This window comes from Xanthomonas protegens, from assembly GCF_038442435.1.
Lineage (GTDB): Bacteria > Pseudomonadota > Gammaproteobacteria > Xanthomonadales > Xanthomonadaceae > Xanthomonas_A > Xanthomonas_A sontii.
The window spans coordinates 115,344-158,069 of sequence record NZ_JAQJCQ010000013.1; the positions used below are offsets into that span (position 1 = coordinate 115,344).

Here is a 42,726-nt window from a genome sequence, read left to right on the forward strand (position 1 = left end):
GCGCTGGGCCGCTTCTCGGCCAGCCTGGCCCACGAGATCCGCAACCCGCTGGCCGCGATCAACTACGCCTCGCAGCTGCTGGAGGAATCGCCGGCGATCGGCGATGCCGACCGCCGTCTGCTGCAGATCATCCACCAGCAGTGCCAGCGCACCAACGGCATCGTCGAGAGCGTGCTCGGCCTGGCCCGGCGCGAGCGCTCCAATCCGGAGAACCTGGACCTGGGCGCGTTCGTGCGCCGGTTCGTCCTGGAGTACCGGCAGACCCTGTCGATCGAGACCGACAGCCTCGAGGCGATCCTCGCCCCGCAGCCGGTGCACGCGCTGGTCGATCCCAAACACCTGCACCAGATCCTCAGCGCGCTGGTGCACAACGCGCTCAAGTACGGGCGGGTGATGGAGGAGCCGGCGCGGGTGCGCCTGCGCGTGGCGCTGCAGGAGCGCAACGCCATCGTCGACGTGATGGACCGCGGCCCCGGCATCCCCGAGGCAGTGGCGGCACAGCTGTTCCGGCCGTTCTTCACCACCTCCGAGCACGGCACCGGGCTGGGCCTGTACATCGCCCGCGAGCTGTGCCGGGCCAACCAGGCGCGCCTGGAGTACGTGCCGGTGCCGGCCGGCGGCGCCTGCTTCCGCGTCGCCCTGCCCGGCCCGCACGCCATGCTCAGCGGCTGACAGGTGAGAATCGCTCCGCCAGCGCGCGGCCGGCGCCGGTAAATTGGCGCACGCCCCGGTTCCTACGTTATCTTCCCTGCACATGAACGAAACCCGAAGCGCCCTGGTCGTCGACGACGAGCGCGACATCCGCGAGTTGCTGGTCCTGACCCTGGGCCGGATGGGGCTGCGCATCAGCACCGCCGCCAACCTCGCCGAAGCGCGCGAACTGCTGGCGAGCAATCCCTATGATCTGTGCATCACCGACATGCGCCTGCCCGACGGCAACGGCATCGAGCTGGTCAGCGAGATCGCCAAGCACTACCCGCGCACGCCGGTGGCGATGATCACCGCCTTCGGCAGCATGGACCTGGCGGTGGAGGCGCTGAAGGCCGGCGCCTTCGACTTCGTCAGCAAGCCGGTGGACATCCAGGTGCTGCGCGGCCTGGTCAAGCATGCGCTGGAACTCAACAACGAAAGCCGCGCCGCGCCGCCGCAGCCGGCCCCGGAGCAGGCCAGCCGCCTGCTCGGCGCCTCGGCGGCGATGGACGCCCTGCGCAGCACCATCGCCAAGGTCGCGCGCAACCAAGCGCCGGTCTACATCCTCGGCGAGTCCGGCGTGGGCAAGGAACTGGTCGCGCGCACCATCCACGAACAGGGCGCCCGCTCCGCCGGCCCCTTCGTGCCGGTGAACTGCGGCGCGATCCCCGCCGAACTGATGGAAAGTGAGTTCTTCGGCCACAAGAAGGGCAGCTTCACCGGCGCCCATGCCGACCAGGCCGGCCTGTTCCAGGCCGCGCACGGCGGCACCCTGTTCCTCGACGAGGTCGCCGAACTGCCGCTGCCGATGCAGGTCAAGCTGCTGCGCGCGATCCAGGAGAAATCGGTGCGCCCGGTCGGCGCCGCCAGCGAAGTGCCGGTGGACGTGCGGATCCTCTCGGCCACGCACAAGGACCTGGCCGACCTGGTCGCCGAGGGCCGCTTCCGCCACGACCTGTACTACCGCATCAACGTCATCGAACTGCGCGTGCCGCCGCTGCGCGAGCGCGGCGGCGACCTGCCGCAACTGGCCGCGGCGATCCTGGCGCGGCTGGCCAAGAGCCACGGCCGCCCCACCCCGCTGCTGTCGCCCTCGGCGCTGGACGCCCTGAGCAGCTACGCCTTCCCCGGCAACGTGCGCGAACTGGAGAACATCCTCGAGCGCGCCCTGGCGATGGCCGAGGACGACCAGATCAGCGCCACCGACCTGCGCCTGCCGCAACCCGGCAACCACGCCCGCAGCGCCGCCGAGGCCGCCCCGGCGCTGCCGCGCGGCGTGGTCGACATCGACCCCAGCTCCTCCGCCCTGCCGTCCTACATCGAGCAACTCGAACGCGCCGCGATCCAGAAGGCGCTGGAAGAGAACCGCTGGAACAAGACCCGCACCGCCGCGCAACTGGGCATCACCTTTCGGGCGCTGCGCTACAAGCTGAAGAAGCTGGGGATGGAGTAGGAGGGCCGGGATTGGGGAGTCGGGATTGGGGATTCGCAAGAGCGAAGAGCGGAGTCCGAGCCGTCGGATCACCAGGTGAGGTGGCTAGGCAACAGACGAAGGCGTAGGCCGCCGTGCGCCGTTGCCAATCCCCAATCCCGACCCCCCAATCCCCGCCCCTCAATCCTTCGTCACCCGATTGATCTCGGCCAAACTGGTGATGCCGTTGCGGGCCTTGAGCAGGGCCGACTGGCGCAGGTCCTTGACCCCGATCTTCTGCGCGGCGCTGGCGATGTCCATCGCGTTGCCGCCCTGCAGCACGATCGCCGCGATCTCGTCGTTCATCGGCATCACCTGGTAGATGCCGGTGCGGCCCTTGTAGCCCTCGGTACAGTCGTCGCAGCCGACCGCCTCGTACAACTGGATGCCGGCGGCGACCTCCGCCTCGGTGAAGCCCTCGGCCAGCAGGGCCTTCTCCGGCAACTGCACCGGGCGCTTGCAGTTGTTGCACAGGCGCCGCGCCAGGCGCTGGGCGATGACCAGGGTCACCGAACTGGTGATGTTGTAGGGCGCGATGCCCATGTTCATCAGGCGCGCGATGGTCTGCGGCGCGTCGTTTGTGTGCAGGGTGGACAACACCATGTGACCGGTCTGCGCGGCCTTGATCGCGATCTCGGCGGTCTCCAGGTCGCGGATTTCGCCGACCATGATGATGTCCGGATCCTGGCGCAGGAACGAGCGTAGCGCCGCGGCGAAGGTCATGCCGCGCTTGTTGTTCTGCTGCACCTGGTTGACCCCGGGCAGACGGATTTCGACCGGATCCTCGGCGGTGGAGATGTTGCGGGTGTCGTCGTTGAGGATGCCCAGCGCGGTGTACAGCGACACCGTCTTGCCGGAGCCGGTGGGGCCGGTGACCAGCACCATGCCGTACGGTTTGTGGATCGCATCCAGGAACAGCTTCTGCTGCTCCGGCTCGTAGCCGAGCTTGTCGATGCCCAGCTTGGCCGCGCTGCCATCGAGGATACGCAGCACGATCTTCTCGCCGAACAGCGTCGGCAGCGTGCTGACGCGGAAGTCGATCTGTTTGTTCTTGGACAGGTTGAGCTTGATGCGGCCGTCCTGCGGGACCCGCTTCTCGGCGATGTCCAGCTGCGCCATCACCTTCAGGCGCGCGGCGATGCGCTGGTTGAGCTTGACCGGCGCCTTGGCCACGCTCTTGAGCAGGCCGTCGATGCGCAGGCGCACCCGGTAGTCGTCCTCGTAGGGCTCGAAGTGGATGTCGGACGCGCCGCGGCGGATCGCATCGACCAGCACCTTGTTCACGAACTTGACGACCGGGGTGTCCTCGCCCTTGGCGTCGATGCCGGTGTCGCCGCTGCTGCCCATGTCCTCGTCGCCGCCGCCGACATCGAGGTTGTCCATGCCCTCGTCGTCGCCCAGCGCGCTGCCGAGCGCGTCGTTGCTGGCCTGCCACTGCTCCAGGGTCCGGCGGATCTGGTCCTCGTCGACCAGGATCGGCTCCACCGTCAGGTTGGTGTGGAACTTGATGTCATCCAGCGCCCGGGTCTGGGTCGGATTGCTGATGCCGACGAACAGCCGGCTGCCGCGCTTGAACAACGGCAGCACCTGGTGCTTCTGCAGCAGCTCCTCGCTGACCAGCTTCATCGCGTTCTGGCTGGCGTCGAAAACCGAGACATCCATCAACGGCATGCCGAACTCCACCGCGTTGGCGGCGGCCAGTTGCGCGGCGGTGACCAGTTTCTTCTCGGAGAACCACTGCGGCAGCGGGACCTTGGCCTCGCCCGCCTGGGCCATCGCGGCCCGCGCCGCGGCTTCGTCCAGCGCACCGTCCTGCACGAGACGGCGGGCGATGCCGGTGATGCCGACCAAATTAGGAGCCATCAACGTGCTCATCTTGTCTACCTCAAGCGCAAAAAACAGGCAAGGATCAGCTGCAGCCTCCCGGCCTGTAAGGTACATCAAAGGCGCTTGCATCACATGTCCATACACCTTCGGTGTCGCGCCTCAGGTACAGCGCCTTTCCGTCCACCTTCGGACTCCCTGAAACATGACACTCAATCCAGGCCGCATAATCACTAGTAACCTCTACTCTTACCGAAGAACAAGACGCGGATGCCTTAATTCCGATGTAATCTGCATCGAGGAGCGAAGCCTCTCGCTGCTCCGCGATGGCAGTTTCGATCATGGTTTTTCCCGGCCTTACGGTCGCCAGTGCGGCCGTCGTCTGACTCCTAGCAACATATCCCTGATAGGTGGGAAAACCGATAGCGGCGAGGATAGCCACTATCGCAACGACCACCATCAACTCAACCAAAGCGAATCCGCGCATACGCCCCCCTTATCGCGCAACGAGAAACACTCTCTAAAAAAGCTTCACCCAACTGCCGGACATGGCCGAGATTGAAGCTGGGCGAAATGCTAACGTGGCCTATGGCATTGACAAGAAAGACCAAAGCCATCAGGCGCACTGCCGATGACTGCTACCGTGATGAAAGGCCTCTTCGCAAGAAAAAAGCGCCCCTAGGGGCGCTTTTTTCTTGCGAAGAGCGAAAGGAGCACCAACTGAATTAGGTGCAACCGTTCGGCTTGTACTTGGTGACGGCGGTCGTCGCGCAGGTCCAAGAACCATCGGCAGTGGCGCGGGTCAGGGTGACGGTCTTGTCCTTAACCTGAGAATTGCCCGCGATGGTGCACTGAATGCTGGCCGCGCCACTGCTGGCGGTACCCGAAACAGTCAGGGTCGGGCAGCGAGTGGAGGTCTTCAGACCGATGTCGGCAGCAGCCGCAAAGTCCTTGCCTTCGTTGAGGAGCACTTCAGCCTGCGTCTTGCCGGGGGTGATCTCGGCCAGCGCAGCGGTAACCTGCGACTTGGCAACATAGTCCTGATACATCGGCAGCGCGATGGCGGCCAGGATGGCGATGATCGCGACCACGATCATCAGTTCGATCAGGGTAAAGCCCTGCTGCTTTTTCATTGTGAACCCCTAGAGATGGAATGTTAGGTGGTGGTAGGCACTCGCCCGCGGGTCCTACTCCCCGAGCGCCGCGGCGAAGCGCCACGTGCGAGGTAAGCAAAGCAGACTGCGTGCCAACTTCTCAAACATGCCTGGCGCTCTCCCCGGGACGTATCATGCCCTAGTGCCACAGGCACTGTGCAGGCAAATCAGGAATCTGCGACCGAATGGACCAACTGCCCACAAGCGGCATAAAGTGACGCACTACGTCACGCCAATCACACAAACCTCCCCCACGGCAGCGACTTCCGGGTGCCAGGCGCCGCGGAAACCGATACCATGCCTCATATGTCCGCCCGGGGATGGCCGGACGGGGGAGACGACCTGATGTCCGCAACGCGCAGCGCAGTCAAGAAAGAGCCGGTCGCACGCAGCACCAGCCAGCAGGTGCCCTTCGTTTGGGAAGGTACCGACAAGCGCGGCGTCAAGATGAAGGGCGAGCAGACCGCCAAGAACGCCAATCTATTGCGCGCCGAACTGCGCAGGCAAGGCATCACGCCGTCGGTGGTCAAGCCCAAGCCCAAGCCGCTGTTCGGCGCCGCAGGCAAGAAGATCAGCCCCAAAGATATTGCCTTCTTCAGCCGGCAGATGGCGACGATGATGAAATCGGGCGTGCCGATTGTGGGCGCTCTGGAGATCATCGCCAGCGGGCACAAAAACCCGCGCATGAAGAAGATGGTCGACCAGATCCGCACGGATATCGAGGGAGGCTCCTCGCTCTTCGAGGCGATCAGCAAGCATCCAGTCCAGTTCGACGAGTTGTATCGCAACTTGGTCAGAGCCGGCGAAGGGGCCGGCGTGCTGGAGACCGTGCTGGAGACGGTGGCTGACTATAAAGAGAACATCGAGGCACTGAAGGGTAAAATCAAGAAAGCCCTGTTCTATCCGGCCATGGTGATGGCCGTAGCGCTGATTGTCAGCTCCATCCTACTTGTCTGGGTCGTTCCCCAGTTCGAGGACGTCTTCAAAGGTTTCGGAGCGGAACTACCGGCTTTCACGCAGATGATCGTGGCTGCTTCGCGCTTCATGGTGGCTTACTGGTGGATGCTTCTGTTTGCACTGATCGGCACCATCGGCGGCTTCATCTTCGCCTACAAACGTTCGCCTGCGATGCAGCACGGGATGGACCGATTGGTGCTCAAAGTGCCGATCATCGGCCAGATCATGCACAACAGCTCGGTGGCGCGTTTCTCGCGCACTCTTGCGGTCACCTTCCGCGCCGGCGTGCCGCTGGTGGAGGCGCTGGACATCGTCGCTGGCGCCACCGGCAACAGCGTCTACGAAGCTGCCGTGCTGCGCATGCGCGACGACGTGGCAGTCGGCTACCCAGTCAACGTGGCGATGAAGCAGACAAATCTGTTCCCGCACATGGTCATCCAGATGACCGCGATCGGCGAAGAAGCTGGCGCACTGGATGCGATGCTGTTCAAGGTCGCCGAATACTTCGAGCAGGAAGTGAACAATGCGGTCGATGCCTTGAGCAGCCTGATCGAGCCGTTGATCATGGTGTTCATCGGCACCATCGTCGGCGGCATGGTCATCGGCATGTACCTGCCGATCTTCAAGCTGGCCTCCGTCGTTGGATAAGCATTAATGGCATTTCTCGATCAACACCCCGGCCTGGGCTTCCCGGCCGCGGCCGGGCTAGGACTGCTGGTGGGCAGCTTCCTCAACGTGGTCATCCTGCGCATGCCCAAGCGCATGGAATGGCAGTGGAAGCGCGATTCCCGCGAGATCCTGGAGCTGCCGGACATCTACGATCCGCCGCCGCCCGGCATCGTGGTGGAGCCGTCGCACTGCCCGCACTGCAAGCACAAGCTGGCCTGGTTCGAAAACATCCCGCTGTTCAGCTGGCTGGCGCTGCGCGGCAAGTGCCGCTACTGCCATGCACCGATCTCGCCGCAGTACCCGCTGGTGGAGCTCCTCACCAGCCTGCTGGTGGTCGCCAGTGTGTGGCGCTTCGGTTTCGGCTGGCAGGGCTTCGGCGCGATCGTGTTCAGTTGTTTCCTGGTGGCATTGTCCGGCATCGACCTGCGCACCCGCCTGCTGCCGGACCAGTTGACCTTGCCGCTGATGTGGCTCGGCCTGATCGGCAGCATGGACAACCTGTACATGCCGGCCAAACCCGCCCTGCTCGGCGCTGCGGTCGGCTACTTCTCGCTATGGTCGGTGTGGTGGCTGTTCAAGCAGATCACAGGGAAAGAAGGCATGGGCCATGGCGATTTCAAGCTGCTGGCCGCGATCGGCGCCTGGTGCGGCTTGAAGGGCATCCTGCCGACCATCCTGATCTCCTCGCTGGTCGGCGCGATCCTGGGCTCGCTGTGGCTGGCGGCCAAGGGCCGCGACCGCGCCACGCCGATCCCGTTCGGCCCCTATCTGGCGATCGCCGGCTGGATCACCTTCTTCTGGGGCACGGAGATCGTGGAGACCTACATGCGCTGGTCGGGACTGCGCTGACGGAGCCCAAGGCTTGACTGATTTCGTCGTCGGCCTGACCGGAGGCGTCGCCTCCGGCAAGAGCGAACTGAGCCGCCGCTTCGAGGCCAAGGGCATCGTCGTCGCCGATGCCGACCTCGCCGCGCGTGCGGTGGTCGCGCCCGGCCATCCGGCCCTGGCACAGATCGTGGCGCGGTTCGGGCCGCAGATCCTGCAGGACGATGGACAACTCGACCGCGCCGCCTTGCGCCAGCGGATCTTCGAGGACGCAACGGCACGCAGCGACCTGGAAGCGATCACCCATCCGGCCATTCGCCGGTTGCTGCAGGAACAGTGTCGCGCGGCCGCCGGACCATACGCGATCGCCGCCATCCCGTTGTTGACCGAGGCCGGTGCGCGCACCGCCTATCCCTGGCTCGACCGGATCCTGGTGATCGACGCCCCCGAGGCGCTGCAGCACGCCCGCCTGATGCAACGCGACGGCATCACCGCCGACCTGGCGCAGCGCATGCTGGCGGCCCAGGCCACCCGCGCAGAGCGCCTGGCCATCGCCGACGACGTGGTGGTCAACGACGGCGCCGCGACGGCACTGCAGGAAGCGGTGGAGAAGCTGGACAAGCAGTACCGTGCGCTGGCTGCGGCCAAGGCGTCAGCGTCTTTGTAGATAGTCGCCTTTGTTCCCTCTGGGATCAGCCGCGATCAATCCTTACCGGGAACGCCCGGTCGCGGCTGAAGCCGCTCCTGCGCGATGGACGAAGCGTCGGCGCCAGCCTCAGGCCGGCTTGAACCACAGCGTCGCCACCACGCCCTTGGTGGCGCCCGGACGCACGTTGACCTGCCAGCCATAGAGATCGCAGAGGCGGCTGACGATCGATAGGCCGATGCCGCCGCCCTGCGAATGGCCGGCGTGGGTGCCGCGATAACCGCGCTGGAACAACTTGGCCGCGTCCTCCTCGCTCAGGCCCGGGCCGGAATCGATCACCTGCACCGCGTCGCTCAGCACCCGCACCACCACCTGCCCTTCCTGGGTGTACTTGACCGCATTGCCGATCAGATTGCCCAGCGCCACCGACAGTGCCGCTTCCGGCGCATCGATGGTGAGGTTGCGCTCGCCCTCCAACAGCAACTGCAGCGGCTTGCCGCCCAGTTGCGCGCGATGCGACTCGATCAACTGCTCGGCCACCTTGGCGATGTTGCTGTGTCCCTGCCCGCGCTCGTTGCGCGACAGCAGCAGCAGCGACCCGATCAGGTCGCTGCACTGCTGTTCGGCACGCTGGATGCGCTGCAGGCGCTGCAGCACTTTCTCGTCGAGATTGGGCCGGGTCAGCAGCAGCTCGGTGGCGCCGCGGATCACCGCCAGCGGCGTGCGCAGTTCATGGCTGACGTCGGCATTGAACTCGCGGTCGCGCTGCACCACTTCGGTCAGGCGCGCCGAATAGTCGTCCAGCGCCTCGGCCAACTGGCCGACCTCGTCGTCGGGAAAGTGCGGCGCCAGCGGCTTGGGGTCGCTGCTGCCGCGATAGGCGCGCAAGCGGGCAGCCAGGTCCGACACCGGCCGCATCACCCGCGACGCCGACCACCAGCCGATCACCAGCGACAACGCACTGAACACCAGCACCGACAGGATCAGGGTGCGCTTGAGCTGCACCTCGCCCTGCATGGTCTGGGTCATGTCATAGGCGAGGAAGAACCAGACGTTCGGGGTCTTGCGCACCGCCACCTTGTAGGAGAACGGCTTGCCGGTTTCGTCGCGACCGGACACGTTGTGGATGCCGTCGGAGAAGTTGTACCACTCCGGCTGCTCGCGCCGCAGCGCCTCGAAGCGGTCGCTCTTGACCACCCGGCCGACCATCTGCTGCACCGGCAGATCCGGGTTCTTCGACGGATCGGAGAAGAACCGGTGCGAGTACTCGTCGATGTTGCGGTTCAGCACCACCTCGACCAGCTGGTTCTCCACGCGCGCCCGCGCCCAGTTGGTGGCGAACGCGAACAGCGCGGTCAGGCCGAAGCCCAACAGCACGAACGAGAGGATGATGCGGCTGCGGAGGCGGCGGCGGTAGCGTCCGCGCCGCCGCACCACACGCGGCAACGCAGGCGTTTCAGGCATCGGGTGCGGCGATGCGGTAGCCGATGCCGTGGCGTGTCTGGATCATCGGCACGTCGAACGGCTTGTCCACCACCGCGCGCAGGCCATGGATATGCACGCGCAGCGAATCGGAATCGGGCAGTTCCTCGCCCCACACGCGGGTTTCCAGTTCCTGCCGGGTCACCACCGCCGGCGCGGCTTCCATCAGCGCCTGCAGGATCTTCAGCGCGGTGGGATTGAGCTGCAGCAGCTTGCCCTGGCGACGCACTTCCAGCGTATCCAGGTTGTATTCCAGATCGCCGGTCTCCAGCACCCGGGTGTGCACGCCCTTGCCGCGGCGCGACAGCGCGTTGAGCCGCACTTCCACTTCCTGCAGCGCGAACGGCTTGATCAGGTAGTCGTCGGCGCCGGAATCGAAGCCGGCGAGCTTGTTGTCCAGCGAATCGCGCGCCGTGAGCATCAGCACCGGCGTCTGCTTGCGCGCCTCGTTGCGCAGCTTGCGGCAGACCTCGATGCCGTCCATGCCGGGCAGGTTGAGATCGAGCACGATCGCATCGAACTCGTGCACCACCGCCAGGTGCAGACCGGTGACGCCATCGGCGGCGAAATCGACGGTATGACCGCGATCCTCGAGGTAGTCGCCGAGATTGGCAGCGATGTCGCTGTTGTCTTCGATCACTAGAATTCGCACCAACATTTACCCCGTCAGTCGTACTTGCCAGTTGGATTGCGCCGCATCAGTTCCTGCGCATCCTCGTTGTCGCGGCGGCGTTCCGCCACGGTCCTGCATTGCGTGGTCGTGCGCAACGAGCCGGTCACGGCCTCGCGCCTGCACACCATCCGGCTGTCCGCTGCCGCTTTCGTCAGCAGCGTATTCACCGTTTCCTGATCGTTGAACAATGCGACCTTCTGCTCTTCCTTCAAGGTCTCCACGTCCTGGTGGGCGTCGAGTATCGCAGCCATCCGCGTCAATGCAGCCTCGACCTTGCTGCGATCGTCAGCATTGATTTCGGAATAGGTCTTGCCGTCGTTCAATTGCTGCCGGATTGTACTGAGTTGCTGCGCGAACGCTTTCTTCACGTTCATGGGCGCCTCACCTTTGGGCGCCGCCATCGCCGTGCACGCCAGGAGCATGCCCAGCACCAAGGCCATCGATCGTTTCATCCCCTTCCCCTCGCAGATTGGACCCACCCTGCAATGTATCCCCCGCTGAAACGCCGCGGCAAGCGGGCCGCGAGAAAGGCCTGGTGGGCGATTGCCCAAGAAAAAGGCCCAGGCAGCGGGGCTGCCTGGGCCGAAAGTTTTTCTATCCCGATTACCGTTCCTGCTGAGGAGGGCAGAGCTGCGGTCCGAAGAAGCTTACGCAGGGCGGAATTAAACCGGTGTTAAGCCAGAACGAACGGCCAGTAATGCGACTAAGCCCCTGATTTCTTTCGTTTCAGGCAAGCTTCGAGGTGCTCGATGACCTTACCGGCGATATCCAACCCGCAGACCGTCTCGATGCCTTCCAGGCCTGGCGTGGAGTTGACCTCCAGCACCAGCGGCCCGCGCTTGGAGCGAATCAGATCGACGCCGGCCACGCCCAGGCCCAGCGCCTTGGCCGAGCGTACCGCCACCTCCTGCTCGCCGCGGCTGGCCGCGGTCTTCTCGGCGGTGCCGCCCAGATGCAGGTTGGAGCGGAAATCGCCCTCCGGCGCGGTGCGGCGCATCGCCGCCACCACTTGGTTGCCGACCACGAAGCAGCGCAGGTCGGCGCCCTCGGCCTCGCCGATGAACTCCTGCACCAGGAAATTGGCATACAGCCCGCGCAGCGCCTCGACCACGCCGCGCGAGGCGCTGGCCTTCTCGGTCAGGATCACCCCGGTGCCCTGGGTGCCCTCGTTCAACTTCACCACGTGCGGCGGTGGGCCGAGCATGGACAGCAGATCGCCGGTGTCGTCCGGGTTGTCGCCGAACACGGTCATCGGCATGTCGATGCCCTTGGCCGCCAGCAGCTGGTGCGCGCGCAGCTTGTCGCGGGCGCGCAGGATCGCATCGGACGGGTTGGGCGTGCAGACGCCCATCATCTCCAGTTGCCGCAGCACCGCGGTGCCGTAGCGGGTCACCGAAGTGCCGATGCGCGGGATCACCGCGTCGTAGCCGGTGATCGGCTTGCCCTTGTAATGCATGGTGAAAGCGCCCGCGGCGATGCGCATGTAGCAGCGCAGCGGGTCGAGCACGCGCACCGTGTGCCCGCGTTCGCGGCCGGCCTCGACCAGGCGCCGGGTCGAGTACAGCTTGGTATTGCGGGACAGGATGGCGAGCTTCATCGAAGGCGGCGGCGGTGGCAGGCCCGGCATCATACGTCGCGCCACCGGCGCCGCGATGCCGCACGTCGTCGTAACCGCCGACCCACCGCGCGGCCAGGATGCGCGGTGATCGCCATCACCCACCGTCCGCGCGCTGTCCCACAGCCGACACCGGACCGCCCCGAAACGTTCACAAAACCGTTGCATCGTGGCGGGCGGGCCGCGTACCGGCCCGGTGCCGGCTGCCCGCGCCCCGCGCGGCAGGACCGGAACGTCTCCCCCTCTTGATTGGTGACTTTCGATGACCCCCACTTCCAGATCCTTGCGCCCGCACGCGCTGGTGCTCGCCGTCGCGTCCGCCCTGCCGGCCTTCGCCGCGCTGGCCGAGACCGCGCCGGCCGCCGCCACCGCAACCGCCGATGCGGCGGCCAGCGCGAGCGGCAACGATGCCACCATGCTCGACGCGATCACCGTCGTGTCCAGCGGCACCACCCGCCAGGTGCAGCACATCACCCGTGAGGACATCGGAATCGCCACCCCCGGTACCAGCGCGCTGAAGGTGCTGGACAAGCTGCCCGGCGTGCAGTTCCAGTCGGCCGACCCGTTTGGCGCCTACGAATGGTCCACCGCGATCAGCCTGCACGGCTTCGACCAGAGCCGGCTCGGCTTCACCCTGGACGGCGTGCCGCTGGGCAACATGAGCTACAGCGTCAGCGACGGCCTGCAGGTGACCCGCGCGATCATTTCCGAGAACGTGGCCTCGGTGGAACTGGCGCAGGGCGCCGGCGGCCTGGGCACGCCGTCGAGCAGCAACCTCGGCGGCACCGTGCGCTACTACTCCGCCGATCCGGATGCCGACGCCGGCTTCCGCTTCAGCCAGACCCTCGGCTCCGACAGCACCCGCCGCACCTACCTGCGCGGCGACACCGGCGACATCCACGGCTTCTCGCTGTACACCTCGCTGGTGCACGGCGAAATGGACAAGTGGAAGGGCTACGGCAACAACGAGTACAACCAGGCCAACGCCAAGGCGCTGTACCAGTGGGGCGATGGCAACCGGGTCAGCCTTTACCTGGACAGCTCGCACCGCAAGGAATACGACATCATGGACCTGTCGCTGACCTCGCAGCGGGTCCTCGGCTGGGATTGGGACTACCTGATGCCGGACTGGAACAGCGCGGTGCAGATCGCCAACGCGCTCAACGGCAAGGGCAGCTACCCGGCCAGCCTCAACGGCCTGCCCGCCGACTACGGCAAGGCCGATGCCTCTTACTATTCCGGCGCCGGCCTGCGCCGCGACAACCTGGCCGCGCTCAGCGGCGTGTTCAACCTCGGCGGCAGCGCCACGCTGAACCTGACCGGCTACTACCACGACAACAACGGCGAGGGCCAGTGGACCACGCCGTACGCGCCGTCCTCGGCCAGCGTGCCGCTGTCGATGCGCACCACCGACTACCGCCTCAACCGCCATGGCGTCACCGGCTCGCTGAACTTCACCGTGGCCGGCAACGAGATCGAGGTCGGCGGCTGGTACCAGAACGCCAAGACCGTGCAGGAGCGCAACTACTTCCTGCTCGATGGCCCGTTCACCGATCTGTACTACTTCAACAAGAACGGCACCCTGTTCGCGCGCGGCTTCGCCCAGCACTACGACACCGACACCACCATGGTCTACGCGCAGGACACGCTGCGCCTGCTTGACGAGCGCCTGACCCTGAACTTCGGCGCCAAGAAGCTGATCGTCGACACCACCGCGCAGTCGCAGGTGCCGTCCGCGTCCAATGCCGCCGGCGAGATCAAGGCCGACTCGGACCTGCTGCCGCAGGTCGGCATCAACTACAAGATCGACGATCACCAGGAGGTCTACGCCTCCTACAACAAGAACATGGCCGGCTTCGGCTTCACCCCGTTCCAGGAATCGCAAGCCGCGTTCAATGCGATCAAGGGCTCGCTGGAGCCGGAGACCGCGCAGACCTACGAACTGGGCTACCGCGTGCGCGGCGCCGGCGTGGAAGCGTCGCTGGCGCTGTACCACACCACCTTCGACGACCGCCTGCTGGTGACCTCGCCGTGCAGCGCGATCCAGACCTGCTCGACCACGCTCAACAACGTCGGTTCGGTGCGCAGCCAGGGCGCCGACCTGGCGGTGATCTGGCGTCCGATCGAACAGCTGCGCTGGCTGAACTCGCTGTCCTACGACGACTCGACCTACCAGGATGACTACCTCAACGGCGGCGTGGTGGCCACTTCCGGCAAGCGCGTGGTCGGCATCCCCGAGTGGATGTTCTCCAGCAGCCTGGCCTACGAGAACGCCGGCTGGCACGCCTCGCTGGACGGCAAGTACACCGGCCGCCGCTACATCAGCTACCTCAACGACTCGTCGGTGCCCAGCTACTGGCGCTTCGACCTCAGCGCCGGCTACGACTTCGGCCAGGTCGGCATGTTCCAGAACCTGGGCCTGAGCGCGAACGTCACCAACCTGTTCGACAAGCGCTACTTCGCCACCGTCGGCACCAACGGCTACGTCGTCTCCGACCCCAACGGCTACAACCAGACGCTGATGGCCGGTGCGCCGCGCCAGTTCTTCGTCACCTTCAGCGGCAAGTTCTGAGCCGACGCGACACCGTCAGGGAAGACACCACGCGCCGCCGCTGCTCATGCAGCGGCGGCGTTTGCGTTTTGGGGTTAGGCAGATGCGTGTTGTGCGATAGGTGACTAGACAGTGTGGTCAGGCGTTTCGGATCGCATGCGTTCGAAGCGGTCGCGGCTGAAGCCGCTCCTACGACAGCCGCATGGCCCGTAGGAGCGGCTTCAGCCGCGACCGGATACAACTAGAAATCGTGCACCCATGCCGGAACGCCGCGATCTCTACGCGTCTACCGCGCGGCCGATCGCCGGATCGCTCATGCTCGGCCGACCGGTCTCGATGTGCCCGGCCAGGCGCCGCCGCCACTGCGGGAGCGTCACGCTGTCGATGGTCAGGTCATACCAGTGGTGCTGCGCCTGCAGCGGCAGACGCAGGACAGTGCGATCACCGGCAGCGAGCGTGATCGCCTGCTCGCCACCATCGCCGCGATACCCGTCGCGCACGCGCAGTGTGCAGGGCTGCTCACCGGCATTGACCAGCGTCAGCAGCAGGCATTGCGCGGCGGCATCGTAGTCGGCCTCGGCCTGCAGACCGGCATCGCCGATCCCATCGCCATGGAACTCGCGCAGGAAACCATTGGGGCCATGCACGCGCAGCGCATAGCCGGCATCGGCGGCAGCGCCGCGCCACGGGCGCGCATCCTGCAGTTCGCTGCCGGCCGTTAGCGTGTAGAACCAGGGCCCGGCCACACCCTCGTCGGCATAGGCATTGAGCGCCACGCCGGCGCCGCCGCGGTTGCGCATGCGCAACACGCGCGCATCCGCCTGCACCTGCAGCCGCACGTCGAAATCGTAGGGCAGCGCACGCGCCGGGCGCTGCCCGGGCTCCTGCACCGGCAGCGTCTGCTGGGCAGGGCGCTGTGGCGGCGGCAGCGTCGCGGTGGCATCGATGCGGGCGATGTAATCGCGGGTGTCCGGCAAGGCCACCGGCGCCGGATCATGGCCGACGAAGTCCAGCGTGGAGGTCAGATCGCCGGCAACCGCGCGGCGCCAGGGATTGATGTTCGGCTCCATCACGCCAAAACGCTGCTCCAGGAAGCGCAGCACCGAGGTGTGGTCGAACACCTGCGAGTTCACCCAGCCGCCGCGGCTCCACGGCGACACCACCAGCATCGGCACCCGCGGCCCCAGCCCGACCGGCACGCCGTGATAGTCCTCGCCATGCAGGTCCACGTTGCTGGCGCCCAGTTCCGGCCGGATCGCCGGCAACGCCGGCGGCACGTGGTCGAAGAAGCCGTCATTCTCGTCGTAGTTGATCAGGAACACGGTCTTCGACCAGACCTCCGGCGACGCGGCCAGCACCTCCAGCAGCCGCGCGCTCAAGGATTCGCCATAGGCCGGGGTGGCCTCGGGATGCTCGCTGAGCAGGTACGGCGCGACGATCCACGACACCTGCGGCAGCGTACCGGCGCGCACGTCGCGCTCGAACGCAGCCACCAGATGTTCGCCGCGCGAAGCCTTGGCGTTGTCGGCGGTGGAGCCAGGCACGATGGCGCGGCCGCGGCGATACAGCGGCGACGCGCGGTCCAGCTTGCGAAAGTTGGCGAAGTACGGATGGCTGTTGTCGCCGTAGTTGTCGAACTCCTGATACACCTGCCAACTGATGCCGGCCTGCTGCAGGCGCTCGGAGTAGGTGCTCCAGGTGTAGCCGGGAAAGCGCGGATTGTCGCGCGCCATGTCCGCGGTCCAGTTGCCGTCGTCGCGGTTGTTCACCGCCTGCTCGCCGTCGTTGCCGACGCTCAGGCCGCTGGTGCCGGTGAACATGTACATGCGATTGGGATTGGTCGGGCCGAACAGCGAGGCGTGGTAGCCATCGCAAAGGGTGAAGGCGTCGGCCAGCGCGTAGTAGAACGGCAGATCCTCGCGCTGGAAGTGGCCCATGCTCATCGCGCTCTTCTGCGCGATCCAGGCGTCGTGGTGCTTCCAGGTCTCGTGCGAGCCCTTCCAGTCGTGGTTGAGATCCTTCATCCACTGCGCGCTGCTGGTCTGGCTGTTGAGCCGGAACGGCAATACGTAACGATCGCTGCCCTTGCGCTCGGGCTGGTACCAGACCGGCTTGCCGCTGGGCAGCCGCAGCGGCCGCGGATCGCCATAGCCGCGCACCCCGCGCAGGCAGCCGAAGTAATGATCGAAGGAGCGGTTCTCCTGCATCAGGATCACCACGTGCTGCACGTCCTGCAGCGTGCCGGTGACCCGCGCCGGCGGCACCGCCAGCGCACTGCGGATGACGCCCGGCAGCAGCGGCATGGCCGCGCCAGCCCCGAGGGCCATGGACGTACGTGTGAGAAAACGACGACGGCTGTGATCGACCACGAGAAGCAACACCGGCAACGAGCGAACGCTCAGGCGTCGGCCAGCCTAGCGGCGGAGGATGAAGCGGGTTTGACAGCGACTTCCTCGCTGCGACAGACGCAGTCCGGCACAGGGTCTTCGAACAGGGCTGCACGGCACGGCGCGATCACATCGACAACGTGTCGAGGCGCGGCCAGGAAGGGAGTAGAAATTGCGGAGCGAACTCGGTATTGCCGAGCGGCGCAGAGCACGAAAGCGCTTGCAACAGATGGAGCGGGCGATGGGAATCGAACCCACGTCAGTAGCTTGGGAAGCTACAGCTCTACCATTGAGCTACGCCCGCATTGCCGGTGCAGTCTATGCGCTGGGCCGGGGGTTGCGCAAGAAATCGGCGCAATGCGGCTGCAGCGCGCGGGCGATCCCGGCACTCCCAAGCAGCTTGCCGTGGAAATGCAGAAGGGCTTCAGTCCCGACGGCTCGAACTCCGAGGCGTCGAGGCTGAAGCCCCTCCCACAACAGCATTGCGGCCTTTGTGCATCCCTCGCCCCTACCCCGCCCGGCGTGCAGCCGGGCAAGGCAGGCAACGTCGGGCAGTGCTTAGAAGCTGCCGCCGAAGTTCACGAACAGCGAGGTGTCGTGCGCGCGCGACTGGCCGGTGGTGGTGGCGAGGCCGACGTTGCTCTCGAAGCCCCACAGCTTGGTCCGCGCGCCCAGCACCACCGACGCGTAGTTGCGGTCGAAGTTGATGCCCGGCACCGCGTACTCGCCCAGGTCGGACATGGTCTGCAGCCACGCGGTGGCTTCCTGGTTCTTCTTGAACTCGTGGTCGTAGGTGGCCTGCAGGTACGGCTTCACCGTGCCGGCATCGATGCTGGCCTTCCAGCCGATGCGGCCGACCATCGACTCGACATCGCGGTCGCTGTAGCCCAGCGCGCTGGAGTTCGGGTTGCTCTCGGTGTAGCCGTCGAGCTTGACCTTCTGCCAGATCGCCGCGGCCACCGGGCCGTGCTTGAAGCTGCCTTCGCCGAACTCGTAGCCGCCCTGCAGCGCCGCGGTCAGGTTGCTGCCGTCCGGCGAGCCCTTGTGCTCGATGGTCGCCGGGCCGAGGTTGACCTTGCGGGTGACGTCGTAGCTCAGCCAGGTGTAGCTGACCTGGGCGTTGACCCAGGCATGCTCGCCGTACCAGCCGGCGAAGCCGCCGAGGGTGCTGTCGTCCTGGGTGTAGTCGCCGCCGCGGTTGCCGAAGTCGGCATCGGTGCGACCGAAGCCGCCGAAGCCGCCGAACACCCACTCGCCACGCGACCAGTCCACGCCGAACAGGCCGGCCGGGGCCATGCCGTCGTACAGGTTGCCGTGCTGGTAGCGCTGCATGTCGCCGCGCAGGTTGCCCCACCAGCGCACGCCATCCGCTTCCGGGCGGCCATCGACGTGCCAGGCGACCTGGTCGGCGCGCGAGCGGCCAACCATCTGCGCCGAGTGCGTCAGGATCTGCTGGGTGCGCGGGCCTTCCAGGATCGACAGCGCGTACTGCGCCAGCAGTTCGTGGGTGCGGCCGGTCGGGTGCACGCCGTCGGCGAACACGTAGGTGTCGGCGGCATCGGCGCTCACGTAGCTGGTCGGGTTGCAGGTCAGCGACTGCGCGGTGATCTGCGGCTGGCAGGCGGTGCCGGTGACATTGGTGAAGCCGTAAGCGCCCGGGTTGGCCACCACTTCCTGCAGCAGGTGGAAGGTGTCGACCGGGATCACCCGCAGGCCGGCGCTCTTGAGGCCGGAAAACAGCGCGGTGTTGTAGGCGGTGGCCAGCGCGGTGCCCTGCGCCATCGCCGCGGCGCCGCCGGCGCGGAAGCGCGGGGTGATGCCGACGTCGGGCAGGTTGTTGACCATGACGTAGCGCGCACCGGCGTTCTGCAGGCTGGCGACGATGCCCACTTCGGCGGTCACGGCATTGCCGATGGTGGCCTGCACCGGCGCACCGCCGGCGATGGCGAACAGGTCGTTGGCACCGCCCCACACCGAATACAACGCGTTCGGGTCGGCCTTGCCGCCGTTGGCGGCCAGGTAGTTGCTGGCCTGGGTGGCCAGCGACGGCGCCACGCCCAGCGCGCTCGGGTTGGCCACGCCGACACGGGCATTGCCGACGGCATAGTCGTCGCCGATCTGGCCGTTGCCGTTGGCGGCGGCATTGGTGCCGTAGTACTCGGCCACGTACTGCGCCCAGACGAAGTCGGGGTTGGTGGTGAACTGGCCGGTCACCGCACGCACCGAGGCCGGCAGCAGTGGACGGTAGTAGCCCGCGTCGGTCAGGCTGTCGCCGAAGAACACGGTGCGGCTGTAGGTGGACTGCGCGAACGCAGGCGCGGCGGCGAGCACGATCGCGGCGGCGAGCAGCGAACGGAGCGGACGGATGGACGAAGTCATGGAAGCCCTCCCGGGCAGAAATGGAACACGAGAAATGCAGCGAAACGGGGGAAGCGGCCGCACCATACGTAGCCGCATGGCCGACATCATTCCACCTCTGCCGGACACGCTCACGTTGCACTGCCGCAAGATTGCGACTCGCACGCCCACGGCGCGCATTGCACAATGATGGCATGAACATCGAATTGAACGGCAGACAATGCACGCTGGCGCCGGCCACCACCGTGGCCGCGCTGCTGCAGGCCGAAGGACTGGGCCAGCGGCGCGTGGCGGTCGAGGTCAACGGCGAGATCGTGCCGCGCGGTGCGCATGCCGACCACGAGCTGCATGCCGGCGACCGGGTCGAGATCGTGCACGCGCTGGGCGGCGGCTGAATCGCGCCGCCGCGCGCAGGTGCGCGGACTCGGCAGGGCCGGTGCGATGGGCGATAATCCGCCGATGAACGCTCCCGCCCCCCACGATGCGCTGGTGATCGCCGGCAAACCCTACCGTTCGCGCCTGCTCACCGGCACCGGCAAGTTCGCCGATCTCGAACAGACCCGCCTGGCCACCGAGGCCGCCGCCGCGCAGATCGTCACCGTGGCGATCCGCCGCAGCAACATCGGCCAGAACCCAGGCGAGCCCAACCTGCTCGACGTGCTGCCGCCGGAGCAGTACACCATCTTGCCCAACACCGCCGGCTGCTATACGGCCGAAGATGCGGTGCGCACCTGCCGGCTGGCGCGCGAACTGCTCGACGGCCACAACCTGACCAAGCTGGAAGTGCTGGGCGACCAGCGCACCCTGTTCCCGGACGTGGTGCAGACCCTCAAGGCCGCGGAAATCCTGGTCGCCGACGGCTTCGAGGTGATGGTCTATACCAGCGACGACCCGATCCTGGCCAAGCGCCTGGAAGAGATCGGCTGCGTGGCGGTGATGCCGCTGGCCGCGCCGATCGGCTCCGGCCTGGGCATCCAGAACCGCTACAACCTGCTGGAGATCATCGACAACGCCAAGGTGCCGATCATCGTCGACGCCGGCGTCGGCACCGCCTCGGACGCGGCGATCGCGATGGAGCTCGGCTGCGACGGCGTGCTGATGAATACCGCCATCGCCGGCGCGCGCAACCCCGTGCTGATGGCCAGCGCCATGCGCAAGGCGGTGGAGGCCGGCCGCGAGGCGTTCCTGGCCGGGCGCATCCCGCGCAAGCGCTACGCCAGCGCCTCCTCGCCGGTCGACGGACTGATCGGGTGAGGCCGCAGGCATGACCGATCCGTTCTCCAGCGCCGGCGCCAAGACCCCGCCGAAACCCTTCACCGTCGAGGAAGGCCATCGCCAGGTGCGCAGCTTCGTGCTGCGCCAGGGCCGCTTCACCCCGGCCCAGCAGCGCGCGTTCGACGCGCTGTGGCCGCGCTTCGGCCTGGACTACCGCGGCCAGCCGCGCGATCTGGACGCCACTTTCGGCCGCAACGCGCCCAAGGTGCTGGAGATCGGCTTCGGCAACGGCGCCGCCTTGCGCCATGCCGCGCAGCACGATCCGGGCCGCGACTACATCGGCATTGAGGTGCACGCGCCGGGCGTGGGCCGCCTGCTCAACGCCCTGGCCGAGGACGGCGCCGATCACGTGCGCCTGTACCACCACGATGCGGTGGAGGTACTGCAGCACGAGATCGCCGACGGCAGCCTGGACGAAGTGCGCATCTACTTCCCCGACCCCTGGCACAAGAAGCGCCACAACAAGCGGCGCCTGCTGCAGCCGGCCTTCGCCGCACTGCTGGTGCGCAAGCTGCGCGACGGCGGCCGCCTGCACTGTGCCACCGACTGGGCCGACTACGCCGAGCAGATGTGGGACGTGCTCGACGCCACCCCCGGCCTGGTCAACCGCGCCGGCCCGCGCGGCCACGTGCCACGCCCGGACTGGCGCCCGCAGACCCACTTCGAGACCCGCGGCCAGAATCTGGGGCATGGGGTGTGGGATTTGCTGTATGACAAGTCGGGATTGGGGAGTGGGGATTAGGGATTGGACAACCAATCTGCCACCATCCGGACGGGAGGCGCCCGCCATGCGCCACCGCCGCTGACGGCCCCGCTAGACGCCGTCGGCTAATCCCCAATCCCGAATCCCCAATCCCGGCCCCGAATGGACACCGCGCTGACGCTGACCACCGATATGAAGCTCGTGCTCGGGCTGGTCGGCTTCACCATGGCGATGTTCGTGTTCGAGCGGATCCGCGCCGACGTGGTGGCGCTGGTGGTGCTGGTGGTGCTCGGGGTGACCGGTCTGATCGCGCCGGAGGAGCTGTTCAGCGGCTTCTCCGGTAACGCGGTGATGAGCATCATCGCCACCACCATCCTCGGCGCCGGGCTGGAGCGCACCGGCGCGCTGAACCGGCTGGCGTCGTGGCTGCTGCGCCGCGCGCGCGGGGTCGAGGAGCGGCTGATGCTGCTGACCACCGCCATCGCCGGACTCAACTCCTCGTTCATGCAGAATCCCTCGGTGATGGCGCTGTACCTGCCGGTGGCCTCGCGCCTGGCCGGACGCACCGGGCTGACCCTGCAGCGGCTGCTGCTGCCGATCGCCGCGGCCATCGTGATGGGCGGTGCGCTGACCATGGTCGGTAACTCGCCGCTGATCCTGCTCAACGACCTGCTGCAGTCGGCCAACAACAACCTGCCTTCGGGCATGGCCACCATCGAGCCGCTGCGCATGTTCGCGCCGCTGCCGATCGGCGTGGCGCTGCTGGCGGCGTCGCTGATCTATTTCCGCGTGCGCGGCGACAAGGCGCTGGCCGAAGAAGAGCGGCTGATCAACGACGGCGTCACCCCGGCACGCACCGAGAGCTACTTCGCCCGCACCTACGGCATCGAAGGCGACGTGTTCGAGCTGATCGTCAGCGCCGACAGCCCGCTGGTCGGCATGACCCTGGGCGAGGCCGAGACCGTGCACAACGCGCCGCTGCTGCTCGCCCTGAAGACCGGCAACGACACCCGCCTGGCGCCGCCGGCGGACATGCGCATCTGGGTCGGCAGCGTGCTCGGGGTGATGGGCGCGCGCCAGCAGGTCGCCGATTTCGCGCAGAACCAGTTCCTGCGCCTGTCCTCGCGCCTGCGCAACCTCGGCGATCTGTTCAACCCCAGCCGCGCCGGCATCTCCGAGGCGGTGATCCCGCCGACCTCGCGCTTCATCGGCAAGAGCGCGGCCGAACTGCGCCTGCGCAAGCAGGCCGGGATCAGCCTGCTGGCGATCAACCGCGACAAGCAGGTGATCCGCGAGGACGTGCGCAAGGTGCCGCTGCGCGCCGGCGACATGCTGGTGTTCCACAGCATCTGGCAGGACCTGGCGCAGGCCTCGGAAAGCCGCGACTTCGTGGTGGTCACCGACTACCCCAAGGGCGAGCACCGCCCGCACAAGTTCAAGATCGCGATGACGATCTTCGCCCTGACCATCCTGATCGCGCTGACCTCCAGGCTGCCGGTGGCGCTGACCCTGATGACCGGCGTGGCCGGCATGCTGCTCACCGGCGTGCTGCGCATGGACGAGGCCTACGCGGCGATCAACTGGAAGACCGTGTTCCTGATGGCCGGGCTGATCCCGCTGGGCTGGGCGATGGACAGCAGCGGCGCGGCGGCCTGGGTCGCCGGCCATACCATTGCGCGGCTACCGGAGGGCATGCCGGTGTGGGCGCTGGAGATCGCCCTGGGCCTGCTGACCACCGCATTCTCGCTGGTGATCAGCCATGTCGGCGCGACCATCGTGATGGTGCCGATCGCGGTCAACCTGGCGCTGGCGGCCGGCGGCAATCCCACCGCGTTCGCGCTGATCGTGGCGCTGTCGGCGTCCAACAACCTGATGACCGCATCCAATCCGGTGATCTCGATGATCACCGGCCCGGCCAACTACCAGCCGCGCGAACTGTGGCGCGTCGGCGGCCCGCTGTCGCTGGTCTACACCCTGGTGGTGGTGCTGATGGTCAACCTGATGTCGATGGGCTGGTGGCACGCGCTGTAGCGTGCGTCGCACCGCAAGCGCGCGCCCTGCGCGCTAGACCAGCACCACCTGCCCTGCGCGCACCTCCACCGGCACCGCATGCAGGCTCTGGCCACGGCACGGGCCGGACACGCACAGGCCGCCCTGCAACTCGAACGCGGCGCCGTGCGCGGCGCACACCACGTGGCCCTCGCGGCTCTTCAGGAACTGCCCCGGCGCCCAGTCCAGGCGGCGTCCGGCGTGCGGGCATACGTTCAACCATGCGCGCACGCGATCGCCCTCGCGGTACAGCAGCAGCGATTCGGACTCGCCGCCGATCAGCGCCTCGGCCTCGGCCAGCTCGCCGGAAACCAGGTCTTGCAGCGGCGCCAGCACGGCAGATGATTCGGTCATGGAACGCAGCGCGGGCAGCAAGGGGTGGTCATTCTGGCATGGGCGATCGGCAGCCGTGACGCCGCACACCCTTCACCCGGCGAGCACATGCAAGCCCCTGAGCGCAAAGTGTTAATTTTTCGCTTAACGAAGTTTTCACTCCGTCACATAAAACAGCGCCGATACTGCGCCCCTTCGGTTCAAACTGAAACAGAGTTCTGCCATGCGTGCTCGCCTCTTCAATTTCGACCAATTCCGGCACGTCTTCGCGCCGCGCAAGCCGCGCCATCCGCTGGTGAAGCTGGCAGTGGGCCTGCTCGGCCTGGCGATCCTGGCCGGGCTGGTGTTCGTCAGCGTGTTCGTGGGCGCGGCGATGATCCTGGGTGGCATCGCGATGAAGCTGCTGAGCCAGCGCGGCAAGCGTCCGGCCACCGCGCGTCGCCATGTGGTCGATGGCGAGTATCGGGTGGTGCGCAAGCCGGCCTTGCCGTTGTAAAGCCGGGAGTGGGGAATCGGGATTGGGGATTCGTGAAAGCGGCATCCACCTGTCTGTTGGAATTGGGTTGAACCCATCGCGGTAGACTGCTGCATCCCCTCTCGTTGGATGCACGCCCATGAAAGACCTGTTCGCCGCTGCCGAGGCTCCGCGCGTTCCCGTGCGCGGCCAGGGCCTGTTTCCGGTGCATCGCATCTACTGCGTGGGTCGCAACTTCGCCGATCACGCGCGCGAGATGGGCGCCAGTGCGCCGGCCTCGAAGGCCGAGCGCGGCCAGCCGACCTTCTTCATGAAACCGGCCGATGCGCTGGTGATCGGCGACGACGCCATCCCCTACCCGTCCGCGACCGAGGATCTGCACCACGAGGTCGAACTGGTGGTGGCGCTGGGCCAGGACGCGCCCGCCGGCGTGCTGCCGGTGGACGGCGCCGAGGCCCTGATCCTGGCTTACGGCGTGGGCCTGGACCTGACCCGTCGCGACCTGCAGGCCGCGGCCAAGGCCAAGGGCCTGCCGTGGGACATCGCCAAGGGCTTCGACGCCTCCGCGCCGATCAGCGAGCTGATCCCGGCTGGCGAGGTCGGGGCGCTGGAGGCCTTGAACCTCTCGCTGGAAGTCAACGGCGAGGTGCGCCAGCAATCGCTGCTGGACCAGATGATCTGGAATGTGCCGGAGATCCTGCACGAACTGTCCAAGCTGTTCGCGCTGCGCGCCGGCGACCTGGTGTTCATGGGCACGCCGGCCGGCGTGGCCGCGCTGCGCCCGGGTGACCGCTTCAGCGCGCGCCTGGAGAACGTGGCCGAACGGCACGGCCGCATCGTCGGCTGAGGGGCGCGCCTGTCGCGCGGCATACGCAGGCCTGTGACTCGACCACCACGGCGACTGCGCTAGGCTAGCGCCGCGGCGACAGGCCCGCACTGACAAGAGAGGAGTCCCGATGAGCATGATCCGCGAATTCAAGGAATTCGCCATGCGCGGCAACGTGCTGGACCTGGCGGTCGGCGTGGTGCTCGGCGCCGCGTTCGGCAAGATCGTCACCGCGCTGGTCGAGAAGATCATCATGCCGCCGATCGGATTGCTCGTGGGCGGCGTGGATTTCTCGCGCTGGGCATGGACGCTGAAGGCGGCGACGGTGGACGCGGCCGGCAAGCCGGTACCGGCCGTGGTGATCGGCATCGGCGATTTCCTCAACACCATCATCCAGTTCGTGATCGTGGCCTTCGCCATCTTCATGCTGGTCAAGGCGATCAACCGCATCGCCCGCAAGGAACCACCGGCGCCGAAGGCCCCGACCGAGGAAGTGCTGCTGCTGCGCGAGATCCGCGATTCGCTCAAGCACGAGCCGCGCCCGGAGTAAGCGCGACGGCACACGCGGCTTCCGCCATGGAGGCCGCGCCGTGCACGGCGGTGAGGCACTGCTAAGCTCGCGGTTCCTGTGTCCGCGGAGTTTTCCATGCGTCGTCTTGCCGTCGTCATCGCTGCTGTGCTGAGTCTGTCCTCCCCTGCGGTTGCCGCCGAGGCCACGCGCATCCCGGAGGCGGCACTCCGCGACGCGGCAGCCTTGCGCGAGCGGGCACTGGCCGACGACACCGGCTGGAAGGTGGTCGAATCGCTGACCACCGAAATCGGCCCGCGGATGGCGGGCAGCGAGGCCGATGCACGCGCGGTGGCCTGGGCCACCGCCAAGTTCAAGGCACTGGGCTTCGACAAGGTATGGACAGAGCCGGTGACGTTCCCGAAATGGGAGCGGCGCAGCGAACACGCGCAGGTGCTCGGCGCGCATGCGCAACCGCTCACCGTCACCGCGCTGGGCGGCAGCCCCGGCGGCACGGTCGAGGCCGAGGTGGTGCGCTTCGCCGACCTGGCCGCGTTGCAGGCGGCGCCGGCCGATGCGCTACGCGGCAAGATCGCCTTCGTCGATTACCAGATGCTGCGCACCCGCGACGGCAAGGACTACGGCAATGGCGGCGCGGTGCGCAGCAAGGGGCCGTCCGAAGCGATCCGCAAGGGTGCGATCGGCTTCGTGATGCGCTCGGCCGGCACCGATTCGCACCGCGTGCCGCATACCGGCATCACCCGCTTCGACGAGGGGCTGACGCCGGTGCCGGCGGCGGCGCTGTCGGTGCCCGATGCCAACCAACTGGCGCGTCTGCTCGCGCGCGGCCCGGTGCGCCTGCGTCTGGCGCTGGACTGCGGCTGGGACGGCACCGCCACCTCCTACAACGTGATCGGGCAGATCACCGGGCGCACGCTGCCCAACGAGGTGGTGCTGATCGGCGGGCACCTGGATTCCTGGGACCTGGGCACCGGTGCGATCGACGACGGCGCCGGCGTCGCCATCAGCATGGCCGCCGGGCATCTGATCGGCCAGCTCAAGCAGGCGCCCAAGCGCAGCATCCGCGTGGTCGCCTTCGCCAACGAAGAGCAGGGCCTGTACGGCGGCAAGGCCTACGCGCAGGCGCATGCCAAGGACGTGGCGCGGCACCAGATCGCCGCCGAGAGCGATTTCGGCGCCGGCCGCATCTATGCCTTCAACACCGGCTCCGGCGACGCCGCCGGCTCGCGCGAGGCGACCCGGCAGATCGCCGAGGCGCTGGCGCCGCTCGGCATCGCCTATGCGCCGGACGCCGGCGGCCCCGGCCCGGACGTCGGGCCGCTCGCCGCCAAGGGCGGCGCCTGGGCCTGGCTGGCGCAGGACGGCAGCGATTACTTCGATCTGCATCACACCGCCGACGACACCCTGGACAAGATCGACCCGAAGGCGCTGGCGCAGAACGTCGCCGCGTATGCGGTGTTCGCGTATCTGGCGGCGCAGGCCGATGGCAGTTTCGGCAGCCAGGCCAAGACAGTGGAACCGCCCAGGGAGTAAAGTAAACCGGACCTGCGCAGGACGCGCGCAGGGGCTCCCCTTCCGCAGCAGCGCCAGGACCTTTGATGGGCATACGGCAACGTCGCGCGGGCTCAGCGGTGACGTTGCTGGATGTAGCCCGCCATGCGGGCGTGTCGCCGATGACTGCTTCGCGCGTGATCAACCGCCACCCGCGCGTGAGCGCTACCATGCGCGAGCGCGTCGAAGCTTCGATCAAGGCGCTCGGCTACCGCCCCAACCTCGCCGGCCGCTCGCTGCGCACCGCAGGACTGGCGCGCATCGGCGTGCTGTACAGCAATCCCAGCGCGGCGTACCTCAACCAGTTCATGCTCGGCATGCTCGAGCAGAGCAGCCTGGAAGGCTGCCAGGTGCTGGTTGAAAAGAGCGACGACAGCGCCAGCCAGCGCGCCGCCACCGAACGCCTGCTCGAGGCCGGCGCCGATGGCCTGATCCTGCCGCCGCCGCTGTGCGATGCGCGGCAGACCATCGCCGAACTGGATGCGCGCGGCATTCCGCTGGTGGCGGTCGCCACCGGCGCACCGATGCCCGGGGTCAGCTCGGTGCGCATCGACGACTACCAGGCCGCGTGCGCACTCACCCGGCATCTGCTCGACCTGGGTCACCGCGACATCGGCTTCGTCAGCGGCGATCCCGGGCACACGCCCAGCGCGCTGCGCAGCCGCGCGTTCTTCGACACCATGGCGGGGGCCGGGCTGACGGTGGCACCGGAGCGCGTGGCCGAAGGCCTGTTCACCTACCGCTCCGGCCTGCTCGCGGCCACCGCGTTGCTGCAGGTCACCCCGCGTCCCAGCGCGATCCTGTGCAGCAACGACGACATGGCCGCGGCAGCGCTGGCGATCGCGCACGGACTGCGCCTGCGCGTGCCCGAGGATCTGTCGATCGCCGGTTTCGACGACACGCCGGTGGCCACCACGATCTGGCCGGAGCTGACCACGATCCACCAGCCGGTCGCGGCGATGGGCAGGGCCGCGGTGACGCTGCTGCTCGGCGAAATTCGCCAGCGCCGCGACGGACTGCCCAGCCGCGGCACCCACCAGGTGCTGGACTACACCCTGGTCACGCGCGGATCCACCGCACCGCCCGCATCGCGCTGAGCGTCGGCACCGCGTGCGGCAGGTCAGGCAACGCCTCGCGCGCGCGCGTGCCGGATCACGTCGACCTGGGCCACACCGAGCAGCCCGGTCAACGGCACCGCAGCGCGACGCTGCCGCGGATCCACGACCAGGTCCTGACCGCGCAGCAGGTCCAGTAACCGCTCCGCCAGCGGCATGACCATGTGCCGGCCCCAGCAGCGCTCGGACGCATGGCCGAACGGCAGGTAGCCAGGCAACGCATCGGGATCCACGCCGTCCCAGCGCTCGGGCCGGAACGCCTCCGGCTCATCCCACAGCGCCGGATCGCGATGGCTGAGCAAGGGCAGCACCAGCACGTCATCGGCGGCACCGATACGCGGATCCAGCGCACCGTACTCGGGCGAGGCATTGCGCAGGATGTTCCAGGACGGCGGCAGCAGGCGCAGGGTTTCGTAGAGGATGTTGCGGTTGCAGACGCGCGCGTCGAACGGCGACCCCAGCCACAGCGCGTTGGCGACCAGCGTGGAAATGGTGAAGCACACCGGCGCGGCGGTGCGCCGGTACAGGCCCATCGCATCGCGGCGCGCGCGGTAGCCGTCGGCCGCGGACAGCAACGTGGCCAACGCCGAGGCCTCTGCGCCCGGCGCCAGCGGTGCGAGCGCGCCAGCGGCGATCACCGCCCAGGTCAGGCGCGGCGTCAGTTCCAGGGTGCGGTCCATCAGCAGGCGCAGCCGCCACGGGTCGCCGCCGAGCAGCAGGTCGCGCAGATAGACATGGCCGACGTGCGGCCATGGACCGGACAGGTCGAGCGTGGGCGGCGGCGGACGCTTCAGCGCCTCGCGCACGTCGCGGCCGATCGCCTGCATCAGTTTCGCCGCTTCGCTGCGCGCGATCGAGCGGCCGTGCAACGGCTTGAAGGTCGGCCGTTCGTGTTCGGTGGCGGGCCGGGCCGCGAGCAGGCGGTCGCTCAGCGCGGCGCCGGCGACACCGACCGTATCGGCATCCAGGCGGAACGCCTCCTGCCCCACATGCGTACGCAGCAACGCCTGCAGACGCGGCGCGAAGACCGTGGCGCGCGCATCGCGGTCGACCATGGTGGCGGACATCGCCAGTCTCCTGAAGGAACGACGCCCGGCGCAGTGCATCCGCCGGGCACCGGCCGCACGGCATGCCGCGCGGCAACGCACACGGCGCTCAGTACCAGATGTACCAGGCGTACGACTTCAGCGGCTTCTTCGACGACAGCAGGTGCTTGATGGAGAACAGCAGCTTCATGAGCGACATCTCCGAAGGAGTGACGATGGCCCTTTCGGGCGGGGGGACTGCGCGGTTTCGCCGATGCCAGCGCGCATGGCGCGATCGCATCGACGAGGCGCGCCTGCACGCTACGCCGCCGCCAGGCCCCTCGCAAACCCGAAACCGGCCGGCGCGCACACTATTGCGTAGCCAAATGCAGCCGCATCTCAGCGCGTGACGCCGTGCTCAGCGCGCCGCGCGCCCGTGCGGATGCCGGCTGCGCCAGGTCCCCAGCAACACCGCCGTGGCGGCGGCCACGTTGAGGCTTTCCACCGCGCCGCTGCCGGGGATGGACAGGCGCAGATCGCAGGCCTGCGCGAAGTCGCGGTCCATGCCGTCGCTCTCGGCGCCCATCACGTAGACCAGGCGCTGCGGCAAGGCGGTGGCGAACAGATCGTCGCCGCCGTCCACCAGCGTCGCGGCGAGGGCGAAGCCCGCGTCGCGCAATTGCGCCTGCGCCTGCATCGTGGGTGGCAGCCGCACCAGCGGCACCGCCTCGGCGCCGCCCTCGGCCACGCGCGCGGCGGCACCGGACAGCGCCAGTGCGGCCTGCTCCGGCAACAGGATCGCGCCCACGCCGAAGTGCGCCGCCGAGCGCAGGATCGCGCCGAAGTTGTGCGGATTGCCCACGCCATCCAGCCACAGCGCCAGCGCCGGACCCGGCGCCAGCGCCTGCAGCCAGTCGGCCAGGGCCAGCGGCGCGACGCGCAGCACGTCGGCGACCACGCCCTCGTGGTGACTGCTGGCGGCGAGCTTGTGCAGGTCGGCCTCGTCCACCACGCGGTAGCCGACCCGGTTGGCCACGCACCACTTCAGCAGCGGCTGCAATGCCGGGATCCGCGCCTCGCTCAGGTACAGCTTGCGGATCGCCTCCGGCCGCCGCGCGTACACCGCGCGCACTGCGTTCAGGCCGTACAGGCGCAGTTCGTTGCGGTTGGTCGGCGCCGCCGCACCCTCACCCCCGGCGCCTCTCCCGGGGGGAGAGGGGAGATTCCCACCGCGCGGGCGGTTGCCCCAGGGCGAGGTCATCGGCGTACGCCCGCGGCGCGGGCGCACCGCGCCGGCGCGGCACAGCGGGAACGAAGGGCATGACGCATGGGACTCTCCTGGAAAACGCACGGGGCGCGCGCCAGGGACGGCGCGCTGCGGGGATTTTCGCTCATCCGCGCCCCACTGGCTGCCCCGGCATGACGCAGCGCGGCCCCGAGACTTGTCTACGTCATGCCACGCAAAGCGCAACCCGCATTCCGGCCGCACCGTGAAGTGGTTCGCTCCTGCCTTCCACCGTGCGGAATTCGCGGCAGCGCATGCGCAAATCCGACAAGCCTGACGTGCGCATCGGGTCCATTGTCGCCGCTCCTTCCGCCACCACGCAGGCGCCATCGACCCACCATCACCGTGCCATTCGCTTCGCAGACGGGAGACCTGCGATGGCCTGCGCCGCTGCATCGCGCAGCGCCATGTTCCGCGGACTCCCGAGAACGCACTCCGCATTCTCACGACAAGGCGATTCCCATGCACTCCGACATCCGTCCGTTTTCCTCGTCCGCACGCCGCTGCGTGCACGCCGCCCTGCTGCTGATGCTGCCCCTGCTCGGCCTGAGCGCCAGCGCACTGGCCCAGACCGCCGCGCCCGATGCCCGCCTGGCCCGGGTCGGCGCCCTGCCCGCCGCGCACAAGCCCACCAACGTGCCCGACGACTACATCCAGACGCCGTTCGGCTACTTCGCCCCGGCCTGCGTGCGCCAGGTCCATGGCAGCGACCGCGTGCTCGCCGACGGCGCCCTGCAGCATGCCGATGGCGCGCGCGAACAGGCGCAGGCCTGCACCCAGGACAACTTCACCCCCACCGGCACCCGCGTCCACCCCGACGGACGTGGCCTGGATGGCCAGCCGATCCGCACTGGTGCGGCGCTGCGGGCGGCGCGCGCGCGCGGCGCGGTGCCGCCGCCGATCACCCACGACTGGGTGCAGTCGGCCATCGACGTGACCGGCAACAAGATGGGGCGCATCGTGGCCAGCTGGACGGTGCCGCAGAACCCGACCAACGTGGCCCAGCAGACGGTGTACTTCTTCCCGGGAATGCAGAGCGACGATCCCACGATCCTGCAACCGGTGCTCGGCTACCGCGGCTACAACGACAGCTGGGACCTGAGCAGCTGGAACTGCTGCCAGGACGGCATGGTGTGGCACAGCGACTTCATCGCGGCCAGGGCCGGCGACCGGATCGTCGGCGACACCTACGCGACCTGCAACAACGGCCTGCCCTGCACGAACTGGAACGTCGACACGCGCAACGTCACCACCGGCCAGAGCGTGCGGCTCAGCACCACCTACGACATCAACTCCCGGACGCACTTGGTGGTGGGCGGCGCGCTGGAAGTCTATGCGGTGGACAGCTGCGACCAGTATCCGCCGGACGGGAGCATCACCTTCAATGCGATCGGCGTGTACGACTACCGCATGCAGCGGGTGGCGTCGCCGGCGTGGGTGTCGTACAGCGACAGCTCGGGCCTGGACGTGCAATGCAACTACGCGGTGGACACCACCGCGACCTCGGCCACCATTTCCTACTGAAGCCGTGGCCCGCGTGCGTCGCTCCCACGGGCGACGCGCGACTCAGGCCGCCGCCCAGGTTCGCGCGAACAGGCGCAGATCGCGCGGCTGTCCATCGCGCAACGACAGTTCGCGGCGCGTGCCGATCTCGGCGAAGCCGTTCTTCTGCAGCACACGCGCCGAGCCGTGATTGTCCGGCAGCACCAGCGCCTCGATCCGCTGCAGGCGCAGCGCCGGCACCGCCCAGTCCAGGTAGGCGGCGACGATGCGGGTCATCCGGCCCTGCCCCCAATACGCGCGACCGAGCCAGTAGCCGAGCTCGGCCCGCTCCGGTGCCGGCTGCGCCGCCGCATGCAGGCCGATCCCGCCGCAGGCTTCGCCGCCGATCTCGATCGCCAGCACCGGATCGTTCAGGTCGATCACCTGCCCGCCCAGGAAGGCCTCGCCGTCGGCGCGCGTGTACGGATGCGGAAAGCGCCGGCTGAGCCCGCGCGCCACCTGGGCATCGTCGGCGTGGCGGACCAGTGCGTCCAGGTCCTCGGCACGCCAGCGCCGCAGCACGATGCCCTCCAGCCGCAACTGCAGATCGCGCCAGGGGGCGGCAGCGGCGGTCTCGGACATCGGCGGCTCCTGCGGCAAGGAAGCGCAGCATAGCCGCCGGCCGCGGCGGCTCGATCGTCTACGGCTGAGGGTTTTACCCGACAGACCAGCGAAAGCCAGGCCCGGTAGACTCCCGCGCCGCACCTCGCCCTTCCGTCCAAAGAGCCGTTCCCCGATGCCTTCCGACACCGCCGCCACGGCCCGCATTCCGATCTTCATGTACCACAACGTGGCCGAGGCACCGCGGCACCTGCAGGTGTACCGCAGCCTGTACGTGAGCCCGGGCCGCTTCGCCCGGCAGATGCGCCTGCTGCAGCGACTGGGCTACCGCGGCGTGTCCATGTCCGACGCCATGCCCTATCTGCGTGGCGAGCGCCAGGGCAAGGTCGCGGTGATCACCCTGGACGACGGCTACCTGGACAACCTGCACGCGGCGCTGCCGGTGCTGCAGCGGCTGGGTTTCACCGCCACGGTCTACATGGTGAGCGGCTGCATCGGCCGCCACAACGTGTGGGATGCCCAGAAGCTGGACATCGAGAAGCCGCTGATGAATCTCGCCGAGCTGCGCCAGTGGCGCGCCGGCGGCATGGAGGTCGGCGCGCACACCCGCTCGCACCCGCACCTGACCGGCTGCAGCGATGCGGCGCTGCGCGAGGAGATCGGCGGCTGCAAGCGCGAACTGGAGGACCTGCTCGGCGAGGCGGTGCCACAGTTCTGCTACCCCTACGGCGATGTCGACGACCGCGTCGCCGACGTGGTACGCGAGGCCGGCTACACCGCCGCCACGAGCACCCGCCGCGGCCGCGCCCCGGCCGGCTCGGACCCGATGCGCTACCCGCGCATCCAGGTCGCGCGTCATCACCTGCTGCCGCAGTTCGCGCTGCGCGCCTTCACCGCCTACGAGGACCGCCGCGGATGAAATTCCTGTTCGTCGGCACCAATCCCGAAAACACCGGCGCGGCCACGCATTTCGTGGCGCTGGCGCAGGCGCTGGCCGGCGTCGGCCACCAGGTCGAAGTCATCGCCTGCGAAGGCGGCCTGATCGCCGACGAGCTGCGCCGCAGCGGCATCACCGTGCACGTCGGGCACTTCCGCAATGTGCTGGACCCGGACGGCTACCGGCCGCTGCTGCGGGTGGCGCGGCACAGCCGGCCAGACTGGCTGGTCGGCAACTTCGGCAAGGAATACTGGCCGCTGCTGCTGGCCGGACGCGCGCTGGGCATCCCGGTCACGCTGTTCCGCCACCGCACCCCGGCGATGAGCGCGCTGTCCGGCTATGCGATCCCGCGCCTGGCGGCGCGCTTCTTCGCGGTCTCGCACTACGCCCGCCAGGCCTACCTGGAGCGCGGCGTGCCCGAGGCGCTGGTGCAGGTGCTGTACAACCCGGTGACCATGGAGCGGCTGCGCCCGGATCCGGAACGCGGCCACGCCATCCGCGCCGCGCAGGGCTTGCCCGAGGATGCGATCGTGCTCGGCTACAGCGGGCGCATGCATGCCGGCAAGGGCATCTTCCCGCTGCTGGAAGCTGCAGGAGCGGCGATGGCGCAGGAGCCGCGGCTGCACTGCCTGTGGCTGGGCGACGGCCCGGACGCGGCGCAGTTGCAGGCACAGGCTGCGGCGCAGCCGCACGGCCAGCGCCACCGTTTCGTCGGCTGGGTCAACGACACCACGCCCTACTACAACGCGATGTCGATGCTGGCGTTCCCGTCGCTGGCGCCGGAAACCTTCGGCCGGGTCTCGGTGGAGGCGCAGGCCAGTGGCGTGCCGGTGCTGGCCAGCCACGTTGGCGGCACCGCCGAGACGCTGGATCCCGGCGTCAGCGGCGAACTGCTCACGCCCGGCGACGTGGACGGCTGGCGCGACGCGATCCTGCGCCTGTGCGACGGCGAACGGCGCCAGCGCATGGGCCAGGCCGGGCGCGACTTCGTGCAGCGCCATTTCGGCGGCGCGGTGATCGCCGCACAGTTCGTGCACCTGCTGCAGCAGCCGCGCTGCGCGCCGCAGCCGCTGGCACCGTCGCGCGTCGATCCGGCCTGAGCGCCGCTGCCTGAGCGGCCGCGCTCAGGCGTGGTCGCCGACCGACGGGGTCTGCGCTTCCAGTTGCTGCAGGCGCTGCTGCACCGCGTCCGGCGAACGCGTGTACGGCGCCAGCAGCGCGTAGAACGCCGGCACCACGAACAGCGACAGCAGCGTGGACACCGACACGCCGAAGATCACCACGATGCCGATGGTGGCGCGGCTGGCCGACCCGGGGCCGCCGGCGACCACCAGCGGGATCGCGCCGACCACGGTGGCCAGCGAGGTCATCAGGATCGGCCGCAGGCGCACCGCCGAGGCTTCTACAATCGCGTCGCGCACGCTGCGCCCGGCATCGCGCAACTGGTTGGCGAACTCGACGATCAGGATGCCGTTCTTGGCCGCCAGCCCGACCAGCATCACGATGCCGATCTGACTGAACAGGTTGAGCGTACCGCCGCTGATCGCCAGGCCGATCAGCGCGCCGAGCACGCCCAGCGGCACGGTCAGCATGATCACCAGCGGGTGGATGAAGCTCTCGAACTGCGCCGCCAGCACCAGGTACACGATCAGCAAGGCCAGGGCGAAGGTCAGCAGCACCGCGCCGCCGGCCTTCTGGTACTCGCGCGATTCGCCCTTCCAGTCGAGCTGCGCGTAGTCGGGCAGTTCCTCGCGCGCCACCTGCTGCGCCCAGGCGATCGCCTCGCCGAGCGGATAGCCCGGCGCCAAGCCGGCGTTGATGGTGATGGCACGCAGGCGGTTGAAGCGATGCAGGTTGCCCGGCTCGGCGACTTCGCGCAGGGTCACCAGGTTGGACAGCGGGATCAGCTGGCCGCTGTCGGCGCGTACCCGGATCGCCGCCAGGTCGGCCGGATCGGCGCGGCCGTCGCGGCTGGCCTGCAGCATCACGTCGTACTCCTCGCCGTTGTCGACGAAGGTGGTGACCTGGCGCGCGCCCATCAGCGTCTCCAGTGCGCGGCCGATCTCGGTCACCGGCACGCCGAGGTCGGCTGCCCGCTGGCGGTCGATCTCCACGCGCATCTGCGGCCGGGTTTCCTTGTAGTCCGAGTCCGCCCCGACCAGGCCGGGGTTGTCGGCGATGCGCGCAAGCAGGCGGTCGCGCCATTGCGCGATCTCGGCGTAGTCGGGGCCGCCGAGCACGATCTGGAACGGCTGCCCGCGGCTGTTGACCAGGCCGCCGCCGACCTGAGTGCGCGCACGCACGCCGGGCAAGGCGCGCAACTCTTCCTGCAGCGTCGCGGCGACGTCGGCGGTGGCCACGTCGCGCTCGCTCCAGTCGCGCAGGAACACGCTGACCCGGCCGGTGTGCATCTCCTCGCTGGCGCCGAAGCTGCCGGGCACGCGCGGGTTGGCGCGCGCGATCGGCTGGCCGTCGCCGCGGTGGCGGTCGAGGATCGCCTCGACCTGATGCATCTGCCCCACCGTGTAGTCGAAGCCGGCGCCTTCCGGCGCATCGATCATCACCTGGAACGAGCCGCGGTCCTCGGCCGGCGCCAATTCCGAAGGAATCATCCGCGCCAGCAGCGCGCTGGCCGCCAGCGCCGCCAGCATCAGCGCGCCGAACACCCAGGCGCGGCCGACGTGGCGCTCGAGCACGCGCCGATAGCGCGCGCTCAGCCCCTGCAGCCGCGCCTCGACCCAGCCATGCACGCGGTTGGGCTTCTCGCGCGCATGCGCCTTGAGCAGCTTGGACGACATCATCGGGGTCAGGGTCAGCGCGACGAAGGCGGAGATCGCCACCGCCGCGGCCAGCGCCACCGCCAGTTCGCGGAACAGGCGCCCGGTGTTGCCTTCGAGGAACCCGACCGGCAGGAACACCGCCACCAGCACCGCGGTGGTGGCGATCACCGCGAAGGCGACCTGCGCGGTGCCACGCCGCGCCGCCACCAGCGCCGGTTCGCCCAGGTCGACGCGACGCTGGATGTTCTCCACCACCACGATCGCATCGTCCACCACCAGGCCGATGCACAGCACCAGGGCGAGCAGGGTCAGCAGGTTGATCGAGAAGCCGAACGCATACAGCGCGATGAACGCGGCCACCAGACACACCGGCACCGTCACCGCCGGAATCAGCGCCGCGCGCACGCTGCCCAGGAACAGCCAGATCACCACCAGCACCAGCACCACCGCCTCGATCAGCGTGTGGTAGACGCGTTCCACCGAGGCATCGATGAACACGGTGGAATCGAAGGCGACGAAGATCTGCGTGCCCTTGGGCAGGGTCTGCTGGATCTGCTGCGCGGCCGCGCGCGCGGCGCGGGCCACATCCAGACTGTTAGCGGTGGAGGTCTTGACGATGCCCAGGCCGACGTTGGGCACGCCGTTGCTGCGGAAGTAGGCGCGGCGCTCGGCCGAGGCCAGTTCCACCTTGGCCACATCGCCCAGCCGCACCACGTAGCCGTCGCGGCCCTTGCCGAGCGGGATCGTGGCGAAGTCCGCCGGCGCGCGGTAGCTGCGCTCCACGCGCAGGGTGAAGTCGCGGTCGGCCGACTCCAGGCGGCCGGCCGGCAGTTCGACGTTCTCGCGGGCCAGCGCGTTCTCCACGTCGGCCACGGTGAGATCGCGCGCGGCCAACTGGTCGCGGTCCAGCCAGATCCGCATCGCGTAGCGCTGGCGCCCGCCCAGGCGCACCTGGGCCACGCCGTCGATGCTGGACAGGCGATCCACCACGTAGCGTTCGGCGTAGTCGGACAGCTGCAGCGCATCCATCGTGCTGGAGCTCATGTTGAGCCACAGGATGGCGTCGGCATCGGCCTCGACCTTGGCGATCTCCGGCGCGTCGGCCTCGTCGGGCAGGCGGTCGAGCACGCGGCTGACCGCGTCGCGCACGTCGTTGGCGGCGGCCTCGATGTCGCGGGTGGCGCGGAACTCGATGCTGATGTCGGCCACGCCGTTGGAACTGCGCGCCTGGATCGTCTCGATGCCTTCGATGCCGGCCAGCGCGTCCTCCAGCACCTGGGTGATGCGGCTCTCCACCACCGCCGCCGAGGCGCCGGGGTAGCGCACCTCCACCGACACGATCGGCGGATCGATCGCCGGCAGCTCGCGCAGGGTCAGCCGGCTGTACGCCATCACCCCCAGCACCACCAGCAACAGGCTCATCACCGCGGCGAACACCGGCCGGGTGATGGAGACGTCGGACAGCTTCATCGCGCCAGGTCCGCCGCGGCGCTGCCGCTGCGCACACCGCCACCGCGCGTGCCGGCGGCGGCATCGACCACCGCCACGCCCGGGCGCAGCTTGCCGGTGCCCTCGACCACGATGCGCTGGCCAGGCTGCAGGCCGTCGACGATCTCGACCAGGCCGTCGCGACGCGCGCCGGTGCGCACGTCGGCACGGGCCACGGTGGCGTCGGTGCCGACGCGATAGACGAAAGCGTCGCGCCCCACCTGCACCACCGCGATCTCCGGGATCACCAGCGCCTGCCGGGCGGGCCGATACAGGCGCACGTCCATCAGCATGCCCGGGCGCAGCGCGCGGTCGGCGTTGTCGAACGCGGCACGCACGGTGACTGCGCGGGTGGCGCTGTCCACGCGCGCATCCACGGTGGCGACCTTGCCGTCGAAGGCGCGTCCCGGATAGGCCACGCTGCGGCCGCCGACGGCATCGCCCGCCTTCACCGTCGACAGCGCCGCCTCCGGCACCTGGAAATCCACGTAGACCTGGGCCACGTCGTCGAGCGTGGCGATGGTCGCGTCCGGCGTCAGCAGCGCGCCGGGGCTGACCTGGCGCAAGCCGAGCACGCCGGCGAACGGCGCGCGCACGCTGCGGTCGCCGATCTCCGCGCGCATCTGCAGCACCCGCGCCTGCGCGGCATCGCGCAGCGCGCGTTGCGTGTCCAGTTGCGCGCGCGACACCAGTTGCCGCCCGACCAGTTCGCTCTGCCGCCGATACAGTTGCTCGGCCTCGGTGTAGGTGGCCTCGGCCTCGCGCAACGCCGCCTGCTGGCCCTGCCAGCGCAGCGTCACCAGCGGCGCGCCGGCCGCCACTTCCTGGCCACTCTCGAAATGCACGCGCTCCACGATCTCGCTGACCTTGGCGGTCAGCGTCACCGACTCGCGGGCCTTGACCGTACCCAGCGCGGCCAGGCTGTCGTTCCACTCACGGGGCTGCACCGTCTGCAGCGTCACCGGGATCGCGGCACTGGCCGCAGCCGGCGCCGGAGCCTTGCCGCAACCGGCGAGCGCGAGCGAGGACAACAGGAGGCACACCAGGCGGACGCCGGCGCGTGGTCGGTGCGGCATGGAGATCCCGGACGCGTGGAGTTCGACCCAGTCTAACGGCCTGGCGTGACGGGCGTTGACACGTCGCGACCATGACCGACGGCCCTTGCCGGCCAACGGATGCGCTGCGCGATGAGACGCAGCGCACGCGTGTTGCGGCTTGGGCCGCTCAATCAGTCCTTGCCGGTACGACGCCGGGTGAAGTACGGATAGGCCACCATGAAGGCAAGCGCCGATGCACTCCCAAGCAGCATGCGCACCGCCTGCCCCAGGGTGTGCGGCACATACAGGGCATGCGCCGACGCGTCATACCAGATCGCGTGCAGCATCATCAATCCGAACGAGGCCATCGGCAGTCCGAACACCAGCCAGCCGAAAAAGCGCAGCGCCGGCGACGTACGCCCCTCGGCTAATTTGCCGACGACCTCTGTGCTGGCCAGGTGGTACTGGAACGGATCGGAGGTGGCGTATCTGGGCGGCGGTGGCGGCGCTGGCTCCGGCTGCACCGGCTGATGCGTCACCTGTTCGGTGCACGCCGGTTGGACCAGTTCGGCCACATTGGTTCTGGCCAACACGTCATGCAGCTTCGGATCCATGCGCCCCCCGTGAACGTTGCCCGGCAGCGTCATCCGCCACCGAATCCGCCATCCCTGCGCCTGCCGCGCGAGTGCGCGCCGCATCGCCTGCGGGCGGCGCAGGGACCTGGCAACTGCCATCAGTGCGGCGAAAAAGCGGCGCGCTGCCGCGCCTGCAGCGCACTGCACAGGCGAATGGTTTCGGCAGTCTGCGCAAGGCCGCGATCGGCGCCGCTGAGTGCCTTCAGGCGCGGCGTGAAGAACGCCTCCAGCCGGTCCGCTTCGGCGGCATCGCAGCCACCACTGGCCGCCAGCGCCGGCAAGCGACCGCCGTCGAAGGAACCGGAGCGCGCCACGATGCGATCGAAGTGGGCGGTGTACCAGGGCCACATCGAGGCGTGCGTGGCCGGCTCGGCATGCGCGCCCATCAGCAGGCTGTTCATCTCGCCGACCTTGATCGCATCGGTCAGAGCGAAATCGCGCACCTTCTGCAACTGCTGCGGATCCTGCACGGCGCCGAGCGCTTCGATCATCGCGTTGCGCTGGGCCGGTTCGCCGTGACCGCGCAGGGCAGCGATCAATGCGTCCACCGCGGGCGCGCCACGCTCCTGCACCGCCACCGTCAGCGCTGCGCCAAGCAGATCCGGGTTGGCGGCGGCGAAATCCGGCGCGCCGCGCTTGCCGGCCAGCACCGCATCGCCCTGGGCCAACAGCGCCTGCCGTACCGCCGGCACGCCCATGGTCACCCCGAGCAGTTCGGCCAAGTTGGAGCGCAGCGCCACGTCGTCATCGCTGTCGCCGGCGCGTCGCCGATCGCCCAGCGCCTGCAGGCGTGCGCCGAACGCGGCGTCGGTGGCCTGGCGCAGCATGGCGCGCTGCGCGTCGTCGCGCGCCAGCACCCGCCAGATCCAGCCGATGCGGTCGTTCATCGCGGTGGCCACCGCCGTGGCCTTGGCCGGCGCCAGCTGCTGCATCGCCGCGATCACGTCCGCGGTATCGGCCTCGCCGGTGCGGAACGCGCTGTCGATGGCGTCGGCATAGGCCAGTTTCTCGGCATCGTCGAGCGCATCGAGATGGCGGCCGAGCGCGGCCAGTTGCGGCTTGGGCAGGGCGAAACGGTAGTAGCCGGTGCCGCCGGCGTTCGGCATCACCCAGCTGTCGGCATCGGCACCAGCGAGCGCGAGGCGGCCGTCGCTGGCGGACAGCATCTGGCAGGCGCGGCGCACGCCCTGGCGCGTGCCGTACTTGACGCAGACCGGCACGCCCCAGGTCTGCGCGGCGCTGCCACGCGACCCCAGCGGCAGGAAGCGCTGCTGGTGCAACTGCAGCACCGCCCCGCCCGCCTGCGGCTGCACACGCGCCTGCAGGTAGGGCACGCCCGGCTGATCGAGGAAGCTGCGGAACGCGGCCTTGACATCCTCGCCCTTGCCGGCTGCGGCGGCGATGGCGTCGACCAGATCGTCGGCAGTGGCGTTGCCGAAGCGGTGCGCGCGGATGTAGCTGCGCATGCCGCTGCGGAAAGTGTCCTCGCCGACGAACTGCTCGAACATGCCCAGTACCGCGGCGCCCTTGCGGTAGGTGATGCTGTCGAAGGCGGTCTCGATGTCGCCGTTGCCGGTGATCGGCTGGCGGATCTTGCGCGCGCTGACCAGGCTGTCGTTGTTCATCGCGTCATGCGCGGCGCTGATGCGGTCCAGGTCGGCGCGGTACTGCGGCCGCAGGCGCATGGTGATCTTCTGCTGCATCCAGGTGGCGAAGGCCTCGTTGAGCCACAGGTCGTCCCACCAGGCCATGGTCACCGTGTCGCCGGTCCACTGGTGCGCCAGTTCGTGCGCGGTGACGTTGAACGAGCCCTCGACGTTGTGCCGCGGCGAATCGTCGTCCAGCAACAGCAGCCAGTCGCGGAAGGTGACGAACCCGGGGTTCTCCATCGCGCCGGCGGAGAAGTCCGGCGCGGCCACCAGATCCAGCTTGTCGAACGGATAGCCGAAGTCGTAGTAGTCCTCCAGCGCGGTGATGATCTCCGGCGTCTGCTGCAGCGCGCGCCGGATGCGCGGGCCCTGTCCTTGTGCGGCGACGCCGCGCAAGGGGGTGGACTGCGGGCGCTGCGGCGTGGCCGGCAGCGCCGGCCCGTCGACCACGTCCCATGGCCCGACCGCGTAAGCCACCAGGTAGGTCGGCAGCGGCACGGTCTCGGCGAAGCGCACGGTCTTCCAGCCCTTGCCGGCCGGTTCGGTGGACTCGGCGCGGGTATTGGCCAGCGCCTGCTCGCCCTCGGGCACGGTCAGGCGCAGCGCGAACGGCGTCTTCAGCGCCGGCTCGTCGAAGCCGGGGAAGGCGTAGCGCGCGCTGATCGGCTCCATCTGCGTCAAGGCGTAGGCATGCCCCTGCGCCTTGACCTGGTACAGCCCCTGCAACTGCTGGTTGAACGGTGCGCTGTAGACGATGGTGAGGGTCAGCTCCTGCGGCTGCAGGGTGCGCCCGAAGGCGATGCGGGCCACGCCGGCCTGCGCGTCGGCCTGGGTGTAGCGCACCGGGAACGACGCACCATCGGCGGTGCGCAGCGTGGCCTTGCTCACCCGCAACTCCTTGCCGTGCAGCCACAGATGGTCGGAGGCGCGCTCCAGGCGCACGCGCAGAGTGGCGGTGCCGTCGAAGTCGGTGCGCTCCGGATCGATCTTCAGGTCCAGCGCATAGTGTTCGGGCACCGCCCAATCCGGCAGGCGTCCGGTCGGCACCGCATCGGGGGCCTGCGCGCAGGCCGCGCCGCAGCACAGCGCGAGGACGGAGAACAGCACGCGACGGGACAGAGCTGGCATGGACGGACCTTCGCCGATGAGGAGGGCGACGACTTAAGCATGCGCGGCCGCGGCTGTCACGTGATGACGGTCAGTGTGGCAACACAGGCGCTAGCGCGGCGGGAGTAGTTCATCTTAGGAATCAACTGTCATGCAGCCGCGACGAACGATTCCTGCTGTGCCCCAACCTTGAAAGGCGTCGGGACTGAAGTCCCTCCCACAGTGAACTCGGCCAACGTATCGTAAGTCCCGGCAGAAGTCGTTCCACACGCGCGAATGACGCCCGCGGCTGCTGCGGAGGCCAGCGTTGTTGCGTGCCCACCACGATCAACAGGCGACGTCGGCCACCAAGTACAGCGCATTCGCTTTGCTATCGCTGTTGCTTCGGCTTTTGACTTGCCGGGTTCCCTTCCGCAGCGGCGGCCATCGCGGGGAAACACCCGAAGGGCGGCGCACATGGATGTGCGCCGTCCGCGGCAGGGGCAGGATGCCCCTTCCGCGGATCCCCGGGATGGACGCGGA

General features: G+C 68.5%; 36 protein-coding genes and 1 tRNA gene (1 of these 37 cut by a window edge). 18 read left to right on the forward strand and 19 right to left on the reverse strand.

Going from position 1 to position 42,726, the window contains the following annotated elements; translation table 11 throughout:
- Together PIQ37_RS15400 and PIQ37_RS15405 are read left to right on the forward strand one after the other, a co-directional pair.
- On the forward strand, window positions 1-672 hold the 3' portion of the coding sequence (locus PIQ37_RS15400) for a sensor histidine kinase (protein WP_342074112.1). The gene continues 942 nt to the left of window position 1, outside the view; the window shows 672 of its 1,614 coding nt (coding positions 943-1,614); the start codon falls outside the window, past its left edge; the stop codon is at window positions 670-672.
- 82 nt (window positions 673-754) lie between these two features.
- The gene (locus PIQ37_RS15405; RefSeq protein ID WP_242080579.1) at window positions 755-2,143 is read left to right on the forward strand and encodes a sigma-54-dependent transcriptional regulator; all 1,389 of its coding nucleotides are present in this window, start codon (window positions 755-757) and stop codon (window positions 2,141-2,143) included.
- Window positions 2,144-2,302: 159 nt separating this feature from the next.
- Here the strand turns inward: PIQ37_RS15405 and pilB are convergent, their stop codons facing one another.
- The 3 genes from pilB to PIQ37_RS15420 all read right to left on the reverse strand — a co-directional run bounded on the left by pilB (window position 2,303) and on the right by PIQ37_RS15420 (window position 5,118).
- Entirely contained in the window at window positions 2,303-4,024 is a 1,722-nt protein-coding gene (gene pilB / locus PIQ37_RS15410; RefSeq protein WP_407136781.1) for a type IV-A pilus assembly ATPase PilB, read from the reverse strand.
- Between the two features lie 46 nt (window positions 4,025-4,070).
- Complete coding sequence (locus PIQ37_RS15415; protein WP_342074114.1) at window positions 4,071-4,472, reverse strand: pilin; 402 nt, start codon at window positions 4,470-4,472, stop codon at window positions 4,071-4,073.
- 238 nt (window positions 4,473-4,710) lie between these two features.
- The gene (locus tag PIQ37_RS15420; RefSeq protein WP_295938320.1) at window positions 4,711-5,118 is read right to left on the reverse strand and encodes a pilin; all 408 of its coding nucleotides are present in this window, start codon (window positions 5,116-5,118) and stop codon (window positions 4,711-4,713) included.
- A 366-nt stretch (window positions 5,119-5,484) separates the two neighbouring features.
- Here PIQ37_RS15420 and PIQ37_RS15425 point away from each other — a divergent pair, with 366 nt between their 5' ends.
- Genes PIQ37_RS15425 through coaE form a run of 3 tightly spaced genes read left to right on the forward strand, consistent with a single transcriptional unit; the run spans window position 5,485 to window position 8,257 of the window.
- Window positions 5,485-6,744, forward strand: coding sequence for a type II secretion system F family protein (locus PIQ37_RS15425; RefSeq protein ID WP_342074115.1), 1,260 nt, complete (start codon window positions 5,485-5,487; stop codon window positions 6,742-6,744).
- Between the two features lie 6 nt (window positions 6,745-6,750).
- Window positions 6,751-7,614 (forward strand): prepilin peptidase, encoded by an 864-nt coding sequence (locus PIQ37_RS15430; RefSeq protein WP_010342233.1) that lies wholly within the window; start codon window positions 6,751-6,753, stop codon window positions 7,612-7,614.
- A gap of 13 nt (window positions 7,615-7,627) precedes the next feature.
- Complete coding sequence (coaE, locus tag PIQ37_RS15435) at window positions 7,628-8,257, forward strand: dephospho-CoA kinase (protein WP_342074116.1); 630 nt, start codon at window positions 7,628-7,630, stop codon at window positions 8,255-8,257.
- Window positions 8,258-8,365: 108 nt separating this feature from the next.
- On the opposite strand, the gene PIQ37_RS15440 is transcribed toward coaE, so the two are convergent.
- The 4 genes from PIQ37_RS15440 to rimK all read right to left on the reverse strand — a co-directional run bounded on the left by PIQ37_RS15440 (window position 8,366) and on the right by rimK (window position 11,988).
- Window positions 8,366-9,700 (reverse strand): sensor histidine kinase, encoded by a 1,335-nt coding sequence (locus PIQ37_RS15440; protein ID WP_342074117.1) that lies wholly within the window; start codon window positions 9,698-9,700, stop codon window positions 8,366-8,368.
- Window positions 9,693-10,370, reverse strand: coding sequence for a response regulator transcription factor (locus PIQ37_RS15445; RefSeq protein WP_010340533.1), 678 nt, complete (start codon window positions 10,368-10,370; stop codon window positions 9,693-9,695). The genes PIQ37_RS15440 and PIQ37_RS15445 overlap by 8 nt, the downstream gene beginning before the upstream one ends.
- Before the next feature lie 14 nt (window positions 10,371-10,384).
- Window positions 10,385-10,831: a hypothetical protein gene (locus PIQ37_RS15450; protein WP_267098124.1), complete on the reverse strand. Its 447-nt coding sequence runs from the start codon at window positions 10,829-10,831 to the stop codon at window positions 10,385-10,387.
- 263 nt (window positions 10,832-11,094) lie between these two features.
- Window positions 11,095-11,988, reverse strand: a complete 894-nt coding sequence (gene rimK, locus PIQ37_RS15455) for a 30S ribosomal protein S6--L-glutamate ligase (RefSeq protein WP_342074118.1) — start codon at window positions 11,986-11,988, stop codon at window positions 11,095-11,097.
- 280 nt (window positions 11,989-12,268) lie between these two features.
- Here rimK and PIQ37_RS15460 point away from each other — a divergent pair, with 280 nt between their 5' ends.
- Window positions 12,269-14,578: a TonB-dependent receptor family protein gene (locus tag PIQ37_RS15460; RefSeq protein WP_342074119.1), complete on the forward strand. Its 2,310-nt coding sequence runs from the start codon at window positions 12,269-12,271 to the stop codon at window positions 14,576-14,578.
- Window positions 14,579-14,835: 257 nt separating this feature from the next.
- Here PIQ37_RS15460 and PIQ37_RS15465 read toward each other — a convergent pair whose 3' ends face one another.
- The 3 genes from PIQ37_RS15465 to PIQ37_RS15475 all read right to left on the reverse strand — a co-directional run bounded on the left by PIQ37_RS15465 (window position 14,836) and on the right by PIQ37_RS15475 (window position 19,323).
- The gene (locus PIQ37_RS15465; RefSeq protein WP_342074120.1) at window positions 14,836-16,884 is read right to left on the reverse strand and encodes a phosphocholine-specific phospholipase C; all 2,049 of its coding nucleotides are present in this window, start codon (window positions 16,882-16,884) and stop codon (window positions 14,836-14,838) included.
- Window positions 16,885-17,174: 290 nt separating this feature from the next.
- Window positions 17,175-17,248, reverse strand: a tRNA-Gly gene (locus PIQ37_RS15470).
- Window positions 17,249-17,502: 254 nt separating this feature from the next.
- Window positions 17,503-19,323, reverse strand: a complete 1,821-nt coding sequence (locus PIQ37_RS15475) for an autotransporter outer membrane beta-barrel domain-containing protein (protein WP_342074121.1) — start codon at window positions 19,321-19,323, stop codon at window positions 17,503-17,505.
- 173 nt (window positions 19,324-19,496) lie between these two features.
- On the opposite strand from PIQ37_RS15475, the gene thiS reads away from it, so the two are divergent.
- From thiS to PIQ37_RS15495, 4 genes are all read left to right on the forward strand, one after another.
- Entirely contained in the window at window positions 19,497-19,697 is a 201-nt protein-coding gene (gene thiS, locus PIQ37_RS15480; protein WP_342074122.1) for a sulfur carrier protein ThiS, read from the forward strand.
- Between the two features lie 64 nt (window positions 19,698-19,761).
- Complete coding sequence (locus PIQ37_RS15485; protein ID WP_017910410.1) at window positions 19,762-20,556, forward strand: thiazole synthase; 795 nt, start codon at window positions 19,762-19,764, stop codon at window positions 20,554-20,556.
- Between the two features lie 10 nt (window positions 20,557-20,566).
- Window positions 20,567-21,319 carry a tRNA (guanosine(46)-N7)-methyltransferase TrmB gene (gene trmB / locus PIQ37_RS15490; RefSeq protein WP_342074123.1) on the forward strand — a complete coding sequence of 251 codons (753 nt, stop codon included), beginning with the start codon at window positions 20,567-20,569 and terminating at the stop codon, window positions 21,317-21,319.
- A 123-nt stretch (window positions 21,320-21,442) separates the two neighbouring features.
- A complete protein-coding gene (locus tag PIQ37_RS15495) occupies window positions 21,443-23,311 on the forward strand; it encodes an SLC13 family permease (RefSeq protein ID WP_010341810.1) in 1,869 nt (622 codons plus the stop codon).
- Window positions 23,312-23,344: 33 nt separating this feature from the next.
- Here PIQ37_RS15495 and PIQ37_RS15500 read toward each other — a convergent pair whose 3' ends face one another.
- A complete protein-coding gene (locus PIQ37_RS15500; protein ID WP_342074124.1) occupies window positions 23,345-23,683 on the reverse strand; it encodes a Rieske (2Fe-2S) protein in 339 nt (112 codons plus the stop codon).
- A 202-nt stretch (window positions 23,684-23,885) separates the two neighbouring features.
- On the opposite strand from PIQ37_RS15500, the gene PIQ37_RS15505 reads away from it, so the two are divergent.
- The 5 genes from PIQ37_RS15505 (at window position 23,886) to PIQ37_RS15525 (ending at window position 28,140) form a co-directional block, all read left to right on the forward strand.
- Window positions 23,886-24,158, forward strand: coding sequence for a hypothetical protein (locus PIQ37_RS15505; protein ID WP_017910413.1), 273 nt, complete (start codon window positions 23,886-23,888; stop codon window positions 24,156-24,158).
- A gap of 118 nt (window positions 24,159-24,276) precedes the next feature.
- On the forward strand, window positions 24,277-24,984 hold the full coding sequence (locus PIQ37_RS15510; protein ID WP_342074125.1) for a fumarylacetoacetate hydrolase family protein: 708 nt from the start codon (window positions 24,277-24,279) through the stop codon (window positions 24,982-24,984).
- Window positions 24,985-25,093: 109 nt separating this feature from the next.
- Entirely contained in the window at window positions 25,094-25,513 is a 420-nt protein-coding gene (gene mscL / locus PIQ37_RS15515; protein ID WP_017910415.1) for a large-conductance mechanosensitive channel protein MscL, read from the forward strand.
- A gap of 96 nt (window positions 25,514-25,609) precedes the next feature.
- The gene (locus PIQ37_RS15520; RefSeq protein WP_342074126.1) at window positions 25,610-27,025 is read left to right on the forward strand and encodes a M28 family peptidase; all 1,416 of its coding nucleotides are present in this window, start codon (window positions 25,610-25,612) and stop codon (window positions 27,023-27,025) included.
- Window positions 27,026-27,087: 62 nt separating this feature from the next.
- The gene (locus PIQ37_RS15525) at window positions 27,088-28,140 is read left to right on the forward strand and encodes a LacI family DNA-binding transcriptional regulator (RefSeq protein ID WP_342074127.1); all 1,053 of its coding nucleotides are present in this window, start codon (window positions 27,088-27,090) and stop codon (window positions 28,138-28,140) included.
- 23 nt (window positions 28,141-28,163) lie between these two features.
- On the opposite strand, the gene PIQ37_RS15530 is transcribed toward PIQ37_RS15525, so the two are convergent.
- The 3 genes from PIQ37_RS15530 to PIQ37_RS15540 all read right to left on the reverse strand — a co-directional run bounded on the left by PIQ37_RS15530 (window position 28,164) and on the right by PIQ37_RS15540 (window position 30,444).
- Window positions 28,164-29,225: a cytochrome P450 gene (locus PIQ37_RS15530; protein ID WP_342074128.1), complete on the reverse strand. Its 1,062-nt coding sequence runs from the start codon at window positions 29,223-29,225 to the stop codon at window positions 28,164-28,166.
- Window positions 29,226-29,313: 88 nt separating this feature from the next.
- A complete protein-coding gene (locus PIQ37_RS15535; RefSeq protein WP_017911958.1) occupies window positions 29,314-29,403 on the reverse strand; it encodes a tryptorubin family RiPP precursor in 90 nt (29 codons plus the stop codon).
- A gap of 198 nt (window positions 29,404-29,601) precedes the next feature.
- Window positions 29,602-30,444, reverse strand: a complete 843-nt coding sequence (locus tag PIQ37_RS15540; protein ID WP_342074129.1) for a TrmH family RNA methyltransferase — start codon at window positions 30,442-30,444, stop codon at window positions 29,602-29,604.
- A gap of 486 nt (window positions 30,445-30,930) precedes the next feature.
- Between PIQ37_RS15540 and PIQ37_RS15545 the strand changes: the two genes are divergently transcribed.
- Complete coding sequence (locus PIQ37_RS15545; RefSeq protein WP_342074130.1) at window positions 30,931-31,992, forward strand: hypothetical protein; 1,062 nt, start codon at window positions 30,931-30,933, stop codon at window positions 31,990-31,992.
- Window positions 31,993-32,034: 42 nt separating this feature from the next.
- On the opposite strand, the gene PIQ37_RS15550 is transcribed toward PIQ37_RS15545, so the two are convergent.
- A complete protein-coding gene (locus tag PIQ37_RS15550) occupies window positions 32,035-32,592 on the reverse strand; it encodes a GNAT family N-acetyltransferase (protein ID WP_342074131.1) in 558 nt (185 codons plus the stop codon).
- A 154-nt stretch (window positions 32,593-32,746) separates the two neighbouring features.
- On the opposite strand from PIQ37_RS15550, the gene PIQ37_RS15555 reads away from it, so the two are divergent.
- Window positions 32,747-33,490: a polysaccharide deacetylase family protein gene (locus PIQ37_RS15555; protein ID WP_342074132.1), complete on the forward strand. Its 744-nt coding sequence runs from the start codon at window positions 32,747-32,749 to the stop codon at window positions 33,488-33,490.
- A complete protein-coding gene (locus PIQ37_RS15560) occupies window positions 33,487-34,608 on the forward strand; it encodes a glycosyltransferase family 4 protein (protein WP_342074133.1) in 1,122 nt (373 codons plus the stop codon). The genes PIQ37_RS15555 and PIQ37_RS15560 overlap by 4 nt, the downstream gene beginning before the upstream one ends.
- A gap of 24 nt (window positions 34,609-34,632) precedes the next feature.
- On the opposite strand, the gene PIQ37_RS15565 is transcribed toward PIQ37_RS15560, so the two are convergent.
- The 4 genes from PIQ37_RS15565 to PIQ37_RS15580 all read right to left on the reverse strand — a co-directional run bounded on the left by PIQ37_RS15565 (window position 34,633) and on the right by PIQ37_RS15580 (window position 42,225).
- On the reverse strand, window positions 34,633-37,758 hold the full coding sequence (locus PIQ37_RS15565; protein ID WP_342074134.1) for an efflux RND transporter permease subunit: 3,126 nt from the start codon (window positions 37,756-37,758) through the stop codon (window positions 34,633-34,635).
- Window positions 37,755-38,852: an efflux RND transporter periplasmic adaptor subunit gene (locus PIQ37_RS15570; RefSeq protein ID WP_342074135.1), complete on the reverse strand. Its 1,098-nt coding sequence runs from the start codon at window positions 38,850-38,852 to the stop codon at window positions 37,755-37,757. The genes PIQ37_RS15565 and PIQ37_RS15570 overlap by 4 nt, the downstream gene beginning before the upstream one ends.
- A gap of 152 nt (window positions 38,853-39,004) precedes the next feature.
- The gene (locus PIQ37_RS15575; protein WP_342074136.1) at window positions 39,005-39,427 is read right to left on the reverse strand and encodes a hypothetical protein; all 423 of its coding nucleotides are present in this window, start codon (window positions 39,425-39,427) and stop codon (window positions 39,005-39,007) included.
- Between the two features lie 119 nt (window positions 39,428-39,546).
- Window positions 39,547-42,225, reverse strand: coding sequence for a M1 family metallopeptidase (locus PIQ37_RS15580; RefSeq protein WP_342074137.1), 2,679 nt, complete (start codon window positions 42,223-42,225; stop codon window positions 39,547-39,549).
- Window positions 42,226-42,726 lie beyond the last annotated feature (501 nt).

Coding starts and splice junctions, on each gene's coding strand:
- PIQ37_RS15485 (WP_017910410.1), top strand. CDS start 19,762: ATGAACGCTCCCGCCCCCCACGATGCGCTGGTGATCGCCGGCAAACCC.
- PIQ37_RS15440 (WP_342074117.1), bottom strand. CDS start 9,700: ATGCCTGAAACGCCTGCGTTGCCGCGTGTGGTGCGGCGGCGCGGACGC.
- PIQ37_RS15510 (WP_342074125.1), top strand. CDS start 24,277: ATGAAAGACCTGTTCGCCGCTGCCGAGGCTCCGCGCGTTCCCGTGCGC.
- PIQ37_RS15465 (WP_342074120.1), bottom strand. CDS start 16,884: ATGGCCCTCGGGGCTGGCGCGGCCATGCCGCTGCTGCCGGGCGTCATC.
- PIQ37_RS15430 (WP_010342233.1), top strand. CDS start 6,751: ATGGCATTTCTCGATCAACACCCCGGCCTGGGCTTCCCGGCCGCGGCC.
- rimK (WP_342074118.1), bottom strand. CDS start 11,988: ATGAAGCTCGCCATCCTGTCCCGCAATACCAAGCTGTACTCGACCCGG.
- PIQ37_RS15540 (WP_342074129.1), bottom strand. CDS start 30,444: ATGACCTCGCCCTGGGGCAACCGCCCGCGCGGTGGGAATCTCCCCTCT.
- PIQ37_RS15450 (WP_267098124.1), bottom strand. CDS start 10,831: ATGGCCTTGGTGCTGGGCATGCTCCTGGCGTGCACGGCGATGGCGGCG.
- PIQ37_RS15530 (WP_342074128.1), bottom strand. CDS start 29,225: ATGTCCGCCACCATGGTCGACCGCGATGCGCGCGCCACGGTCTTCGCG.
- PIQ37_RS15420 (WP_295938320.1), bottom strand. CDS start 5,118: ATGAAAAAGCAGCAGGGCTTTACCCTGATCGAACTGATGATCGTGGTC.
- PIQ37_RS15580 (WP_342074137.1), bottom strand. CDS start 42,225: ATGCCAGCTCTGTCCCGTCGCGTGCTGTTCTCCGTCCTCGCGCTGTGC.
- PIQ37_RS15505 (WP_017910413.1), top strand. CDS start 23,886: ATGCGTGCTCGCCTCTTCAATTTCGACCAATTCCGGCACGTCTTCGCG.
- PIQ37_RS15565 (WP_342074134.1), bottom strand. CDS start 37,758: ATGAAGCTGTCCGACGTCTCCATCACCCGGCCGGTGTTCGCCGCGGTG.
- PIQ37_RS15495 (WP_010341810.1), top strand. CDS start 21,443: ATGGACACCGCGCTGACGCTGACCACCGATATGAAGCTCGTGCTCGGG.
- PIQ37_RS15560 (WP_342074133.1), top strand. CDS start 33,487: ATGAAATTCCTGTTCGTCGGCACCAATCCCGAAAACACCGGCGCGGCC.
- PIQ37_RS15415 (WP_342074114.1), bottom strand. CDS start 4,472: ATGCGCGGATTCGCTTTGGTTGAGTTGATGGTGGTCGTTGCGATAGTG.
- mscL (WP_017910415.1), top strand. CDS start 25,094: ATGAGCATGATCCGCGAATTCAAGGAATTCGCCATGCGCGGCAACGTG.
- PIQ37_RS15460 (WP_342074119.1), top strand. CDS start 12,269: ATGACCCCCACTTCCAGATCCTTGCGCCCGCACGCGCTGGTGCTCGCC.
- PIQ37_RS15520 (WP_342074126.1), top strand. CDS start 25,610: ATGCGTCGTCTTGCCGTCGTCATCGCTGCTGTGCTGAGTCTGTCCTCC.
- PIQ37_RS15575 (WP_342074136.1), bottom strand. CDS start 39,427: ATGGATCCGAAGCTGCATGACGTGTTGGCCAGAACCAATGTGGCCGAA.
- pilB (WP_407136781.1), bottom strand. CDS start 4,024: ATGGCTCCTAATTTGGTCGGCATCACCGGCATCGCCCGCCGTCTCGTG.
- PIQ37_RS15550 (WP_342074131.1), bottom strand. CDS start 32,592: ATGTCCGAGACCGCCGCTGCCGCCCCCTGGCGCGATCTGCAGTTGCGG.
- PIQ37_RS15555 (WP_342074132.1), top strand. CDS start 32,747: ATGCCTTCCGACACCGCCGCCACGGCCCGCATTCCGATCTTCATGTAC.
- PIQ37_RS15475 (WP_342074121.1), bottom strand. CDS start 19,323: ATGACTTCGTCCATCCGTCCGCTCCGTTCGCTGCTCGCCGCCGCGATC.
- PIQ37_RS15500 (WP_342074124.1), bottom strand. CDS start 23,683: ATGACCGAATCATCTGCCGTGCTGGCGCCGCTGCAAGACCTGGTTTCC.
- trmB (WP_342074123.1), top strand. CDS start 20,567: ATGACCGATCCGTTCTCCAGCGCCGGCGCCAAGACCCCGCCGAAACCC.
- PIQ37_RS15570 (WP_342074135.1), bottom strand. CDS start 38,852: ATGCCGCACCGACCACGCGCCGGCGTCCGCCTGGTGTGCCTCCTGTTG.
- PIQ37_RS15535 (WP_017911958.1), bottom strand. CDS start 29,403: ATGTCGCTCATGAAGCTGCTGTTCTCCATCAAGCACCTGCTGTCGTCG.
- PIQ37_RS15425 (WP_342074115.1), top strand. CDS start 5,485: ATGTCCGCAACGCGCAGCGCAGTCAAGAAAGAGCCGGTCGCACGCAGC.
- thiS (WP_342074122.1), top strand. CDS start 19,497: ATGAACATCGAATTGAACGGCAGACAATGCACGCTGGCGCCGGCCACC.
- PIQ37_RS15545 (WP_342074130.1), top strand. CDS start 30,931: ATGCACTCCGACATCCGTCCGTTTTCCTCGTCCGCACGCCGCTGCGTG.
- PIQ37_RS15405 (WP_242080579.1), top strand. CDS start 755: ATGAACGAAACCCGAAGCGCCCTGGTCGTCGACGACGAGCGCGACATC.